The 57,471-nt window shown below is 74.2% G+C and carries 44 protein-coding genes, 1 tRNA gene and 2 rRNA genes; 36 read left to right on the top strand and 11 right to left on the bottom strand.

Annotation, left to right across the window (positions count from 1 at the left end; genetic code table 11):
* The 4 genes from PUR56_RS05470 to PUR56_RS05455 form a co-directional block, all read left to right on the top strand.
* Nucleotides 1-139 (top strand): 23S ribosomal RNA (locus tag PUR56_RS05470); the annotation flags it as partial.
* A gap of 109 nt (nt 140-248) precedes the next feature.
* Nucleotides 249-365, top strand: a 5S ribosomal RNA gene (gene rrf, locus PUR56_RS05465).
* A gap of 315 nt (nt 366-680) precedes the next feature.
* Complete coding sequence (locus tag PUR56_RS05460) at nt 681-2,222, top strand: hypothetical protein (RefSeq protein ID WP_329948057.1); 1,542 nt, start codon at nt 681-683, stop codon at nt 2,220-2,222.
* A complete protein-coding gene (locus PUR56_RS05455; protein WP_329874450.1) occupies nt 2,114-2,983 on the top strand; it encodes a hypothetical protein in 870 nt (289 codons plus the stop codon). The genes PUR56_RS05460 and PUR56_RS05455 overlap by 109 nt, the downstream gene beginning before the upstream one ends.
* 104 nt (nt 2,984-3,087) lie before the next feature.
* Here the strand turns inward: PUR56_RS05455 and PUR56_RS05450 are convergent, their stop codons facing one another.
* Complete coding sequence (locus tag PUR56_RS05450; protein ID WP_329874442.1) at nt 3,088-4,458, bottom strand: DUF1015 domain-containing protein; 1,371 nt, start codon at nt 4,456-4,458, stop codon at nt 3,088-3,090.
* 93 nt (nt 4,459-4,551) lie between these two features.
* Between PUR56_RS05450 and PUR56_RS05445 the strand changes: the two genes are divergently transcribed.
* Together PUR56_RS05445 and PUR56_RS05440 are read left to right on the top strand one after the other, a co-directional pair.
* Nucleotides 4,552-5,172 (top strand): tetratricopeptide repeat protein, encoded by a 621-nt coding sequence (locus tag PUR56_RS05445; RefSeq protein ID WP_329948054.1) that lies wholly within the window; start codon nt 4,552-4,554, stop codon nt 5,170-5,172.
* 61 nt (nt 5,173-5,233) lie between these two features.
* Nucleotides 5,234-6,277, top strand: coding sequence for an HAD-IIA family hydrolase (locus tag PUR56_RS05440; RefSeq protein ID WP_329948053.1), 1,044 nt, complete (start codon nt 5,234-5,236; stop codon nt 6,275-6,277).
* Between the two features lie 56 nt (nt 6,278-6,333).
* On the opposite strand, the gene PUR56_RS05435 is transcribed toward PUR56_RS05440, so the two are convergent.
* Nucleotides 6,334-6,681, bottom strand: coding sequence for an alkyl sulfatase C-terminal domain-containing protein (locus tag PUR56_RS05435; protein WP_329874435.1), 348 nt, complete (start codon nt 6,679-6,681; stop codon nt 6,334-6,336).
* Nucleotides 6,682-6,846: 165 nt separating this feature from the next.
* On the opposite strand from PUR56_RS05435, the gene PUR56_RS05430 reads away from it, so the two are divergent.
* The 4 genes from PUR56_RS05430 to PUR56_RS05415 all read left to right on the top strand — a co-directional run bounded on the left by PUR56_RS05430 (nt 6,847) and on the right by PUR56_RS05415 (nt 9,881).
* A complete protein-coding gene (locus PUR56_RS05430) occupies nt 6,847-7,800 on the top strand; it encodes a hypothetical protein (RefSeq protein WP_329948052.1) in 954 nt (317 codons plus the stop codon).
* Entirely contained in the window at nt 7,793-8,038 is a 246-nt protein-coding gene (locus PUR56_RS05425; protein ID WP_329948051.1) for a hypothetical protein, read from the top strand. The genes PUR56_RS05430 and PUR56_RS05425 overlap by 8 nt, the downstream gene beginning before the upstream one ends.
* Before the next feature lie 42 nt (nt 8,039-8,080).
* Nucleotides 8,081-8,887, top strand: a complete 807-nt coding sequence (locus tag PUR56_RS05420; RefSeq protein ID WP_329874448.1) for a TlyA family RNA methyltransferase — start codon at nt 8,081-8,083, stop codon at nt 8,885-8,887.
* Between the two features lie 91 nt (nt 8,888-8,978).
* Nucleotides 8,979-9,881: an NAD kinase gene (locus PUR56_RS05415; RefSeq protein WP_329874428.1), complete on the top strand. Its 903-nt coding sequence runs from the start codon at nt 8,979-8,981 to the stop codon at nt 9,879-9,881.
* 24 nt (nt 9,882-9,905) lie between these two features.
* On the opposite strand, the gene PUR56_RS05410 is transcribed toward PUR56_RS05415, so the two are convergent.
* Nucleotides 9,906-11,489, bottom strand: coding sequence for a MocR-like transcription factor YczR (locus PUR56_RS05410; protein ID WP_329874426.1), 1,584 nt, complete (start codon nt 11,487-11,489; stop codon nt 9,906-9,908).
* Nucleotides 11,490-11,625: 136 nt separating this feature from the next.
* Here PUR56_RS05410 and yczE point away from each other — a divergent pair, with 136 nt between their 5' ends.
* From yczE to PUR56_RS05395, 3 genes are all read left to right on the top strand, one after another.
* Nucleotides 11,626-12,372 carry a membrane protein YczE gene (yczE, locus tag PUR56_RS05405; protein ID WP_380521941.1) on the top strand — a complete coding sequence of 249 codons (747 nt, stop codon included), beginning with the start codon at nt 11,626-11,628 and terminating at the stop codon, nt 12,370-12,372.
* A 106-nt stretch (nt 12,373-12,478) separates the two neighbouring features.
* Nucleotides 12,479-14,212, top strand: coding sequence for a DNA repair protein RecN (gene recN, locus PUR56_RS05400; protein WP_329874444.1), 1,734 nt, complete (start codon nt 12,479-12,481; stop codon nt 14,210-14,212).
* A 269-nt stretch (nt 14,213-14,481) separates the two neighbouring features.
* Nucleotides 14,482-15,663, top strand: a complete 1,182-nt coding sequence (locus PUR56_RS05395) for a glycosyltransferase family 4 protein (RefSeq protein ID WP_329948050.1) — start codon at nt 14,482-14,484, stop codon at nt 15,661-15,663.
* A gap of 101 nt (nt 15,664-15,764) precedes the next feature.
* Here PUR56_RS05395 and PUR56_RS05390 read toward each other — a convergent pair whose 3' ends face one another.
* Nucleotides 15,765-17,768: a glycoside hydrolase family 15 protein gene (locus PUR56_RS05390; protein ID WP_329948049.1), complete on the bottom strand. Its 2,004-nt coding sequence runs from the start codon at nt 17,766-17,768 to the stop codon at nt 15,765-15,767.
* A 776-nt stretch (nt 17,769-18,544) separates the two neighbouring features.
* Here PUR56_RS05390 and PUR56_RS05385 point away from each other — a divergent pair.
* The 10 genes from PUR56_RS05385 (at nt 18,545) to PUR56_RS05340 (ending at nt 32,784) form a co-directional block, all read left to right on the top strand.
* The gene (locus tag PUR56_RS05385; RefSeq protein ID WP_329882796.1) at nt 18,545-20,185 is read left to right on the top strand and encodes a CTP synthase; all 1,641 of its coding nucleotides are present in this window, start codon (nt 18,545-18,547) and stop codon (nt 20,183-20,185) included.
* Between the two features lie 124 nt (nt 20,186-20,309).
* A complete protein-coding gene (locus PUR56_RS05380) occupies nt 20,310-20,948 on the top strand; it encodes an NUDIX hydrolase (RefSeq protein WP_329882797.1) in 639 nt (212 codons plus the stop codon).
* 295 nt (nt 20,949-21,243) lie between these two features.
* The gene (locus tag PUR56_RS05375; RefSeq protein ID WP_329948048.1) at nt 21,244-23,655 is read left to right on the top strand and encodes a tetratricopeptide repeat protein; all 2,412 of its coding nucleotides are present in this window, start codon (nt 21,244-21,246) and stop codon (nt 23,653-23,655) included.
* A 261-nt stretch (nt 23,656-23,916) separates the two neighbouring features.
* Entirely contained in the window at nt 23,917-25,032 is a 1,116-nt protein-coding gene (gene ald, locus PUR56_RS05370) for an alanine dehydrogenase (RefSeq protein ID WP_329882799.1), read from the top strand.
* A 511-nt stretch (nt 25,033-25,543) separates the two neighbouring features.
* Nucleotides 25,544-26,611, top strand: coding sequence for a ParA family protein (locus PUR56_RS05365; RefSeq protein WP_329882832.1), 1,068 nt, complete (start codon nt 25,544-25,546; stop codon nt 26,609-26,611).
* Nucleotides 26,608-27,318 carry a hypothetical protein gene (locus PUR56_RS05360; RefSeq protein ID WP_329948047.1) on the top strand — a complete coding sequence of 237 codons (711 nt, stop codon included), beginning with the start codon at nt 26,608-26,610 and terminating at the stop codon, nt 27,316-27,318. Before PUR56_RS05365 ends, PUR56_RS05360 begins: the two co-directional genes overlap by 4 nt.
* 560 nt (nt 27,319-27,878) lie before the next feature.
* Nucleotides 27,879-28,877, top strand: coding sequence for a segregation and condensation protein A (locus tag PUR56_RS05355; RefSeq protein ID WP_329948046.1), 999 nt, complete (start codon nt 27,879-27,881; stop codon nt 28,875-28,877).
* A 431-nt stretch (nt 28,878-29,308) separates the two neighbouring features.
* A complete protein-coding gene (gene scpB, locus PUR56_RS05350; RefSeq protein WP_380358137.1) occupies nt 29,309-29,902 on the top strand; it encodes an SMC-Scp complex subunit ScpB in 594 nt (197 codons plus the stop codon).
* A gap of 64 nt (nt 29,903-29,966) precedes the next feature.
* The gene (locus tag PUR56_RS05345) at nt 29,967-31,484 is read left to right on the top strand and encodes a pseudouridine synthase (protein ID WP_329882802.1); all 1,518 of its coding nucleotides are present in this window, start codon (nt 29,967-29,969) and stop codon (nt 31,482-31,484) included.
* 316 nt (nt 31,485-31,800) lie between these two features.
* On the top strand, nt 31,801-32,784 hold the full coding sequence (locus PUR56_RS05340) for a helix-turn-helix domain-containing protein (RefSeq protein ID WP_329882803.1): 984 nt from the start codon (nt 31,801-31,803) through the stop codon (nt 32,782-32,784).
* A 129-nt stretch (nt 32,785-32,913) separates the two neighbouring features.
* Here PUR56_RS05340 and PUR56_RS05335 read toward each other — a convergent pair whose 3' ends face one another.
* The 3 genes from PUR56_RS05335 to PUR56_RS05325 all read right to left on the bottom strand — a co-directional run bounded on the left by PUR56_RS05335 (nt 32,914) and on the right by PUR56_RS05325 (nt 37,466).
* The gene (locus PUR56_RS05335) at nt 32,914-33,276 is read right to left on the bottom strand and encodes a DUF952 domain-containing protein (protein ID WP_329948044.1); all 363 of its coding nucleotides are present in this window, start codon (nt 33,274-33,276) and stop codon (nt 32,914-32,916) included.
* A 156-nt stretch (nt 33,277-33,432) separates the two neighbouring features.
* Nucleotides 33,433-35,124, bottom strand: coding sequence for a DUF4139 domain-containing protein (locus PUR56_RS05330; RefSeq protein WP_329948043.1), 1,692 nt, complete (start codon nt 35,122-35,124; stop codon nt 33,433-33,435).
* Between the two features lie 5 nt (nt 35,125-35,129).
* Nucleotides 35,130-37,466, bottom strand: a complete 2,337-nt coding sequence (locus tag PUR56_RS05325; protein WP_329948042.1) for a DUF4139 domain-containing protein — start codon at nt 37,464-37,466, stop codon at nt 35,130-35,132.
* Nucleotides 37,467-37,921: 455 nt separating this feature from the next.
* On the opposite strand from PUR56_RS05325, the gene PUR56_RS05320 reads away from it, so the two are divergent.
* The 4 genes from PUR56_RS05320 (at nt 37,922) to der (ending at nt 43,828) form a co-directional block, all read left to right on the top strand.
* Nucleotides 37,922-39,007: a prephenate dehydrogenase gene (locus PUR56_RS05320; RefSeq protein WP_329882807.1), complete on the top strand. Its 1,086-nt coding sequence runs from the start codon at nt 37,922-37,924 to the stop codon at nt 39,005-39,007.
* Nucleotides 39,008-39,171: 164 nt separating this feature from the next.
* The gene (locus PUR56_RS05315) at nt 39,172-41,199 is read left to right on the top strand and encodes a hypothetical protein (RefSeq protein WP_329948041.1); all 2,028 of its coding nucleotides are present in this window, start codon (nt 39,172-39,174) and stop codon (nt 41,197-41,199) included.
* Nucleotides 41,200-41,452: 253 nt separating this feature from the next.
* A complete protein-coding gene (gene cmk, locus PUR56_RS05310) occupies nt 41,453-42,166 on the top strand; it encodes a (d)CMP kinase (protein ID WP_329948040.1) in 714 nt (237 codons plus the stop codon).
* Nucleotides 42,167-42,373: 207 nt separating this feature from the next.
* Nucleotides 42,374-43,828: a ribosome biogenesis GTPase Der gene (der, locus tag PUR56_RS05305; protein WP_329882810.1), complete on the top strand. Its 1,455-nt coding sequence runs from the start codon at nt 42,374-42,376 to the stop codon at nt 43,826-43,828.
* Between the two features lie 192 nt (nt 43,829-44,020).
* On the opposite strand, the gene PUR56_RS05300 is transcribed toward der, so the two are convergent.
* Entirely contained in the window at nt 44,021-44,788 is a 768-nt protein-coding gene (locus PUR56_RS05300; RefSeq protein ID WP_329948056.1) for a hypothetical protein, read from the bottom strand.
* 562 nt (nt 44,789-45,350) lie between these two features.
* Entirely contained in the window at nt 45,351-46,202 is an 852-nt protein-coding gene (locus PUR56_RS05295) for a hypothetical protein (RefSeq protein ID WP_329882811.1), read from the bottom strand.
* Between the two features lie 702 nt (nt 46,203-46,904).
* Here PUR56_RS05295 and PUR56_RS05290 point away from each other — a divergent pair.
* The 8 genes from PUR56_RS05290 (at nt 46,905) to PUR56_RS05255 (ending at nt 53,720) form a co-directional block, all read left to right on the top strand.
* Nucleotides 46,905-47,735: a transglycosylase family protein gene (locus tag PUR56_RS05290; protein WP_329948039.1), complete on the top strand. Its 831-nt coding sequence runs from the start codon at nt 46,905-46,907 to the stop codon at nt 47,733-47,735.
* A gap of 345 nt (nt 47,736-48,080) precedes the next feature.
* Nucleotides 48,081-48,539, top strand: coding sequence for a transglycosylase family protein (locus PUR56_RS05285; protein ID WP_329948038.1), 459 nt, complete (start codon nt 48,081-48,083; stop codon nt 48,537-48,539).
* Nucleotides 48,540-48,602: 63 nt separating this feature from the next.
* Entirely contained in the window at nt 48,603-49,289 is a 687-nt protein-coding gene (locus PUR56_RS05280; RefSeq protein WP_329948037.1) for an alpha-ketoglutarate-dependent dioxygenase AlkB family protein, read from the top strand.
* Nucleotides 49,290-49,570: 281 nt separating this feature from the next.
* Entirely contained in the window at nt 49,571-50,431 is an 861-nt protein-coding gene (locus PUR56_RS05275; protein WP_329882815.1) for an acyl-CoA thioesterase, read from the top strand.
* 278 nt (nt 50,432-50,709) lie between these two features.
* Nucleotides 50,710-51,501 carry a DUF1684 domain-containing protein gene (locus tag PUR56_RS05270; RefSeq protein WP_329948036.1) on the top strand — a complete coding sequence of 264 codons (792 nt, stop codon included), beginning with the start codon at nt 50,710-50,712 and terminating at the stop codon, nt 51,499-51,501.
* A 186-nt stretch (nt 51,502-51,687) separates the two neighbouring features.
* Entirely contained in the window at nt 51,688-52,092 is a 405-nt protein-coding gene (locus tag PUR56_RS05265; protein WP_329948035.1) for a MarR family winged helix-turn-helix transcriptional regulator, read from the top strand.
* Between the two features lie 138 nt (nt 52,093-52,230).
* Nucleotides 52,231-53,514, top strand: a complete 1,284-nt coding sequence (locus PUR56_RS05260) for an MFS transporter (RefSeq protein WP_443034437.1) — start codon at nt 52,231-52,233, stop codon at nt 53,512-53,514.
* 132 nt (nt 53,515-53,646) lie between these two features.
* Nucleotides 53,647-53,720, top strand: a tRNA-Pro gene (locus tag PUR56_RS05255).
* A 212-nt stretch (nt 53,721-53,932) separates the two neighbouring features.
* On the opposite strand, the gene PUR56_RS05250 is transcribed toward PUR56_RS05255, so the two are convergent.
* The gene (locus tag PUR56_RS05250) at nt 53,933-54,127 is read right to left on the bottom strand and encodes a hypothetical protein (protein WP_329948034.1); all 195 of its coding nucleotides are present in this window, start codon (nt 54,125-54,127) and stop codon (nt 53,933-53,935) included.
* 235 nt (nt 54,128-54,362) lie between these two features.
* On the opposite strand from PUR56_RS05250, the gene PUR56_RS05245 reads away from it, so the two are divergent.
* Nucleotides 54,363-56,564 carry a HEAT repeat domain-containing protein gene (locus tag PUR56_RS05245; RefSeq protein WP_329948033.1) on the top strand — a complete coding sequence of 734 codons (2,202 nt, stop codon included), beginning with the start codon at nt 54,363-54,365 and terminating at the stop codon, nt 56,562-56,564.
* 122 nt (nt 56,565-56,686) lie between these two features.
* Here the strand turns inward: PUR56_RS05245 and PUR56_RS05240 are convergent.
* A partial coding sequence (locus PUR56_RS05240; RefSeq protein ID WP_329948032.1) for a restriction endonuclease occupies nt 56,687-57,471 on the bottom strand: 785 nt, incomplete at its 5' end.

The raw sequence follows: 57,471 nt of genomic DNA, 5'->3' as shown, positions 1-57,471 counted from the left end.
GGAAGCCTGCTTCGAGATGAGCACTCCCACCTCCTTGAGAGGGTAAGGCTCCCAGTAGACGACTGGGTTGATAGGCCGGATATGGAAGCCCTGTGAGGGGTGGAGTTGACCGGTACTAATAGGCCGAGGGCTTGTCCTCAGACGCTCGCGTTCACTGTGTGGTTCCCGGGTAGCGAACAGCTATCGCCGGCGAACACAAGAAGCACTTATCAATTAAAAAGTGTGTTTCGCTGAATACCCGATAGGGTTTCGGTGGTCATAGCGTGAGGGAAACGCCCGGTTACATTCCGAACCCGGAAGCTAAGCCTCACAGCGCCGATGGTACTGCAGGGGGGACCCTGTGGGAGAGTAGGACGCCGCCGAACAATTATTCAAAGCCGCGGCCCCAGCGATTCGCTGGGGCCGCGGCTTTTTTTGTGTTGTAAGTGCGTGTGTACGGCCGGCACGGGACTTTCGCCCAGGCGCGAGGTGCCCGGGGATGTCGGACAATGGAGAAGGTGCGCGGCCAGGAGGCCGGCGCCGAACCGCGTGAGGGCAGTGGTGTCGCCCGGTCCGCGGTGTAGCTGAAGCAGCAGAAGGAGTCACCACAATGTCGAACCAGCCCCAGGACCGTCCCGAGCGTCGATCGGACGACGGCCGCGGCTACGAGCCCCGGTCTCGCGGGGGCTGGTCCAACGACCGTGGTCCTCGCCGCGACGATCGTGGTGGTGACGGCCCGCGCCGTGACGACCGCCCCTCGGGTGGCAGTGGCGGCGGCTTCCGTGGCCGTGACGACCGCCCCTCGGGTGGCAGTGGCGGCGGCTTCCGTGGCCGTGACGACCGCCCGTCCGGTGGTAGCGGTGGCGGCTTCCGTGGCCGTGACGACCGCCCCTCGGGTGGTAGCGGTGGCGGCTTCCGTGGCCGTGACGACCGCCCGTCCGGTGGTAGCGGTGGCGGTTACCGTGGCCGTGACGACCGTCCGTCCGGTGGTAGCGGTGGTGGGTTCCGTCGCGATGACCGTCCGTCCGGTGGTTTCGGTCGTGACCGTGACGACCGTGGCGGCAGTGGCGGCGGCTTCCGTGGCCGTGACGACCGCCCGTCCGGCGGCAGTGGTGGCGGTTACCGTGGCCGTGACGACCGCCCCTCGGGTGGTAGCGGTGGCGGTTACCGTGGCCGTGACGACCGCCCCTCGGGTGGCAGTGGTGGTGGGTTCCGTCGCGATGACCGTCCGTCCGGTGGTTTCGGTCGTGACCGTGACGACCGTGGCGGCAGTGGCGGCGGCTTCCGTGGCCGTGACGACCGCCCCTCGGGTGGTAGCGGTGGCGGCTTCCGTGGCCGTGACGATCGCCCGTCCGGTGGTAGCGGCGGTGGGTTCCGTCGCGATGACCGTCCGTCCGGTGGTTTCGGTCGTGACCGTGACGACCGTGGCGGCGGCTTCCGTGGCCGTGACGACCGCCCCTCGGGTGGTAGCGGTGGCGGTTACCGTGGCCGCGACGATCGCCCCTCGGGTGGTTTCGGTCGTGACCGTGACGACCGTGGCGGCAGTGGCGGCGGTTACCGTGGCCGTGACGACCGCCCGTCCGGTGGCAGTGGTGGTGGGTTCCGTCGCGATGACCGTCCGTCCGGTGGTTTCGGTCGTGACCGTGACGACCGTGGCGGCTTCCGTCGTGACGACCGCCCCTCCGGCGGCTTTGGCCGTGACCGCGACGACCGCCCGTCGGGTGGCAGTGGCGGTGGGTTCCGTCGCGATGACCGTCCGTCCGGTGGTTTCGGTCGTGACCGTGACGACCGTGGTGGCGACCGTGGCGGCTTCCGTCGCGACGACCGCCCCTCCGGCGGCTTTGGCCGTGACCGCGACGACCGCCCCTCGGGCTTCCGTCGTGACGACCGTGACGACCGTCCGCGTCGTGACGACCGTCCGTCCGGTGGGTTCGGCCGTGACGACCGTGGTGGTGACCGCGGCGGGTTCCGTCGTGACGACCGCCCCTCCGGTGGTAGCGGCGGCGGCTTCCGTGGCCGCGACGACCGCGGTGGCGACCGGGGTGGCTACCGCGGACGCGACGACCGCCCGTCCGGCGGCGGCTACGGCCGTGACCAGGACGACCGCCGCGGCAACTACGAGCCCGTCAAGCGCCTGCCGATCCCGGAGGACGTCACCGGCTTCGAGCTGGACGGGGACGTCCGCCAGGAGCTCAAGAGCCTGCCCAAGACGCTCGCCGACGATGTCGCCCGCAACCTGGTGATGGTCGCCCGCCTGCTCGACAGCGAGCCGGAGGAGGCCTACCAGTACTCGCGCGTCGCGCTGCGGCTCGCCTCCCGCGTCCCCGCCGTCCGTGAGGCCGCCGGTTTCGCCTCGTACATGACCCAGCGTTACTCGGAGGCGCTGACCGAGTTCCGCGCCGCCCGCCGGATGACCGGCCGTGCCGACCTGTGGCCGGTGATGGCGGACTGCGAGCGCGGTCTGGGCCGCCCGGAGCGGGCGCTGGCGATGGCCGGCGAGCCCGAGGTCAAGCAGCTGGACAAGGCCGGCCAGGTCGAGATGCGTCTGGTCTCGGCCGGTGCGCGCAGCGACATGGGGCAGTTCGACGCCGCCGTCGTCACCCTGCAGAGCCCGGAGCTGGCCTCCAGCGCCGTGCACCCGTGGACCGCGCGACTGCGGTACGCGTACGCCGAGGCGCTGATCGCGGCCGATCGTGCCGACGAGGCCCGCGACTGGTTCGTCAAGGCGACCGAGGCCGACACCGAGGGTTCGACCAACGCCGCCGAGCGTCTGGCCGAGATCGACGGCCTGGAGTTCGTGGACGCGCTCGACCCGGAGCTGGCGGACGACGACGAGCCGGCCGACAAGCCCGTGGCGAAGGCCAAGAGCAGCGGCGGTTCGACGGACGAGCGTGAGATCTTCGAGGACGAGGAGGACGTCGAGGAGTTCTACGACGACGACGACCTCGAGATCGACGAGGACTTCGACGGCGTCGTGCCGGAGCGGGCCGAGGACGCCAAGTAGTCGGCAGCGGATGCCGTAGGACCGAGTGAGGCCCTGCCGCACCCCGGGATTTCCCGGGGTGCGGCAGGGCCTCACTGCTTTCCGGTGACTTCCGCTCCCGGGGCTCAGCCCAGTTCGAGGTTGCGCAGGACCAGCCCGGTGGCCGGTTTCGGGCCGAAGGACGTGGACTTGCGGGGCATGGTGACGCCCTGCTCGGCGAGCCGGCGGACCACGCTCTCGCGCACCGGGTGCAGCAGCACGGCGGTACCGCCGCTGCGGGCGGCCTCGCGTTCGGCGGCGGTGGCGGTGTGCAGGTAGCCGATGTCGTCCGGCCCGTCGGGGACCCGCCAGGTGTGGTCGAGCAGGGTGGCGTGCAGGACGGTCGCGTCCAGGTGGCGCCACTCCTCGGGCTTGTCCTGCGGCACGGTGGCGTCGAGCAGGGCCTCGTCGGGCTCGCCGACCAGCCAGTAGACGCCGTCCCCGCCGGTGAGCACGAAGCCGCTGCCGCCGTGTTGCTTCTGCTCGGCCAGGGCCTGCAGCGCGGTGTCGAGCGGGCCGGGGATCTCCTTGACCTGCCACTGGTCGCCGAGCTTCTCCAGGGCCTCGGCCACCGGAAGGCGGTACAGCACCCGGTGGATCGCCCGGACCCGCAGGGGGTAGCGGGCGGTGTCGACCAGCAGGACCAGGCCGCGGTCCCAGGGGCTGCGCGGGAGGTGGCGGTGCTCGCGCTGGAGCCGCAGGTACATCTCCCAGCGGTGGTGGCCGTCGGCGATCAGCGCCCGGCAGGTGGCCAGGTCGCGGGTGATCTCGGCGATCTCGGCGGGGTCGGTGACGGCCCAGAGCCGGTGGTGGGTGCCGTCGGAGGTGGTCGTGGTGAGCACGGGGCCGCCCAGGACGGCCCGTTCGACCACTCCGGCCGCCCGGCCGTCGCCGCGGTAGGTGAGCAGCAGCGGTTCGAGGTTGGCCCGGGTGGTGCGCATCAGCCCGACGCGGTCGGCGACCGGGCGGGGCATCACGTCCTCGTGCGGGAGGACCACGCCGGCCTCGCTGCCGCTCACCGCGAGGGCGCCGATCAGGCCGCGCTGCAGCAGCTCGGGGGTGTCGTCGCCGGCGGGTACCCGCTGCTCGTAGACGTAGAGCGCCGGCTCGGGGTCGGCGGCCAGGACGCCCTCGCGTTGCCACTCGCGCAGCAGCCGGGCGGCGTGCCGGTAGCGGGTGTCGCGGTCGGGGCGGTCCCCGGTGTCGTCGGGCTCGGGTCTCGGCAGGATCAGCCGGACCACGTTGTGCGGGTCGGCGGTCTCCAGGTCGAGCCGGCGGCCGGGGTCGACGACGTCGTACGGCGGTGAGGTCACGGCGGCCAGTGCGCCGACCCGGTCGGGGTCGTACCTCAGGCCGCGGAAGGGGGACAGGGACAGACCGGCGGTGGCGACGTGTCCGGGATTGCCGGGGCCGCCCTGCGGAGACTCCGCTCCGCTTTCTGCACTGGGTGAGCTCATTCTGGGCATCGTAATCGGGTACGCGTTGTTCAGAGATCGGAACACCCGTGCCGGTCCGGTGGGCGGGTGTCGTGACCGAGGGCGAGGTTCGGTGTGAACGATCGCAACGAGCGGATCGACGGGGCCGCCGGAGGCGGGGGCCTGCCGGAGCAGCAGGGGCGGCCGGGGGAGCCGGCCGGGGACGTCTACGAGTGGTTCCGCCGGGGCGGGAAGCTCCTCGCACAGGGCAACCCGGCGGCGGCCGAGCAGTTGCTGACCCGGGCGGCCGCCGCGGAGCCGGGCTCGCGCAGCATCCGGGAGATGCTGGCCCGGGCGCAGTTCGACGCCGGGTCGTACGCGGCGGCGCTGGAGAACTTCCGGGCCGTGGCCCTGGCCGATCCCTCGGACGACTACGCTCAGTTCGGCTGGGGGGTGGCGGCGGCGAGGCTCGGGGACTTCGAGACCTCCGCCGAGCACCTCTCGCTGGCCGTGGCGATGCGGCCGGACACCGACCACTACCGGGCCGCACTGCGGCAGACCCGGGCGACCCTGGCCGCCCGGGCCGGGGCGTTCGGCCCGCTGGTGCCGGGGGCGCCGGGCTATCTGGAGCCGCCGCGCGGCTCCGACGGCCCGTCGGAGCCCGCGGAGGCGGCCGGTAACCGGGCGTCCGCGCAGGAGCCGGGAACCAGGGAGAGCCGGGAACCGACCGATGAGCGGGACCGGCGTGCCGAGTGAGTCCGGTGTGACGCGCCCGACCGACGAGTACGACCGACGCGATGAGTGAGGTAGAGCAGGCATGACCGAGACGGCCACCACCGTACGACGGAGCGCCCCGGGCGGCAGCGAGCTGCCCTTGACCGAGGCGTACGACACGGCACTGCTGGACCTCGACGGTGTGGTGTACGCCGGACCGAACGCGATCGACCACGCCGTGGACTCGCTGGCGGTCGCCCGGGAGACGGGGATGCGGTTGGCGTACGTGACCAACAACGCGTCCCGTCCGCCCCGGGTGGTGGCGGCGCACCTGACCGAGCTGGGGGTGCCGGCCGAACCGGAGGACGTGATCAACTCCGCCCAGGCCGCGGCCCGGGTGCTCGCGGAGAAGCTGCCGGCCGGGGCGAAGGTCCTGCTGGTGGGCGGTCTGGGGCTGGAGGAGGCGTTGGCCGAGCGCGGCCTGCTGGCCGTCCGGACGCTGGCCGAGGAGCCGCAGGCGGTCGTCCAGGGCTTCGACGCCTCGGTGGGCTGGACGCACCTGGCGGAGGCCTCGTACGCGGTGCAGTCCGGGCTGCCGTGGGTGGCGTCCAACACGGACGTCACGGTGCCGACCGCGCGCGGGATCGCGCCGGGCAACGGGATGCTGGTCGCGGCGGTGCGTGCGGCGACCGGTGTGGAGCCGGAGGTGGCGGGCAAGCCGCTGCCGCCGATGCACCGGGAGACGGTGCTGCGGACGGGCGCGAAGCGGCCGTTGGTGGTCGGGGACCGGCTGGACACCGACATCGAGGGCGCCTTCAACGGCGGGGTGGACAGCCTGCTGGTGTTCACGGGGGTGACCACGGCCGGGCAGCTGCTGGCGGCGCCGGTCGAGCACCGGCCGACCTACCTGGCGGAGGACCTGCGCGGGCTGCTGACCGCGCATGCGCCGGTGGACGCGGTGGCCGGCGGCGGTTTCGGCTGCGGCGGCTGGGTCGCGGTGGCCGAGGACGGCGTGCTGCGTCTGGAAGGCGACGGGGCGGACCGCTGGGACGGGCTGCGGGCGCTCTGCGCGGCGGCGTGGACGGCGCTGGACGCGGCCGGCGAGCCGGTGGACGGGCGGAAGGCGCTGGCCGAGCTGGGGTTCTGAGCCGGTGCCCGCCGGGTCCGGACCGCAGCGTCGGTCCGGACCCGGTCCGGCCGGGGTCAGAGCAGGGTGCGCAGCCGCAGGAGGTCGCGGAAGCCGGCCTCCAGCTTGATCCGGCCGCCCGCCCAGGCGGAGGCGAAACCGAGGCGTCCGCCGACCACCGCGACCAGGTCGTCGCTCGACATGGTGAGTCGTATGTCGGCTTTTTCGGTGGGGGCTCCGGGCGCGTGCCCGAGGTCCTGGATGCTGCCGTCGCGCAGCCGGCCGGTGAAGGTCAGGTCGAGGTCGGTGATCCGGCAGCTCAGCGAGCGGTCCAGTTCGGCGGCCTTGCGGACGTCGCCGTTGGACTTGGCGATGTTCCGGCTGAGCTGTTCGAGCGCCTCGCGGCACTCCTCGGCGTTGGCCATGGCGGCGGGTCCACTCCCCTGTACGGGCCGTGCTCGGCGGCGGGTGACTGGCGGCCACGGTACCGCAGGAGGGTTTTGGCGGTAGCGTCGTCGGTGGGATGCCCGGATTCGCCCGGGCACCGACGGCGTCGACGCGATGCGTGCAGGCGAATGGGAGGCACCCGGATGCTGCCGAAGACGGTGCGAGAAGCGGTGGAGGCCGCCGCCGTACTGGTGGAGGAGGTCGGCAAGCGGGTCCTCGGGACGGCGGCCGGTCTGCTGGAGAAGGGCGGGATCGACGTCACCGACGTGGAGCGCCGGCTGAACGAGCAGTTCCCGCCGTCGGCGCGGTCCCTGCAGACGCTGGCGGGCGAGGCGGTGACCGCCGGGCGGGCCGGGGTGGACCTGGCGGTCGGCGTGGCGCGCGGCGAGGTGGAGAAGGTCTTCGAGAGGGTCGGTGACCAGGTGACCAAGGTCGGTGTCGTGCTGGCCTACCTGGAGAGCAAGCTGCGCGAGGTCGAGGAGGACGGCGGGCCCCGGCCGGCCGAGCCCGGACCGGCGCCAGCGCCCCGGGCCGGCGGGCTGTTCGAGAACGGTTGGGAGGAGGAGCCTCCGGGCGCGGGTGTCGCGGCTGCGGCGGACGGGTCGGCGACGTCCGAGCGGATAGAGGTCGACGAGCCGGTGGAGGTCGACCCGCCGGTGCCGCCGAACGGGACGGCCGTTGCGGGGCCGTCGGCCGGGGGCGCGGCGGAGAAGCCGGCTCAGGGTGCGGCGGGGAAGACCGCGGCCGGAGCGTCCGCGGCCGACCGGAGCACGGTGGAGAAGCCCGCCGTGACGAGGGCGACCGCCAAGAAGGCCGCCGGCAAGAAGGCGGCGGCGAAGAAGACGGCGGCCGGGCCGGTCACGGCGGCCGGTGCCGGTGCCGGTAATGGGGACGCGGACGGGAAGCCTGCTGCGAAGAAGGCCGCCGCCAAGAAGACCCCGGTGAAGAAGACGGCGGTCAAGAAGACCGCGACCGCGAGGAAGGCGCCGCCACGGGAGGCGAAGCAGCCCACCGGGCAGGAGCCGCCCGTCAAGCGGACCGCGACGAGGAAGACCACCGTCCGCCGGACCACCACCACGAAGAAGCCCGATGCCTGAGCCCGGCCCCGACCCCGTCCACGGCTCGGTGCCCGCGTCCGGGCCCTCCCCTGCGCTGCTCGCCGAGGAGCCGCTGCCGCTCGGCGTCGAGCTGACCCCCACCGGCCATCCGGCGGTGGACGCCGGCACGGCCCGGCTGGAGGCGTTGGACGGGGTGCCGACCGACGGGCACGTCCCGGTGTACGAAGATGTTCACCAGCGGCTCGCCGACACGCTGGCCGCCCTCGACCGGGACTGACCGGGCAACGAACCACCTGTAGGAGCTGAAACACCAGTGGCAGTGGCACGACGCCGACTCGACGCGGAGCTGGTCCGCCGCAAGCTGGCCCGGTCGCGGGAGCACGCCTCCGAGCTGATCGCGGCCGGCCGGGTGACCATCGGCGGCAGCACCGCGACCAAGCCGGCCACGCAGGTGGAGACCTCGGCGGCGGTCGTGGTGGCCGAGGACGAGAACGATCCCGACTACGTCTCGCGCGGCGGCCACAAGCTCGCCGGGGCGTTCGCGGCGTTCGTGCCGCAGGGCCTGGTCGTCGAGGGCCGGCGCGCGCTGGACGCGGGCGCGTCCACCGGCGGCTTCACCGACGTGCTGCTGCGGGCCGGGGCCGCCCACGTGCTGGCGGTGGACGTCGGCTACGGACAGCTGGCCTGGTCGCTGCAGAGCGACGAGCGGGTCACCGTGATGGACCGCACCAACGTGCGCGAGCTGACCCCGGAGCTGATCGGCGGCACCCCGGTCGACCTGGTGGTCGGCGACCTCTCCTTCATCTCGCTGGGCCTGGTGCTGCCGGCCCTGGCGGGCTGCGCCGCCGCGGACGCGGACCTGGTGCTGATGGTCAAGCCGCAGTTCGAGATCGGCAAGGAGCGCCTCGGCAGCGGCGGGGTGGTGCGCAGCCCGCAGCTGCGCGCCGAGATGGTGCGCCAGGTCGCCGGGCAGGCGTGGGCCCAGGGGCTGGGCGTGCGGGCGGTCACCGCGAGTCCGCTGCCCGGCCCGTCCGGAAATGTCGAGTACTTCCTCTGGCTGCGCCGGGACGCGCCGCAGCTGGACCCGGCGGAGGCGGACCGGGCCGTCGCCGAAGGCCCCCGATAGGCTGCTCTGCGGACGTCCGGTCCGTCATGCTGGGTGGCGCGGCCGTACCGGGCCGAGGGCGGCCCGGCGGCGTAGGGAGAGGGCAGCGGGCATGAGTGACGAACGTACGGTGTTCTTGATCGCGCACACCGGCCGCGAGACGGCGTTGCGCAGTGTCGAGGGCCTGGTGCACGGCCTGCTGAAGGCGGGGATCCGGATCAGGCTGCTGGCCGCCGAGGCGGTCGACCTGGACCTTCCGGACGGCGTGGAGCGGGTGGCCGGGGGGCCCGGCGCGGCGGACGGCTGCGAGCTGATCCTGGTCGCGGGCGGGGACGGCACGCTGCTGCGCGGCGCGGAGCTGGCGCGCGAGCACGGGTTGCCGATGCTCGGCATCAACCTGGGCCGGGTGGGCTTCCTCGCGGAGGCGGAGCGGGACGACCTGGCGGTGGTGGTCGAGCGGGTGGTGGACGCCGACTACGAGGTCGAGGAGCGGATGACGCTCGACGTGATCGTCCGGACCAACGGCGATGTGGTGCACCACGACTGGGCGTTGAACGAGGCGTCGATCGAGAAGGCGGCCCGGGAGCGGATGCTGGAGGTGGTGACCGAGGTGGACGGCCGCCCGGTCTCCAACTTCGGTTGCGACGGGGTGGTCTGCGCGACCCCGACCGGTTCGACCGCGTACGCGTTCTCCGGTGGCGGGCCGGTGGTCTGGCCGGAGGTGGAGGCGCTGCTGATGGTGCCGATCAGTGCGCACGCGCTGTTCGCCCGTCCGCTGGTGACCTCGCCGGACTCGGTGCTGGCGGTGGAGGTGCAGCCCAAGACGCCGCACGGGGTGCTCTGGTGCGACGGCCGGCGTTCCGTGGAACTGCCGGCCGGCGCCCGGGTGGAGGTCCGTCGCGGGCAGACGCCGGTGCGGCTGGCCAGGCTGCACCGGGCGCCGTTCACCGATCGGCTGGTGGCCAAGTTCGCCCTCCCGGTGACGGGTTGGCGCGGCCGGGCCGACACCGGCTGACGGTCCGGCGGGTCCGAGGAGGCGTCAGACCGCCAGGGGGTGGCTCTCGTCGGCGCCGTGCCAGCGACCGCCGTCGGCGGCCCGGGCGGCGACGGCGGCGAGCCGTCGTACGGCGTCGGGCACGGCGGCGGCCGGCACGGTGAGCGGGATCCGGATGTGGTGCTCGAAGGCCCCGTCGGAGCCGAACCGGTTGCCGGCCGCGATCCGGACGCCGCCGTGCTCGCCGGCCCGGGCCAGGGCCGCGCCGGAGAGCGTGCCGGTGGAGACCCAGAACGCCAGGCCGCCGGGCGGGACGGCGAACCGCCACTGCGGCAGGTGCTCGCCCAGCGCGGTGGTGAGTGCCTCGGCGGTGTCCCGCAGCCGGGTCAGCTGGTGGGCGCGGACGGCCGGCAGCTGCTGCTCGCCGAGAAGTTCGGCGGCGATCAGCTGCTCCAGCACGGGGGCGCCGACGTCGCTGTAGACGCGCTCGGTGGCCAGCCGGCGGATCATCGCGGGCGCGGCCCGCACCCAGCCGATCCGCAGGCCGCCCCAGAGCAGCTTGCCGGCCGAGCCGACCGTGACCACCTGGGCGGAGCGGTCCAGTGCGGCGGTCGGGCGGGGCACCCCGGTTCCCTCGGGGACGCCCCAGCCGAGTTCGGCGGTGGTCTCGTCGACCAGGACCACCGTGCCGGCGGTCCTGGCGGCGGCCAGCAGTGCGCGCCGCTGCTCCTCGCCGACCAGGGCGCCGGTCGGGTTGTGGAAGTCCGGGATCACGTACGCGACCCGGGGCGCGGCGCCGCTCAGCACCCGGCGCCACTCGGCGAGGTCCCACTCCGGCCGTGGTGACCCGCCCGGTCGGCCCCGGAGGATCCCGCCCGGCGCGGCCCGGTCCGGTGTCCGCGAGGCTCCGCGGCGGGGTGCGCCCGACCAGGCGTAGGGCACGGGGACCAGGCGGGCCTCGTTGATCCGCAGCGCCTGGAGGGTGTGCGCGTAGCTGGGCGCCTCCACGGCGACCCGGTCGCCGCGGCCGATCAGCACCCGCTGCACCAGGTGCAGGGCGCCCATCGCGCCGATGGTGATCAGGATCTGGTCGGGGGTGGTCGGCAGTCCGCGCTCGGTGTAGCGGCGGGCCACCGCCTCGCGCAGGACCGGGACGCCGGTGGGGTAGTGGCCGTGCCCGGCGGCGTACGCGGGCAGCTGCTCGACGGCCCGCGCGGCGGCCTCGGAGAGGAAGGGCTGCGGGGCGGGCAGGGCGGCCACCCCGAGGTCCAGGGTGCGGCCCTGCTCGTCCGGCGGCACCGGGTGCAGGGCGTCGCTGGGCGGTGCCGCGCCTTCGGGCAGGGCGGTCCAGCTGCCGGAGCCGCGCCGGCTGTGCAGGTAGCCCTCGGACCGCAGGGCCTCGTACGCGGTGGCGACGGTGGTGCGGCTGAGCTGCAGGGCGAGGGCCAGCTCGCGCTCGGCCGGCAGCCGGGCGCCGACCGGGAGGCGGCCCTCGGAGACCAGGAGCCGGACCTGGCCGGCGAGCGTCCGGTACGCGGGCCGGCGGGCGCCGGCCGGTTCGGGCAGCCGGGCGGTGGCCAGCAGCCGGGCGAGTGCCGGGGGAGTGACGGTGGTCTGCCAGTCGGCCATGGCTCATCAGTCCACTTGCTCGTGATTGGCCCTGGAGCGGGCGCTATTGGCCTGGCCATCATGACAGGGCGGCCATCGAGTCCGCCACCGCCGGGGCGGCACCCCCGGACGTGCAGCACCACCCGCCGGAGATTCCATGGCCACCACGACCACGCCCCCGACCACCACGCCCCCGACCACCACGTCGCCGACCGCGACGGCCGCCCCGGAACGGCCCGGGCTCGCCGTCCGGGTGCTCGGCGACACCCACGCGCTCGGCCGGCGCCTCCCACAGCTCCTCGTCGGCCTGGTGCTCTACGGCGCCAGCATGGGCCTGATGCTCCGCTCCGGGCTCGGCCTCGACCCCTGGGACGTCTTCCACCAGGGCCTGCAACGCACCGTCGGCCTCTCCGTCGGCGCCTGGGTCACCATCTGCGGCGCGCTGGTGCTGCTGCTCTGGATCCCGCTGCGCCAGCTCCCCGGCGTCGGCACGGTCGCCAACGTGCTGGTCATCGGCGCCGCCATGGACCTCACCCTGCGCGTCGCCGGCAGCCCCGGCCCGCTCGCGGCCCGGATCGCACTGATGGTCGGTGCGATCGTCCTCAACGGCCTCGCCACCGGCCTCTACATCGGTGCCCGGCTCGGCCCGGGCCCGCGCGACGGTCTGATGACCGGCCTGCACCGGCGTACCGGCCGCTCGCTGCGGCTGCTCCGCACCGGGATCGAACTGACCGTGCTGGCCGCAGGACTCCTGCTGGGCGGCACCGCCGGCGTCGGCACCGTCGCGTACGCGCTGGCCATCGGCCCACTCGCGCAGTTCTTCCTGCCCTGGTGCACCGTGCCGACCGCCGCCGGGTCCGCCGCGCGTGTCGCGCCGGGAAACGCCACCCAAACCCCCACGTAAACGCCCTGGAACGGATGAACTTCCGGGCATCGAGTTGCCGCGCGTCGTTGTCGCTCGTCGCGCACCGGGTGCGGAACCTCGTAAGGTCGTCTCCGTGTTGGACGAGATGCGGATACGGGATCTTGGGGTCATCGACGACGCGGTGGTCGAACTCGCCCCCGGCTTCACCGCCGTGACCGGCGAGACCGGCGCCGGAAAGACCATGGTGGTGACCAGCCTCGGCCTGCTGCTCGGCGGTCGCGCCGACCCGGGCCTGGTGCGCAACGGCGCCGGGCGCGCGGTCGTCGAGGGCCGCCTCGAACTGCCCGAGGGCTCCCCGGCGGCGGCCCGGGCCCTGGAGGCCGGCGCGGAACTCGACGACGGCGCGCTGCTGATCAGCCGGACCGTCTCCGCCGAGGGCCGCTCCCGCGCCTTCGTCGGGGGCCGGGCCGTCCCGGTCGGCCTGCTCGCCGAGATCGGCGAGGACCTGATCGCGGTGCACGGCCAGACCGACCAGCAGCGGCTGCTCCGCCCGGCCCGCCAGCGCGGCGCCCTGGACCGGTACGCCGGCGGGACCGTCGCCGAGCCGCTGGCCCGCTACCGCGAGGTCTACCGGCGGCTGCGCGAGGTCTCCGCGACCCTGGAGGAGCTGACCACCCGGGCCCGCGAGCGCGCCCAGGAGGCCGATCTGCTCCGCTTCGGGCTGGACGAGGTCGCTGCCGCCGAACCGGTCGCCGGGGAGGACGCGGAGCTGTCCGCCGAGGCCGAGCGGCTCGGCCACGCCGATGCGCTCTCCTCCGCCGCCACCCTCGCGCACGCCTCGCTGGCCGGCGACCCGGCCGACCCGGAGGCGCTGGACGCCGGCACGCTGGTCGCCCAGGCCCGCCGCGCCCTGGACGCCGTCCGCCACCACGACGAGCGGCTCGCCGCCCTCGCCGACCGGCTCGACGAGGTCGGCTACCTGCTCGCCGACGTGGCCGGCGACCTGGCCGGCTACGCCGACGACCTGGACGCCGACCCCGTCCGGTTGGCGGGTGTCGAGGACCGCCGGGCCGTCCTGGCCCAGCTGCTGCGCAAGTACGGCGGCCCGGAGAACTCCCTGGCCGAGGTACTCGTCTGGGCCGAGGCCGGCGCCGGCCGGCTCGCCGAGCTCGACGGCGACGACGACCGCATCGACGAGCTCGGCGCCCAGGAGACCGCGCTGCGCGCCGAGCTCGCCGACCTCGCGACCGAGGTCTCGGCCGCCCGCCAGGCCGCCGCCGGCCGCTTCGCCGGGGCCGTCTCCGCGGAACTCGCCGAACTCGCCATGCCGCACGCCCGGGTGACCTTCGCGATCAGCCAGGTCGACGACCTGTCCGGGATCGAGGTCGAGGGCCGGACGGTCGCCTACGGCCCGCACGGCGTGGACGAGGTCGAGGTGCTGCTGGCCCCGCACCCGGGCGCCCAGGCGCGTCCGATCGCCAAGGGCGCCTCCGGCGGTGAGCTCTCCCGGGTGATGCTCGCCGTCGAGGTGGTCTTCGCCGGGGCCGACCCCGTCCCCACCTACCTCTTCGACGAGGTGGACGCGGGCGTCGGCGGCAAGGCGGCGGTCGAGATCGGCCGCCGGCTCGCCAAGCTGGCCGAGAGCGCGCAGGTCGTCGTGGTCACCCACCTGCCGCAGGTGGCGGCCTTCGCCGATCGCCACCTGGTGGTCGAGAAGACCAACGACGGCACGGTGACCCGCAGCGGCGTCAAGGTGCTGAGCGACGAGGAACGGGTGCGCGAGCTCTCCCGGATGCTGGCCGGCCTGGAGGACTCCGAGCTCGGCCGGGCGCACGCCGAGGAACTGCTGGCCGCCGCCCGGGCTCCCCGCCCCCGCTAGACCGACCCGCCGGACGGCCCCCGCCGCCCCGCCGTTCCCGTGCCCCGCCACCCCCGGGAGACGGTCCGGCGGGGCGGCGGGGCTCTCCGGACGGGCCGGTCCGACGGCGGGCCCGCGCGGGCCCGCCACGACGCGCCCCACCGGGGGCGCCGACTGTCCAAGAGGGCCGCCGACCTGGCATGGTGGCGGCTGGACACTGGCCTTCCAGTCCCGAGCGCCGCAGGCGGGAAACCCTCGCCGCAGGCGCCCGTACCTGATCGAGTAGTCGGATGCGAGACGACGTGGACCATTCCGCCGCCCGGGCCACCGCGGCCAGCCCCGAACGGGGGCAGCTGCAGGTGGTGCTCGTCCTGGCCGCCAGTACCGGCGGCATCGGTGCGCACGTGCGCTCCCTGGCACAGGGCCTGGTCGCGCACGGAGTGACCGTCACGGTGTGCGCCCCCGCCGGCACGGACGCGCTGTTCGGCTTCTCCCGAACCGGCGCCAGGTTCCACCTGGTCGACATCACCCCCACCGCGGGTGCCCGCAGCGACGCCAACGCGATCGGCGAACTGCGCCGTGCCTTCACCGGCGCCGACGTGGTGCACGCCCACGGCCTGCGGGCCGCGCTCCTCTCCGACCTCGCGCTGCGCACCGCCGGCCGCTTCCCGGGCCTGCGCCCGGAGACGCCGCTGGTGGTCACCTCGCACCACGCGCTGCTGGCCACCGGCATGGAGCGGCGGCTCCAGCGGCTGATGGAACGCCGGGTGGCGCGCGCCGCCGACCTCGTCCTCGGTGCCTCCTCCGACCTGGTGGCCCGGGCCCGCGAGCTGGGCGCCACCGACGCCCGGCTCGGCCCGGTCGCCGCCCCGCCGGCCCCCGACGTCCGGCTGGAGAGGGCCGCCGTCCGGACGGAGCTGCTCGGCGGCGGTCCGAACCGTCCGCTGGTCCTCGCGGTCGGCCGGCTCGCCCCGCAGAAGGCCTTCGGGCTGCTGCTGGACGCCACCCGCGAGTTCGCCGCGCTGGACCCCGAGCCGCTGGTCCTGCTCGCCGGTGACGGCCCGGAGGCGGCCGGGCTGCGGGAGCGGACGGCCGCCGAGAAGCTGCCGGTCCGCCTGCTCGGACACCGCACCGACGTCCCCGACCTGCTGGCCGCCGCCGACGCGCTGGTGGTCTCCAGCCGCTGGGAGGCCCGCTCGCTGGTGGTGCAGGAGGCGATGCGGGCCGGTGTGCCGGTGGTCGCCACCGCCGTCGGCGGCATCCCCGAGCTGGTCGGCGACGCCGCGGTGCTGGTCCCGCCCGGCGATCCGGTCGCGCTCGGCCGGGCCGTGCGCGAGCTACTGGCCGACCCGGCGCGCCGCGCGCGGCTGGCGGCGGCCGGCCGGCAGCAGGCGGAGACCTGGCCGGACGAGGCCGCCACCGTGGCGCAGGTCCTCAGCACCTACGACGAACTGGTCCAGGGCCACCACTGAGCCCTGCCGGGCACCACCGGGCTGCCGGGCGCCACCGGGCGCCACCGCGCACCGGTGCCGCCCGCCCGGGGGACGGCCCGCGGCCCCCCGGGCACGCCGGCTCAGACGGTGGCCTGCTCGGCCGCCCGGTCGGCGGCGGAGCCGTCCGGCTGGGCGGAGAGGTAGGCGCCGCCGCAGGCGGTCAGCCGTAGTGCGGTGTCGATCAGCGGGACGTGGCTGAACGCCTGCGGGAAGTTGCCGACCTGGCGCTTGAGCCGCGGGTCCCACTCCTCGGCGAGCAGCCCGAGGTCGTTGCGCAGCGAGAGCAGCTTGTCGAACAGCTCGCGGGCCTCCTGCACCCGGCCGATCATCGCCAGGTCGTCGGCCAGCCAGAACGAGCAGGCCAGGAAGGCGCCCTCGTGCCCGGAGAGGCCGTCGACGTTGTTGCCGCTCTCGTCGTGGGTCGGGTAGCGCAGGACGAAGCCGTCCTCGGTGGACAGTTCGCGCTGGATCGCCTCGATCGTCCCGATCACCCGCTTGTCGTCCGGCGGCAGGAACCCGACCTGCGGGATCAGCAGCAGCGAGGCGTCCAGCTCCTTGCCGCCGTAGTACTGGGTGAAGGTGTTGCGGCCCGGGTCGTAGCCCCTGTCGCAGACGTCCCGGTGGATGGTGTCGCGCAGCTCCCGCCAGCGCTCCAGGTGGCCGTCGGCGGGCGCGTCCTCGGGGTTCTGCTCCAGCAGCTTGATGGTGCGGTCCACCGCCACCCAGGCCATCACCTTGGAGTGGACGAAGTGCCGGCGCGGGCCGCGGACCTCCCAGATGCCCTCGTCGGGCTCGGTCCAGTGGTCCTCCAGGTACTCGATCAGGCGCAGCTGGAGGTGGTGGGCGTGGTCGTTGCGGACCAGTCCGGTCATGTGGGCCAGGTGCAGCGCCTCGACGACCTCGCCGTAGACGTCCAGCTGGAGCTGACCGGCCGCGCCGTTGCCGACCCGGACCGGCTGGGACCCCTCGTAGCCGGGCAGCCAGTCGAGGGAGGACTCGGTGAGCTCGCGCTCGCCGGCGATGCCGTACATGATCTGCAGGTTCTCCGGGTCCCCGGCGACCGCGCGCAGCAGCCACTCGCGCCAGGCCTTCGCCTCGTCCCGGTAGCCGGTGCGCAGCAGGGAGGAGAGGGTGATCGCGGCGTCCCGCAGCCAGGTGTAGCGGTAGTCCCAGTTCCGCTCGCCGCCGATGTCCTCGGGCAGTGAGGTGGTGGGGGCCGCGACGATGCCGCCGGTCGGGGCGTAGGTGAGGCCCTTGAGGGTGATCAGCGAGCGGACCACGGCCTCCCGGTAGGGGCCCTGGTAGGTGCACTGGCCGGCCCAGTCGTGCCAGAAGTCGGCGGTCGCGTCGAGCAGCTCCTCGGCGGCGGGCGCGGTCGGGGGCTCCAGGTGGGAGGCCTGCCAGGTGAGGGCGAAGGCGATCCGCTCGCCGGCCGAGACGGTGAAGTCGGCGTAGGTGGTGAGGTTGCGGCCGTAGGTGTCGGCCGCGCCGTCCAGCCAGACCGAGTCGGGGCCGGCCACGGCGACCGTGCGGTGGTTGCCGTCGGGCTGCTCCACCCGGTGCACCCAGGGGACGACCCGGCCGTAGCTGAACCGCATCCGGACCGCCGAGCGCATCCGGACGGTGCCGGTCACGCCCTCGACGATCCGGATCACCTGGGGGACGGCGTCCTTGCCGGCCAGCGGGCGCGGGGGCATGAAGTCGATCACCCGGACGGTGCCGCCCTGGGAGTCCCACTCCTGTTCCAGGATCAGCGAGTCGCCCCGGTAGCGGCGGCGGTCGGCGGGCACCGCCGGGGCGGCGGCGGTCGGCGGCGGCACGCGCAGGTCACTGGTGTCGGTGAGCTTGAGTCGTGCGGCGGCGGCCGGGGCCGGATCGGCGGCCGGGGAGGGCAGCCCGGTGGCCACCGCCTCCGCGGGGCCGATTCGCCAGAAGCCGTGTTCGTCGGTGCCGAGCAGGCCGGCGAAGACCGCCGGCGAGTCGAACCGGGGGAGGCAGAGCCAGTCCACCGCTCCGTCCCTGCTGACCAGGGCGGCGGTCTGCATGTCCCCGATGAGTGCGTAGTCCTCGATACGGCCGGCCACGTGGATCTCCAGTTCGCAATGTGGTCACGACGCATCGGCGATCCGAGGGGGAGCCAGCGGTTCTGCGGGGCCGGAGGCCACCCCGGGACGTCCGGCCCTCCGTGGGGTGGTGGGGGGCCTTGCTGGAGTGTCCGCGAAGACTCGGTCGAGCCTCTGGGTGGGTGGGTGGGAGCAGAATACGGGGAGGTCCGGTCGCGCATCGGGGACCGAGAGGCGTCCTGACCCTCCCACGCCCTCCGCGTGCTCGTGTTGTCGGCGATGCGTCCGAGCAGCTTACGACGGACGAAAGGGGCGAAGCACGCGGGCGCCGCCCGGTGTGGCGCCGCAATTCGGCGGAAATACCGCGCATCGTGGGTGCGCCCGCCAGGATGGCCCGGAAGGATCAGCTCCGGATGGTTCGAACAGGGGGCCGCCGATGGCCTGGCCGAGCGGTCCCGAGTGACCCGCCCGGGCCGGTGGTGCGACGGGTGTGACGGCTGCGCCGGGTGGTGCGCCGGTGGTGCGCCAGGCGTGCGCCCCCGGAGCGCCGTGGGGGCACCTCCGGCGGGCCGGAAAGCACTCGGCCCGGGTCACTGTTACCCTGGTATCCCGTGGACCGGTGGGATCAAACGCCCCGGACCAGCCGAACCGACGACCCCCCGGGCGCCGTGCACCGCACCGCCCTCGTCGTCGCCAGGCGACCCGCGAGCCTCCCACCACGTCACGTCCGACTCGCGACCCACGGGAGCCCCCTCTTGGCACAGCCCCATTCCGGCAAGGCATCGAACAGCCGCGCCGTGACGACCAAGCACCTCTTCGTCACCGGGGGTGTCGCCTCGTCACTCGGCAAGGGCCTCACCGCCTCCAGCCTCGGTGCCCTGCTCAAGGCCCGTGGCCTGCGTGTCACGATGCAGAAGCTCGACCCGTACCTCAACGTGGACCCGGGCACCATGAACCCGTTCCAGCACGGTGAGGTCTTCGTCACCGACGACGGCGCCGAGACCGACCTCGACATCGGCCACTACGAGCGGTTCCTCGACACGAACCTGCACGGCTCGGCCAACGTCACCACCGGCCAGGTCTACTCCACGGTCATCGCCAAGGAGCGCCGCGGCGAGTACCTGGGCGACACCGTCCAGGTGATCCCGCACATCACCAACGAGATCAAGTCCCGGATCCGCCGCATGGCGACCGAGGACGTCGACGTGGTGATCACCGAGGTCGGCGGCACCGTCGGCGACATCGAGTCGCTGCCGTTCCTGGAGGCCGTCCGCCAGGTCCGCCACGAGGTCGGCCGGGACAACGTCTTCTTCGTCCACGTCTCCCTGCTCCCCTACATCGGCCCCTCGGGCGAGCTGAAGACCAAGCCGACCCAGCACTCGGTCGCGGCCCTGCGCAACATCGGCATCCAGCCGGACGCCATCGTGCTCCGGGCCGACCGCGAGGTCCCGCAGGCGATCAAGCGCAAGATCTCGCTGATGTGCGACGTCGACGAGGAGGCCGTGGTCGCCGCGATCGACGCCAAGTCGATCTACGACATCCCCAAGGTCCTGCACGGCGAGGGCCTGGACGCGTACGTGGTGCGCCGCCTCGACCTGGCGTTCCGCGACGTGGACTGGACCACCTGGGACGACCTGCTGCGCCGCGTCCACGAGCCGCAGCACATCGTCAGGGTCGCCCTGGTCGGCAAGTACATCGACCTGCCGGACGCCTACCTGTCGGTGACCGAGGCGCTGCGCGCCGGCGGCTTCGCCAACAACGCCCGCGTCGAGATCAAGTGGGTCACCTCCGACGACTGCACCACGCCGGAGGGCGCCCAGGAGCAGCTCGGCGACGTGGACGCGATCTGCATCCCCGGTGGCTTCGGCGACCGCGGGGTGGACGGCAAGGTCGCCGCGATCACCTACGCCCGCGAGAACCGGATCCCGCTGCTCGGCCTCTGCCTGGGCCTGCAGTGCGTGGTCATCGAGGCCGCCCGCAACCTGGCCGGCCTGCCCGACGCCAACTCCACCGAGTTCGACTCCGCCGCCAAGTACCCGGTCGTCTCCACCATGGCCGAGCAGCTGGCCATCGTCGACGGCAAGGGCGACCTGGGCGGCACCATGCGCCTGGGCCTCTACCCGGCCAAGCTCGCCGAGGGCTCCATCGTCCGTGAGGTCTACGGCGGCGAGCAGTACGTCGAGGAGCGCCACCGCCACCGCTACGAGGTCAACAACGCCTACCGGGCGGACCTGGAGAAGACCGGCCTGCAGTTCTCCGGCCTCTCCCCGAAGGGCGACCTGGTCGAGTACGTCGAGTACCCGCGCGAGGTGCACCCCTACCTGGTGGCCACCCAGGCCCACCCGGAGCTCAAGTCCCGCCCGACCCGCCCGCACCCGCTCTTCGCGGGTCTGGTGAAGGCCGCGATCGAGATCAAGACGGCCCCCGCCGCCGAGTAGCCACTCGGACGGCAGGCACGCGCCAGCCCGGCATCCGGCTGTTCACCGGACGGCGGCCCCGCATTCCCGCGGGGCCGCCGTCCGGCGTTAGATTGTGTCGTACTGACGAAAAGGGGAGACCGTGATGGACGACCGCAGCATCGCCGACGTGGCCGAGGAGTGGGAGGTCCGGGGGAGCACCACCCCGTTCCAGGGCCGGGTCACCGGCGTGCGCACCGAGGAGGTCCGGATGCCCGACGGCAGCTGGGCCCGCCGTGACTACCAGACCCACCCCGGCTCGGTCTCCGTCCTCGCCCTGGACGACCGGCAGCGGGTCCTCGTCCTGCGCCAGTACCGCCACCCCGTCCGCCAGCGGCTCTGGGAGCTCCCGGCCGGCCTGCTGGACGTCCCCGGCGAGAACCCGCTGCACGCCGCCCAGCGCGAGCTCTACGAGGAGGCGCACTGCAAGGCCGACACCTGGCGGGTGCTGGTCGACTTCTACACCTCGCCCGGCGGAACGGACGAGGCACTGCGCCTCTTCCTCGCCACGGACCTCTCCGAGGCCGACGGCGAGCGCTACCAGGCGCACGGGGAGGAACTGGAGCTGGAGTCCGCCCGGGTGCCGGTCGCCGAACTGGTCCGGCTGATCCACGCGGGCGAACTGCACAACCCCACCCTGATCACCGGCACCCTGGCGCTGTCCGCGGCGCTGCACGCCCCGGGCGGCCTGGACGCGCTGCGCCCGGCCGACTCGCCCTGGCCGGCCAGGCCGTTCCGGGACTGAACCCCGGGAAGGCGTGACGCCACTCCGGGACCGGCGCCGTTCCGGGGCCGGTCCCGGAGTGGCCGGCTCCCCGGTACGGGTGTCCTTTCCCCGGACCGGTGAGCGCCCTTTTCCGGGACCGGCGGGTGCTCCGGGGCCGGCCCGGCACCGCGGGTTGATCCGCAGGGGTGATTTACCGGTTCGTACGACCGGATGTCACCCCGGTCGGGCCGGGCGGTCGAACTACGCTTCGCAGACAGGGCGCCCGTCCCGGGCCGCCTCCGCTGAGCGCTGGGTGACGTCGGGAGTGGCACGGGTGGCGAGGAAGACGGCGACGATGGAGGCCGGGCCCGGCGCGCCCGCCGAACGCGTTCCCGGGCTGGACCGGCTGCCCGCCGGCCCCGCCCTGTTCGTCGGCCGGCGCGCCGAGCTGGCCGCGCTCCGGGCCGCCGCCGGCCGACCGGCCGAGGGCCGCAGCCCCGTCCTGGTCGTGGCCGGCCGCCCCGGCTCCGGGCGGACCGCGCTGGCCGTCCGGTTCGCCGTCACCGTCGCCCCCGGATACCCCGACGGGGTGCTGTTCGCCCGCCTCTCCGCACCCGACGGCGGCCGGGTGCCGCCCGCCCGTGCCGCACGCCGGCTGCTGGAGCAGCTCGGCGCGGACACCGCCGGCGTCCCGCTGCCCGGTGCCGTCGAGGACGGCCGCGACGAGCCCGCCTGCGTCGCGCTGCGCGAGGCGCTGGCCGGTCGGCGCGTCCTGCTGCTGCTCGACGACGTCCGGGACGCCGGGCAGCTCTGGCCGCTGCTCGCCGACGAGCCCGGCTGCCTCGTCCTGGCCACCACCGCCGGGCCGCTCACCGGCATCGAGGACATCGACCCGGTCATTCTCGGCGGACTCGACCGGTCGGCGGCGGGCGAGCTGCTGGGTGACCTGGTGGGCGGGACCAGGATCGGCTGCGACCCGGTCGGCGGGGCCGATCTGGCGGAGGCCTGCGCCTCCCGGCCGGCGGCGCTGCGGCTGATGGCGGGATGGCTGCGCGGCAGTCCCGAGCTGGCGGTGACGGACGCGGCGCAGGAGCTGGTGCGGGCGGTCGCGGAGGCGGACGCGCGGGAGACGGCGCGGGAGACGGCGCGGGGCGGGGCGCGCGGGGACGTGCGGGGCGGGGCGCCGGCGGGGACGAACGCGGGTCCGGGCGGGGGCGACGGGCAGCGGGGGAGCCACGGTGCGGCCGGGACGGCGGGCGTGGCGGGGCCGACGGGGGCGGCCGGCGGGCCGGAGAAGGGCGGCGGGACGAAGCCGCAGAAGCAGCCGAAGGGCGCGAAGCCGGGACAGCCCGGGCAGTCGGCGCAGGCGGCGCAGTCGTCGCAGCCGGGGCCGGACGGAGTGGAGAGGCAGGGGAGAGCGGGAGGGGCGGGAGGGGCGGGAGGGCCCGGAGAGGCGGAGGGTGCGGACCGGGGGCGCCGGGCCGAACGGAAGCGCGGTGAGGGCCGGTCCGGCCCTGCCGCAGGGCCTGCCGCCGGGCCCACTGCCGGGCCTGCTGCCGGGCCCGCTGCCTCGGGGCCGGTCGCCGGACCTGCGGCCCCGGCGGATCCGGTACCGGATCCGGCGCGTGATCCGGCGGCCTGGGTGAAGCCCGGTCCCGAGCCCGCCGAACCCGTCCCGGTCCCGGACAACGACCCGCTGATCGGCGCGTTCACCCTGACCTACGCCACCCTGCCCGCCGCCCAGGCCCGGATGCTGCGCGCGCTCACCCTGGCGCCCGCCCAGTGCGCGGACCCGCGTACGGCCTCCGCCCTGGTCGGCTGCCCGGCGCCGGAGGCCGCCGTGACGCTGGCCGCGCTCGCCGAACGGGAGCTGCTGACCGAGGAGCCCCCGGCCGCCGACGGCACCGCCCGCTACCAGGTGCCCGGCCGGCTCTACCCGCGGCTGGTCCGGCTGCGGGAGCAGGAGGACCGCCCGGCCGAGACCGAGCTGGCCCGTGCCCGGCTGCTGGAGCGGCTGGTCCGCCTCACCGAGTCGGCCCGGGCGCTCCTCGACCCGGCCGGCGGCAGCGGACCCGACCCGCTGCCCGGTCCGCTGCGGCTGACGTCCGCCGCCCACGCCCGGCAGTGGCTGCTCGGCGAGCGGGACCTGCTGCTCGGCGCCGTCGCCGACGCGATCGGCCAGGGCGACCTGGACGGCTCGGCCGGTCGGCTGGTCACCGCCCTGTTGCGGGCGCTCCCGCTGACCGGCGCGGCCGCGCCCGCCGATCTCCACCAACTGCACGAGCTGGTCCTGACCGTGGCCGAGCGGCACGGCCGACCCCGCCGGGCCTCCGCCGCGCTGCTCAACCTGGGCGACCTGCAGGCCGCCGCCGGTGGCTGGGAGCAGGCCGCCGGGCACTACCGGGCCGCTCTGGAGCACGCCCGCGCCGCCGACGACGAGGCGCTCTGCGCCAGGGCCCTGGAGGGCGCGGCCGGCTGCCACCGGGCGCTCGGGGACGCGGTGCGCGCCGCCGACTGGTACGGCCGGGCGCTGGGCGTCCGGCAGTCCATGGGCGATCAGGCCGCCGAGGCCCGGTTGCTGGCCCGGGTGGCCGAGGCGCACACCGCCCAGCGCCGTTTCGAGGAGGCCGAGCGGGAGTACCGGGCGTCGCTCTCGGTGCTGCGGAGGCTGGGCGACGAGCAGGGCCGCGAGGCCGTCGGAGCCGCCCTCGCGGAGCTGCGGGAACGACTCGTCGCCGGGTGGTGAAGGGCGCTTTCGGAGTATTGTCGAACATGCCCGGTTGGCGTTGATTCGGCAGGAAGATCGTCATGGAAGCCTACGAACCTGCCAATGTGTCCGGCAAATTTATTCACTTTGGAAGGCTGACACGTCGCCTGGGCTTCATTACACTCGGACCTAGTCGCGCAGACAGCTGTGCCCCGGTGTCTTCCGGAGGCTTCCCCACGTGCGCGTCGCCCGCCGGTCTTCTCCGGTAGGGACCCCCAGGGCAAGAGGACGTGTTTAGCCGTGAAGGTCGGCATCCCCCGCGAGGTCAAGAACCACGAGTACCGCGTGGCCATCACGCCCGCCGGCGTGCATGAGCTGGTCCGCAACGGACACGAGGTCTACATCGAGGACAACGCCGGTCTCGGCTCCTCGATCCCGAACGAGGAGTACGTGGCCGCCGGCGCCACCATCCTCCCCACCGCCGACGAGGTGTGGGCCACCGCCGACCTGCTGCTGAAGGTCAAGGAGCCCATCGCGCAGGAGTACCACCGCCTGCGCAAGGGCCAGACGGTCTTCACGTACCTCCACCTGGCTGCCGACCGCGCCGGTACCGACGCGCTGATCGCCTCCGGCACCACCGCCATCGCGTACGAGACCGTGCAGCTCGCCAACGGCGCCCTCCCGCTGCTCGCCCCGATGTCCGAGGTCGCGGGCCGCCTGGCCCCGCAGGTCGGTTCGTACCACCTGATGCGCCCGGCCGGCGGCCGTGGCACCCTCCCCGGCGGCGTGCCCGGCACCCACCCGGCCAAGGCCGTCGTCATCGGCGGTGGCGTCTCCGGCTGGCACGCGGCCACCATCGCCATCGGCATGGGCTACGACGTGACCCTGCTCGACCGCGACATCAACAAGCTGCGCGAGGCGGACAAGGTCTTCGGCACGAAGATCAAGGCCATCATGTCCAACTCCTTCGAGCTGGAGAAGGCGGTGCTCGACGCCGACCTGGTCATCGGCGCCGTGCTGATCCCGGGTGCCAAGGCCCCGAAGCTCGTCACCAACGAGCTGGTCTCCCGCATGAAGCCGGGCTCCGTGCTCGTCGACATCGCCATCGACCAGGGCGGCTGCTTCGAGGACTCGCACGCGACCACCCACGCCGAGCCGACCTTCCCGGTCCACAACTCGGTCTTCTACTGCGTGGCCAACATGCCGGGCGCCGTCCCGAACACCTCCACCTACGCGCTGACCAACGCGACGCTGCCGTACGTCGTCGAGCTGGCCAACCGTGGCTGGAAGGACGCGCTGCGCCGCGACGCCGCGCTGGCCAAGGGCCTGAACGTGCACGAGGGCCAGATCACCTTCGGCGCCGTCGCCGAGGCCTTCGGCCTGGAGTCCGTCTCCCTGGAGAGCGTGCTCGCCTGAGGCTGAACACCCGGCCTCCCTGAACGGGCAGCCGCCCGCACGGCGGCCCGTCGGCCCCCGACCCGCTCCCCTCGGGCCGGGGGCTTCGCCATGCCTGCGAACAGGCGTGCCGACGGGGCCCCGGCCGGCCCGTGAACGAGGGGTGAACCCGGTGGTGACGGCGGGCGCGGCGCGGGCGGGTCGCTCTGTCGTCAATTTCCGTCGGTCGCGTCACCCGACCGCAGAAACGTTAGGGTCAAGGGCTCGCGCATCCCTTGACAGAGGGTCGCCTGATAGTCGACACATCCTGCCCACTACCGTGGATTGTGTTGCTGCGAACGCCTTGAACGGCCTAGAGTCGCAAACCGTCGGCATGCTGCCACGCTGACGAATCGACATAGAGTCCTGGATACCCAAGGAGGTAAGACGACTTGTGAATGAGTCGACATTTGCTCCCGGGGGTGGTCAGCCAGGACTGGCGGAGCACATCGCCGGCCAGCCGCGTGAGGAGTCCGGGGCCCGGCAGGCCACCGTGGGCTCGGCCGAGGTCGGCTCGGTCGCACTCCGTACCTTCGAAGCACGCCAGAACACAGCACAGGTGACCACGGTGACCGACTACGACGTCGACCTGCCGGCCCACGGCCTGGCCTACGGAGAGTTCGCCTACGGCGCCTACGACGACCCCGACGCCGAGTACGAACCGGATCCGGAGTACGCCGCCACGCTCGCCCCCGACGCCGCGCGTCAGCGCCGTGAGCGGGTCGGCCCGACCGGGCGCCCGCTGCCGTACTTCCCGATCCCCGCGCCGGTGGCCGAGCACGGTCCCGCGCAGATCATCGCGATGTGCAACCAGAAGGGCGGCGTCGGCAAGACCACGTCGACCATCAACCTGGGCGCGGCGCTCGCCGAGTACGGCCGCCGTGTGCTGCTCGTCGACTTCGACCCGCAGGGCGCCCTCTCGGTCGGCCTCGGCGTCAACCCGATGGAGCTCGACGTCACCGTCTACAACCTGCTCATGGAGCGGGGCCTGACGGCCGATGACGTGCTGCTGAAGACCGCGGTGCCCGGCATGGACCTGCTGCCGTCGAACATCGACCTCTCCGCCGCCGAGGTGCAGCTGGTCAGCGAGGTGGCCCGGGAGTCCGCGCTGGCGCGCGCCCTGAAGCCGCTGCTGCCCGACTACGACTTCGTCATCATCGACTGCCAGCCCTCGCTGGGTCTGCTGACGGTCAATGCGCTGACGGCCGCTCACAGCGTGATCGTCCCGCTGGAGTGCGAGTTCTTCGCGCTGCGCGGCGTCGCGCTGCTCACCGAGACCATCGAGAAGGTCTGCGAGCGGCTCAACCCCGAGCTCCGCCTGGACGGCATCCTCGCCACCATGTACGACTCGCGCACCGTGCACAGCCGTGAGGTGCTGGCGCGCGTCGTCGAGGCGTTCGGCGAGCACGTCTTCCACACCGTCATCGGGCGGACCGTCCGTTTTCCGGAGACCACCGTCGCCGGCGAGCCGATCACGACGTACGCGACCAACTCGGTCGGTGCCGCCGCCTACCGCCAGCTCGCCAGGGAGGTGCTCGACCGGTGCCGCCCCGCCGAGTGAGTCTCCCGGGTGCCGACGAGCTGTTCCGGACCACGGGCGGGATGGCGCTGTCGCCGTCCCTCGCGTCGCGTTCGGCCGCCGAGGCGCCCCGACCGGAGACCGCCAGGGCGGTCAACGGCACCGTCGACGCGGACGGTGCCGAGGGCGCCGAGGGCGTGGGCGGTGCGGAGTACGCGGAGGGCGGTGGCGAGGCCGCGGGCGGTGGCGCCGGCGGTGACGGCGGCGCGGCCGGGGAACCGGGCGAGCACCGGCGGGCCGTGCGCCGGCCGGCCGGTGCGGCGGGCACGGTGCCCGCGCCCGCGCAGCCGGGCGGCCAGGGCGGCGTAGGACAGGGCGTCGGCGGGCCGGGTGCCGGTGCCGGCGGTACGCAGGGCGTCGGCGGGCAGGGCGGCCGGGCCGCCGCACCGGGGCCGCGCCAGCACGCAGGCGCGGTCGAGGAGCCGGCGGCTGCCGGCGGACGGCCGAGGCCGCGGGGCCGGGCCCCGCGCCGTCCCACCGGGCGCGAGCGGCACGACGAGAAGATCACCGTGTACGTGTCCGCCGAAGAGCTGATGGACCTGGAGCACACCCGTCTCGTCCTCCGGGGCGAGCACGGCCTGGCGGTGGACCGCGGCCGGATCGTCCGGGAGGCCATCGCGGTCGTGCTGGCGGATCTGGAGCAGCGGGGCGAGGCCAGCATCCTGGTGCGGCGGTTGCGCGGGCGCTGACGCCCGGGGCCGCCCGTCGGCCCGTCGGAAGCCGCTCCGGCGCTCCGGCGCAGCGGAACTCCGGCGCATCGGGCCCAGCGGCACTCCGCCGGCCCGGTGGGGCCTGCCGGGGTCGTCGAGCTCCGCCTTCGGGGCCGCCGTCGTCGGCGCTCACCGATGTCCCGTGGGTGGTCCGGGCCTCCGGACGGTGCCCCGGTCGCGGCCGGGCCGACCCTGGACCGCGTCCTGGCGGCCCCTGAGCCACCCCTGAGCGGCGCTGAGCGGCTCCCGGGCCCCTGGGGGCGCCCCGGCGCGCGGAGGGCGCCTGAGGGCGGCCGAGGGCCCGGGGGACGGCGCGCGCCGACCTCGTCGGCCGCCGGTAGGCCGGTAGGGGCGTGGAGCCCCCGTCGAGCGTTCCGGGGCCCGGGGTGGGCCCGGGGTGGGTCCCCGGCGGGTCCGGGGTGGGCTTGCGAGGGGTCCGGCGGCCGGTGAAGTACTCCCGGCGGCGTGCGCGGCGGGTGCGGCGTGTCGGTGAGCCCCCGCACGGAGCGGGCGGCGGCACCGGGTGAAGATGGACCGCCATGTCGAGTACGCCCGAACCCTCCGCTGTCGCCGGGACCGCCCGGTCGGTCGAGGCTGTCGCCGCGCCTGCCGCGCCCGCCGCGATGGCCACCGGGGCAGGTGCCGGGGCGGGCGGCGGTGAGCCGCAGGGTGGCTTCCGGGTACGGCTGAGCAACTTCGAAGGCCCGTTCGACCTGCTGTTGAGCCTGATCGCCAAGCACAAGATGGACGTCACCGAAGTGGCGCTGGCGACCGTCACCGACGACTTCATGGCCCACATCAGGGCCATGGGCCCGGACTGGGACCTGGACGTCACGACGGAGTTCCTGGTGGTCGCCGCCACGCTGCTCGACCTCAAGGCGGCCCGGCTGCTCCCGGCGGCCGAGGTCGAGGACGAGGAGGACCTCGCCCTGCTGGAGGCCCGGGACCTGCTCTTCGCCCGGCTGCTCCAGTACCGGGCCTACAAGCGGGCGGCTGCGCTGTTCGGCGACCGCTGGGCCGCCGAGCTGTTCCGCCGGCCCCGGTCCGTCGGCCTGGAACCGCGGCACGTCCGGCTGCTGCCCGAGGTCGTGATCGGCATCGGCGCCGAGCGGTTCGCACAGCTGGCGGCCCGGGCGATGGTCCCCAAGCCGAAACCGGTGGTCTACGTCGACCACATCCACACACCGCCGGTGAGCGTGCGCGAGCAGGCGGGCCTGGTCGTCGGGCTGCTGACCGTGCTGGGGGAGGCGACGTTCCGGCAACTGGTCGCGGACGCGCCGGACGACCTGGTCGTCGTCGCCCGGTTCCTGGCGCTGCTGGAGCTCTACCGGGAGCGGGTGCTGGCCTTCGAGCAGCCGGAGGCGCTCGGGGAGCTGGTCGTGCGCTGGGTGGCCGAGGCGGACCGCGGGGCGGTCGACGTGACGGACGAGTTCGACCGGCCTGCCGGTGAAGGGCGGGCCGCGGACGGCCGGGCCGCCGATGTCCGGGCTGCGGACGTGCGGGCCGCGGACGTGCGGAGAGAGGAGGGCCCGCGATGACGGTCGGGGCCGATGACGGACGGCGGGTGCCTCGGCGGCCGCTCGGGGTGCCGGGGCAGCCGCGGGCCGAGGAGTGGTTGGAGCCTGCGCCCACCGTCCCGGTGGAGCCCGCTGCCGGGACGGAGGGGCGGACGGTGGACGGAGCCCCGGCGGGTGCCGGCCCGGTGACCGTCGGCGGCCTGGCGGGTGCTGGTGCTGGTGCGGGTGTGGCGGCGGGTACCGGCTGCGTCGGCGGTGCAGCTGTCGAGCCGGTCGTCGTGCACCAGAAGTCGGCTCCGTCGACTTCCGGTGCGGCGGAGCGGCCCGGCCCGGAGATGCCGGGGAGCCCGGACGGGCGGGACGGGGTCGTCGGCGCTGAACCGTGGCGGTCCGTGCCGACGGTTCCGTCGGCGGACGGGCCCGGACTGCGGGCGGAGCTGGAAGCGATCCTGATGATCGTCGACGAGCCCGTCGGAGAGGTGCACCTGGCGTCCGTGCTGGAGCGGTCGCGGGCGGAGGTGGCGGCGGCGCTGTCCGGGTTGTCCGCCGAGTACACCGCACAGGGCCGGGGCTTCGACCTTCGACTGGTGGCCGGTGGCTGGCGGTTCTACAGCCGGGCCGTGTGCGCACCGGCCGTCGACCGCTTCGTCCTGGACGGCCGGCAGGCCCGTCTGACACAGGCCGCGCTGGAGACGTTGGCGGTGGTCGCCTACCGGCAGCCGGTGTCCAGATCGCGGGTCTCAGCCGTCCGCGGTGTGAACTGTGACGGCGTGATGCGTACCCTGGTACAGCGAGGACTGGTGGAAGAGGCCGGATCCGAGCCCGAAACAGGTGCGATCCTGTATCGGACGACGAACTACTTCCTGGAACGGATGGGGCTCCGCGGCCTGGACGAGCTGCCGGAGCTTGCTCCCTTCCTGCCCGAGGTCGACGACGTGGAAGCGGAGTCCCTGGAGGGCACGATGATCGCGGAGGCGGTCGCCGCCGCTGCCGTGCAGGCCGTGGACGGCAGTGGCGAGGCCGGTCGGGCTGCGCCTGATCGGTAGGGGGCGGTGAGGTCGGCCGAAACGACCGCACATCCCAGACGGTAAACGACGTACGGACACTTTGATGCGTAGCAGTGGCAACGGCAGGAACAGCAGCGGCGGCGGCAGCGGTCGCGGCGGACAGGGCGGGGGCCGGGGCGGCTCCTACGGGGGCAGCGCCGGTCGTAGCGGGTCGGGCTCGCGCGGCGGTTCGTACGGCGGTGGGTCCGGTGGCGGGTCCGGTTCGTACGGCGGCTCCGGCGGCGGGTCCGGTGCGGGTTCGTCGCGTGGCGGCGGTTCGTACGGCGGGGGCTCCGGCTCCTCGCGCGGCGGCGGTTCGTACGGCGGCGGGTCCGGTGCGGGTTCGTCGCGCGGTGGCGGTTCGTACGGCGGGGGCTCCGGCTCCTCGCGCGGCGGCGGTTCGTACGGCGGCGGGTCCGGTGCGGGTTCGTCGCGTGGCGGCGGTTCGTACGGCGGGGGCTCCGGCTCCTCGCGCGGTGGCGGCCCCTCGCGCGGCTCCGGCCCCTCGCGCGGCGGTTCGGCCTCGCGCGGTGGTTCGTACGGCGGCGGGTCCGGGCGTGATGACCGTCGGGACGACCGTCGTGACGACGGTCGCTTCCCCGACCGGCCGCTGCGGCCGGAGGAGCGGAAGTACGACCGCCCCGAGTTCGGCGGCGGCCCCAACGCCACCCCGGCCCGCGGCGGCTTCTCCGGCCGTCGGCCCAACCCGGCCCCGCGCCCGCGCCGCGAGGGGCAGGGCGCCCCGGGCGACCCGCGCCGCCAGCCGCAGCGCTCGCGTGAGCTGCAGGCCCGGATCGAGGACGCGGTGCTCGCCCGGCACGACAAGCCGGCCGTGAAGCTGCCCAAGACCTTCGGCGAGCCCGAGGGCGAGCGACTGCAGAAGGTGCTGGCGCGTGCCGGCATCGGCAGCCGGCGCGCCTGCGAGGAGCTGATCGACCAGGGCCGGGTCGATGTCAACGGCAAGCGGGTCACCGAGCAGGGCAAGCGGGTCGACCCGGAGAAGGACGAGATCAAGGTGGACGGCCTGACCGTCGCCACCCAGTCGTACCTGTTCTTCGCGCTGAACAAGCCGGCCGGCGTGGTCTCCACGATGGAGGACCCGGACGGGCGGCAGTGCCTCGGCGACTACGTGACCAACCGGGAGACCCGGCTGTTCCACGTCGGCCGCCTGGACACCGAGACCGAGGGCATCATCCTGCTCACCAACCACGGTGAGCTCGCCCACCGCCTCACCCACCCCCGGTACGGCGTGACCAAGACCTACCTGGCCGCGATCCAGGGGCCGATCCCGCGCGACCTCGGCAAGAAGCTGGCGCAGGGCATCGAGCTGGAGGACGGGTTCGCCCGTGCGGACAGCTTCAAGGTGATCTCGAACGTCGGCAAGAACTACCTGGTCGAGGTGACCCTGCACGAGGGTCGCAAGCACATCGTCCGGCGGATGCTGTCGGAGGCCGGCTTCCCGGTCGAGAAGCTGGTGCGCACCCACTTCGGTCCGATCGCGCTGGGCGACCAGAAGTCCGGCTGGCTGCGCCGCCTCACCAACCCCGAGGTCGGTCAGCTGATGCACGAGGTCGGTCTGTAGACCGGTCGATTTCGGTGAGGTGCGTGCCGCTCCCGCGGGCGCCCCTCGCCGAGCCGGTCCGCAGGGTCCGCACCGGAGACGGTGGACCTGTGGACGGGTCCCCCTCGTGACGTGTTTCCGTGAGGGCCTCCCCGCCGTTCGGCGGGGAGGCCCTCACGCCGTTCGGCGGGTCCTGCTGTGAAGCGGGCCGCATCGTCCGGTGATCGTCTTGTCAGCGTCATGATCCGTGGCCGAAGATTGCCACCTGTCCGCGATCCGCCGAGTGGCGGGACTGCGCCACCGGCGCAGGGGCGAGAGGCGAACGGGGAGCGACGCCGTGTCCGATGCACCACTCAGCGCTCTGGGGCTGGCCACGCCGGACGGACGGGTCTACGCGGCGTTGGTGGCCAATCCACAGTCGACGGCCGAGGACCTGGCCGCCCTCTGTGACCTGAGCCTCCAGCAGAGCGTCCGCGCGCTGGACCGGCTGGCACAGCAGGGCATGGCCACCCGGGCCCCGGTGGACCGCCACCGCTTCCTGCCGGTCGCGCCCGACGTCGCGATCGGCACCCTGATAGGCCACCGCGAATCCGAACTGCGCCACGCCAGGGCCGAGATGCACCGGCTGATGGACGCCTTCCGGGAGGCCTCGCGGTACACCGACCCGGCCCACTCGGTCGAGGTGCTGACCGGTGGCGAGGCCATCGCGCAGCGGCTGGAGCACATCACCGAGACCAGCCAGTACCAGGTGCGGGGCTTCGACTGCCCGCCGTACATCCAGGACCCGGTGGCCAACATCCCCCTCCAGCGGCAGCGGATGAAGGAGGGGCTGCGGTTCCGGACCGTCTACGACCGGGAGGCGGTGGCCTGGCCCGGGCGGCTGGAGAAGAACATCCTGGCCGGGGTCGCGGACGGCGAGGAGGCGCGGGTCCGGCCGGTGCTCCCGATGAAGATGATCATGTCGGACGACCGGATGGCGATCATCCCGATCAGTGTGGGTGACAGCGTCCTCGACGCCGCCTACGTGATCCACCCCTCGGCGCTGCTCCAGGCGCTGGACACCCTGTTCGAGGCGGAATGGGAGCGGGCCGTCCAGTTGCAGGCGGCGATCGGCGCCACGGAGGAGACGCCGGAGCCGGAGGCCGACCACCGCAAGCTGCTCGGGCTGCTGGCGGCCGGCCTCACCGACGAGTCGATCGCCCGGTCGCTCGGCTGGAGCGCCCGGACCACCCAGCGGCGCCTCCAGAGCCTGATGCGCGAGCTGGGCGCCACCACCCGCTTCCAGGCCGGCATGGCGGCCCGGGAGCGGGGGTGGTTGTGACGCGGCCGGGTGGGGCGCGGTCGGCTGCGCGGCGGGTGGCCGGGCCGAGGCCGGGGGCCGGTCAGGGAACCGCCGGCCGGGGCGTCCCCGGCCGGTGAGCCGCAGGCCGGTGAGCCCCCGGCCGGGGCGTCAGCTCCAAGGGGTGAGGCCCGCCCAGCGGCCGTCCGGCCCGCGTTCGACCTTCGCCAGACCGACCACCGCCGTCCGGTTCAACCGGCCGTAGATGTGCGGGAACAGCACGCCGGGGGAGGCCCCGGGCGGCGGTGCGCCGTGCGGGGCCTCCCACTTGACCATCGGTTCCACCAGCGACTCCTCGATCAGCAGCGCCATCAGCGGTTCGGGGGCGTCGGCGTAGAAGGCGTTGGCCACGGCCAGCACGGTCTCCTCGTCCGCCGAGCAGTGGATGAACCCGTCGGTGAGCAGCGAGGCCGTGGCGTACGGCCGGCCCGGGTCGGCCAGCCAGTCGTCCAGGGGAGCGAGGTGCAGGATCATGTTCCTGTTGTACCTGAGCGGACGTCATGGCGACGGTTCGCGCGGGTCGGCCGGGTCGCGGGCGGTCGGGCCGAAGGAGGCCAAGCCACGGGCGGTCGGGCCACAGGCGGTCGAGCCACGGGGGGCGGGTCGACGGCGGGGCCGGGGACGCGGGGCTCACAGACCGGCCACCTTGGCGGAGGCCGAGATCTCGTACACCAGTGTGACGGCCCGGCGGGCGCCCGGGCCGAGCGGGACGTCCCAGCGGACGATGCCCTCGGAGTCGAAGGCGTCCGGGGCCGGCGAGCACTCCTCCTTGCGCAGCCGCACCTCCACCGCCGACACCTCGGAGACCGGCACCCGTTCGCGCACCGCGACCAGCTGCTCGTCCCGCTCCTCCGGCCCGGAGAACCGGGAGAGGTAGAGCCGGACCGTGCGGGTGGTGACCGAGCGCTGGCCGAGGCCGGCGGTGGACTGCCGCTCCTCCGTCTCCCGGACCACCCGGTAGCCGTCGGAGCTGCCGAACGACAGCTCGGTGTCGGCCCCCGTGGCCGTGAACGGCAGCTCACCGCGCCCGGTGAAGCCGCTGCCCCGGACCAGCTCGACCGGCCCCGCGAGCAGTGCGTGCCCGGCCGCGTTGCGGAACCTGACCACCTGGGTGACCAGCGGCGACAGCTCCGGCGCGCACGCGTACTCGCTGCGCGCCGGGCCCGTGAAGGTGCCCAGCGGCACCCGGTGCGCCCGCCCGTCGGACGGCACGGTGGCGGGTGCCGGGGCGGGCAGCACCCGCACCTCCCCCCCGTCGTCCACGCCCGGCACCGCCCCGGACGGGCCGAGCGTGGAGACCTCCTCCTCACGCAGTTCGACGTCGACGGTGCGCCGCTCCTCGGTGGTGCGCTCGCGCAGCATCAGCAGGTCCTCGACGAGCGCGGGCGGTTCGGCCGCCAGCGCCGAGCGTGCGGTGGAGAAGGTCAGCCGGGCGCCGGTCCAGTCCTCCCCGGTGCGCTGCCAGACCACCGCCTCCGACTCCAACCGCAGCTCGCCGTCGGTCAGGGTCGCCCGGTAGGAGGGCCGCCAGAGCGCGCACGGCACCAGGTGGCTCACGGTCAGCCGGGCGGGCCCGGCCGCCGCGGCCTCGACGGTGAGGTCGAGGTGCGCGACCAGCTCGGCCGGCTGCTCCTCGGCCTGGTCGAGGGCGGTGAGCGCCTGGGACCGCTGCTCCTCCAGTTCGCGCAGCCGCGAGCGGGTGGCCCGCAGCTCCTCGCCGTACCGCTCCCGTTCGGCGTCCACCCGGGCCAGTTCGCGCGCCCAGCGGGTGCGCTCGACCTCGCCGGCGCCCGCGCCCTCGCCGACCTCGCGCAGCAGGTCGGCGGAGAGCTGAGCCAGCAGGCCCAACCGGGCCTCCAGCCGTTCGAGCAGCCTGCCCTCCGCGCGGGTGTGCTCGTCCAGCCGGTGCAGGCGGTGGCGCAGTTCGGAGTCGTCCGGGCCGGGCGGCAGCGGTGCGCGCGGGGTCCAGGCGCGCACGATGCGGGCGTCCAGGACACGGACGCCCGGGGTGTCGGCCTCGGCGCGCAGGGTGCGGTCGACGGCCAGGGCGGTGAGCGGGCCGAGGCGCAGCCGCTGGATGCCGGGGGCCAGCTCCAGGGTGACGGTGCGCTCGACCTGGCTGCGGTCCTCCAGGCAGGTGACGGCGGTGACGGGGAGAGGGTGGACGGTGACGGCTCCGGTGCCCCCGGGGGCGGTGACGGCGGGGACGGTGCCCCCGGGGACGGTTTCGGCAGGGGCGTTGACGGCGGTGGCGTCGGCCGCGGCGGGATCGAGGGCCGTGCGATCGGGGGCGGGTGTCCTCGGGAGGGGGGTGTCGGTCATCTCGTTCAGTTCCTCCGGTTTCCGCCGACGATGGCCTTTCCGGCCGGGATTCTGATCTGGTAGCCGCCGTCGAGCTCGGCCCGGCCGCCCGGCGGCAGCTCGACCCGCCACAGCCGGCTGCTGGGCGGGCACTCCGGCGAGGGCTCGGTCGGGGCGCGCCAGTCGGCCCGCTCCTCGATCCGGATCTCGGAGTCGGAGCTGACCGGCACCCGTTCGCGGACCTCGACCGTGACCGGGCGACCGAGCCGGTTGGCCAGTTCGACGTGCACCCGGTGGTCGAGCACGGTGCTGTTGTTCAGCATGCCTGCGGTGGACTCGCGAAGCTCGGTGCGGCGCGTCACCTCGACGGACTCCGCGACGCCGATGCCGAGTCGGCTCACCCCGCCGGGGGCGAGGGTGGGCAGGGCCGCGGTGAGCAGGAACTCGTCGTCGACGGTCACCTCGACCGGGCCGGCGAGCACCGCCCGGTCGGTCGGGTTGGAGACCAGCAGGGTGGCGTAGACCTTCTCCTCGACGGCGGGGACGGTCACGTACTCGGGACGGACGGACACCGGGATCTCGTCGATCGTGACGGTGTGCCAGGTGGCGTCCGAGGGGATGTCGGCGGGCGCGGCGGCGTCGAAGCGGTGGTCGAAGGAGCCGGCCGACACCCGCGGGGGCACGGCGTGCCGGGGCAGCGCCAGATGGTCGATGCCCGCGACGAGGTGGCCGACGCCCGGCCGGGCGGAGGGCCGCGGCGCGGACCGCTGCAGGGTGCCCCGGACCCCGGAAGCGGAGTCCGGACCGAGCAGGACGAGCGCCGGGTAGTCCAGCAGCAGGGCGTCGGGGACCGGCGGACCGGCGGGCGCCCCCGGGCCGCCCTCCTCGTACCCGCCGGCGGCGGCCGAGTCGAACCGCGACAGGACGTCGTCGCCGACGCCGAGGCCCTCCGGTGCGGCGGCCCGTCTGCGGCTCGCGCTCCCGCTCCGCGCCCCACGGGCACGGGAGGCGACCGGAGCCGGCGGGGGCGGGGGCGCGCCGTACCCGGCGAAGCCGAGAGCCGGCGGGGCGGCGTGCGGTTCGTCGTAGGCGGAGAGGAGGCCGCCGGCCGGGGCGGCTCCCGGGGCGGCGGGCGCCGGCGGAGGCAGCGCGACGGCCGGGGCGACCGGACCGGCGAGGCGGGGCCGCGGGGCGGCTCCGGCGATCAGTGGGCGCGGCAGCCCGGGGCGCGGGCCGACCGCGTCGTAGCCGGTGAACAGGTCGGCCAGGCCGCCCGGGGGCTCGCGCCAGCCGGAGGGCGGCGGGGCGGGCTGGCTGCGGCCGATCCGCAGCGAACGCAGCTTGGGCAGGTCGGTGCGGCGGTCCAGGTCGGCGGTGGAGAGGGCGAGCCGGACGCCGCTCCAGTCCTCGCCGGTCAGCTGGGCGACGGAGGCCCGCAGGACCAGTCGGCCGGTGTCGGCCCCCTGCGCGTACGACAGCCGGTAGGAGGGCACCCAGCGGGCGGTCCGGACGGTGTACTCCAGTTCGATGTCCAGGTCGGCGGTGCTGGTGGGGGTGGCGGTGCCGGGGGTGTCGTGGTCGCTGCCCGGGGGCGTCGCCGTGAGGGTGAGCAGAACGGTCGCCGAGACCTCCACCGGCCGGGCCGGGCCGGCCGTGGACGAGCGGTTCAGTTGATCGGTGAGCAACTCGGTCTCGTGATGGGCGAGTTCGATCTCGCGCGTCAGCTCCTCCGCGCGCTGCTGGAGCCCGGTGAGGCGTTCGTCGACGAACTCGGCCAGCTCCAGCCAGGCATCGGCGGGCGTCCGGCGGAGCGGTTCGTCGCGGCGGCGCTGCGGTGGGACGGCGCGCAGCGCGGCGGTCTCGGCGACGGCGGCGAGGATCAGCCGCTGGCGCTCCCGGACGGCGTGCTCGCGCTCTCGGGCCTCGTTCAACTTCGCTCGGAGATCGGGGAGTTCGGTGGGTTCGCGAAGTTCGGCGACCGGTTCGAGGCGGGCTTCCGTGACGGCGGTGCCGGCCGGGCCGGAGAGCACCCGGGCGCGCAGCGAGTGCCCTTCCAGGGCCGTGGGCAGCCCCGTCAGCCGGAGCCGTCCGCCCGGCGGTACGGCCACCCGGGCCCGGCGGCGGCAGACCGCGCCGACGGCGTGGACGACGACCGAGTCCAGCACGGACGGCACGGACGGCACTGCGGGGGCGGTGCGGACGGGCGGTGCGGGGGGTGCGGGCGGCGCGGTGGGCGCGGTGGGGTCGACCGGACCGGAGTCGGCCGGGTAGGACGGGGGGCTGGTGGGAGTGGAGGATTCCGGCCGTTCGCCGTGGTCCCCGTCCTGCGGTCGATGCTGGTCGCTGCTGTGCTGATCGTTCACCCGGCCAACCCCTTCGTCTCGTACCGTCGGCGCCGATCGCGCCAGGGCCTCCCCTTGGGCGGCCCATCCTGCCGTGCGTCGGCGCTCCCGTCCCCGGATTTCGCCGTGCGCGGCGTACGGGCGCCGTGGCGTGCGCTCCGTGGCGTGCGTTCCGTGGCCCGAGTGCCGGGGAGCCGGGCGCTTTCGCGCGGGTCGTGTGTGGGGACGGGTGGGAGGGCCGTCCGGTTGCGGTCGCGGTTGCCCTCGCGGTTGCCCTCGGGGGCGCGGTCGCGGTCGCGGTGTCCGTGCGGACGACGGGGATACGAGAGGATGGGGCGGACGTGTCCGACCGATCCGGCGCCGTCCGGAGCCGTTTCGTCCGGTGCGGTCCGTCCGGGCCGTCCCGGGCCCGTACCGCTCCGCCCGGTTCCGTTGTCCCGCTTGCCCGTTCGTTCTGTGAGGAGAGCCAACCCGCCATGCGCACAGCCGTCGTCGTCGGTACCGGACTCATCGGCACCTCCGCCGCGCTCGCCCTCACCGGAAGAGGTCTGACCGTCCATCTGGAGGACGCGGATCCGGACGCCGCCCGCACCGCCGAATCGCTGGGCGCCGGCATCACCGAACCGGCCGACGGTCCGGTCGACCTGGCGATCATCGCCGTCCCGCCCGCGCTGGTCGGCAAGGTGCTCGCCGACTGCCAGCGCCGCGAACTGGCCCGCTTCTACACCGACGTCGCCAGCGTCAAGGCCGGCCCGCGTGCCGACGTCACCGCGCTCGGCTGCGACACCGTCCACTACATCGGCAGCCACCCGATGGCAGGGCGCGAACGGTCCGGCCCGCTGGCCGCCCGCGCCGACCTGTTCGAGGGTCGCCCGTGGGTGCTCACTCCCACCGCGGACACCGACACCGAGACGCTGAACGCCGTCCTCGAACTGGTCGCGCTCTGCGGGGCCATGCCGATCGTCATGGACGCCTCGGCGCACGACCGTGCGGTCGCCCTGGTCTCGCACGCCCCGCAACTGCTCTCCTCGCTGGTCGCCGCGCGGCTGGAGAACGCCGACGAGACCGCCATAAGGCTCTCCGGCCAGGGTGTCCGGGACGTCACCCGGATCGCGGCCTCCAACCCCGGGATGTGGGTGGACATCCTGTCCGCCAACGCCGGCGCCGTCGCCGACGTGCTGGACGAGGTGGCCAACGACCTCGGCGAGACCGTCGGCGCGCTGCGCGCGCTGCAGGCCGCCGAGGAGCGCGAGCGGCGGGGCGGTGCGGCCGGGATCGAGGCCGTCATGCGGCGCGGCAACACCGGCCAGGCCCGCATCCCCGGCAAGCACGGTGCGCCGCCCACCCGGTACGAGACGGTCGCCGTCGTCCTCGGCGACCAGCCGGGCGAGCTGGGCCGGCTCTTCGGCGAGGTCGGTGCGGCAGGCGTCAACATCGAGGACGTGGACATCGAGCACTCGACCGGCCAGCAGGTGGGATTCGTCCAGCTGTCGGTGGCGCCGGGTGCGGTGCGGCCGTTGACGGCGGCGCTGCGGGCCAGCGGGTGGAGCGTGCGGGACTGAGCCGGGCCCGGAGCGGCCCCTCCTCCGGGGCAGGGCGCCGACGGCGGCCCGATCGTTCGGCAGGCCGCGCCGGGGGCGCCGCCCGAACAGGCGTCGGCGGCCGCAGTGGGCCGCGGTGGGCCGCGGTGAGGGTCGACGGGCTGGGGAAGGAGGGAGGGCGGCGGGTGGGTACGACGACTGCGGCGGTCGAAGCGGAGGAGCGGATGTCCGCCTGGGCGCTGCGGCGGGCGGTTGCCCGGCTCCGCACCGACCTGCGCGCACCCGGACGGGGCGGGGAGGCCGTGCCGGGCGCCGTACCGCTGCTGGTCCGCATGCTGCGGTCGGCGCGCGGGCGGACCCGCGCGGAGGCGCTGAGGCTGCTGACGGAGCTCGCGGAGCAACCGGCGGCGTACTGGTGGCCGATCGCGGACCTGGGCGGGACGGCGGTCCTGGCTCCGGTGGTGCCCGAGGTCGTCCGGTCGGTCGCGGATACGGACCCTGACGTCCGGGCGGCGGCCCCGCCGGTGCTGAAGTGGCTCGGTGCCGACGAACCGGCGGCGCCCGCGGCCCTGCGGGCCCAGGCCGGGCGGGAGACGCACGCGGGCGTGCTGGCGGGCCAGCTGGCAGTGCTGGTGGCGCTGCTGCCGGAGGCGACCGGGACGGTAACGTCCGGGGCTGGGTCGGGTGGGGCTGGGTCGGGCGGGACGGAGGACGGAGCCGGGACCGGCGAGGAATCCGATGATCCGGACCGGTACCAGTGGTTCGCTCGGTGGCTCGGGCATCCGAGCCCCACGGTGCGGCTGGCGGCGCTGGCGGGCAGGCTCCGGCTGAGGCCCGGAACGGACGACACGGGGCTGGGCGCCCTCGCGGCAGCGGCGCTGACCGACACGGAGGACCCCGGACGGCCGGCGGTCGGCCTCCTCCACACCATGACCGCCGAGGCACTGGCCGACCGCCCGAACGAGAGCCGGGCCCTGGCCGACGCACTGTTGCGAACGGAGCCGAGCGGCCGGCAGTCGGCGGGACAGCGGGCCGGCTGGGCCCTGGACCGCGCCGCCCGGACGGTCACCGACCGTCGGGCCGACACCGCCGATCTGTACGCCCTGGCCGCACGGCACCTAGACCATCCAGGCTGGCAGGCCCGCGAGAGCGCCGCGCGGCTGCTCACCGAAGCCGGCTCGGCGGCGGCCCCGTACGCGGACCTGCTCGCGCAGAGGCTCTTCGCCCGCCTCCCCACCCACCACGGGAGGCCGGAGGCGTTCGCGCTGGCCCACCTCGGGGACCCGCGGGTGCTGACCTACCTGCGGCACCGGCTCTGCGGCTCCGGCTACGACCTCGCGATCGGCCGGCTGGTCGGCTCCCACCCCGGCGAGGCCGACACCCTGCTGCCCGCGGTCGAAGTCGCGCTCCAGGAGGAGGGCGGAGGCGCGCGGGCGGGCGCGCTGGAGGCGCTGGCCGCGTGGGGACCGGTCGCGGCCCCGGTCGTGCCGCGACTGGTCACGCTGCTGGAGACCGGGGAGGCCCGCCGGACCGCCGCAGCGCTCGGTGCGATCGGCCCGGCGGCGGAGCGGGCCGCACCGCGCCTGCGTGAGCTGGCGGACGGTGTCGGGGTGCCCGCCGTCGGGGCGCAGCGGCCGCGCGACCCGCGCGCACTGCCCTGGCACGGTACGCAGACGGCCGTCTGGGCACTCTGGCGGGTCACCGGCGACCACCTCACGGCGCTGGAGGTGCTGGGCGCCGCCGCCGAGGCCGGTCCCGGCCGGCCGCACCTGCCCTACCTGGCCGACCTCGGCCCGCGGGCGGTCCGGCACGCCGGTGCCGTCCGCGCGCTCCTGACCTCGCCGGGGGAGCGGACCCGGGTCGAGGCCGCGCACGCCTGGTGGCGGCTGACCGGTGAGCCCGGGCCGGCGGTCGACGTACTGGTCGGCGAACTGACCGGCGAGCGGGCGGCGGCGCGGCGGCTGAGGGGCGCCAGGGCGACAGCGGGCCCGATGGGGCCCGCACGGGCCGCGGGCGAGTACGACGACGAGCTGTCGGCGGTGCTGCGCCACCTCACCGCGATCGGCCGGCCGGCCGACGCTGCGGTGCCGGTGCTGGAGGCGTACGTGGAGGGTCACGAGCGGATGCTGGGCGGGGCGGTACTGACGCCCCTGCGTGACGAGCGGCTGACGGCGGCGGCAGGCGAGGCGTTGGCGGCGATCCGGGGCGACTGAGCGCGAGCTGAGGGGGGTGGGGGGCTGCGGGTGGGCGGTCGGTGTCGGGTTCGGGGACGGTTCGGAGCGGGCCGCCCGCCGACCGGGAGCGTCGGGCGGCGGTGCTGGGGCGGCTCTGGCCTGCCCGTGGACCGGCCCGGGCACCGACTGGGCCGGGGTCGGGCGGCGGTCCATTAACCTTGGGGGAGACACTCCCCCGGCTTCCCCCTGGTTCGGGTCGCCATGCGCAGAGATTCAGAGAGAGGTTCGTGCCGTGGATACTGCCGACCGAGCGCACGCCCCGGTCGTCGTCGCCATCGACGGACCCTCCGGCTCCGGCAAGTCGACCGTCTCCCGGGCGGTCGCCGCCCGGCTGGGGCTGAGCTTCCTGGACACCGGTGCGATGTACCGGGCGATGACCTGGTGGATGCTGGCCAACGACGTCGACGTCGACGACCCCGAGGCAGTGGCCGTCGCCTGCGGCAAGCCGGTGATCGTGTCCGGCACGGACGCGCACGGCCCGACCATCACCGTCGACGGTCAGGACGTCGCCGGTCCGATCCGGGGCCCCGAGGTGACCGCGCACGTCAGCGCCGTCGCCGCGGTTCCGGCCCTGCGGACCCGCCTGGTCGAGCTGCAGCGCGGCTGCGCCGAGGTCGCCGAGCGCGGCATCGTCGCGGAGGGCCGGGACATGGGAAGCGTGGTCTTCCCCGACGCGACCGTCAAGATCTTCCTGACCGCGTCGGAGACGGCCCGCGCCGAGCGCAGGGCGGCCGAGCTGCGTGCCAAGGGCGTGGACGAGGCGACCATCACCGCGATGGCCGCCGACCTGGCCCGCCGGGATGCGGCCGACTCCTCGCGGACGACCGCCCCGCTCACCCAGGCCGCGGACGCGGTCCGGGTGGACACCAGCGAGCTCACGCTGGAGCAGGTGATCGACACGATCGCCGCCCTGGTGGAGGAGCGGGCCGGGTTCTCCGCGGTCTGACCGGGGCCGTCGGCCTCCGGGCCGACCGTCCGATCCACCCGGTGACGTCGTCGCCGGGTGACCACCACCGATGAACGGGTGCCGCACCGGCACCTGGACGAACGGGTGCCGACACGGCACCCGGACAACAATCGCGCTGCCCCGGTGGGGCAGGTACGCACGGCACGCCCCTGGGAAGGGCCGGGCCGGGAAACGGACAACACGAACATGACCGCAGAGCACTCCACCGCCGGACACGGCGAGCTGGACGCCGCCGAGTACGCCGAGTTCATGGCGCTCGCCGCCGAAGAGGGGTTCGACCCCGAGGACGTCGACGGCCTCGGCGACGGCAGCCACCTGCCGCTGCCGGTGCTGGCCGTCGTCGGCCGCCCGAACGTCGGCAAGTCGACCCTGGTCAACCGCATCATCGGCCGCCGTGAGGCCGTCGTCGAGGACAAGCCCGGCGTCACCCGCGACCGCGTCAGCTACGAGGCCAGCTGGAACGGCCGCCGCTTCAAGGTCGTCGACACCGGCGGCTGGGAGATCGACGTCCTCGGCATCGACGCCATGGTCGCGGCCCAGGCCGAGCTGGGCATCGAGACCGCCGACGCGGTGCTGTTCGTCGTGGACGCCACCGTCGGCGCCACCGACACCGACGAAGCCCTGATCAAGCTCATCCGCCGGGCCGGCAAGCCGACCGTCCTGTGCGCCAACAAGGTCGACGGCCCGTCCACCGAGGCCGAGGCCGCCTACCTCTGGTCGCTCGGCCTCGGCGAGCCGCACCCCGTCTCGGCCCTGCACGGCCGCGGTTCCGGCGACCTGCTCGACGCCGTGATGGCCGCGCTGCCCGAGGCCCCGCCGCAGACCTTCGGCGACGCCGCCCTCGGCGGCCCGCGCCGCGTCGCGCTGATCGGCCGGCCGAACGTCGGCAAGTCCAGCCTGCTCAACAAGGTCGCCGGCGAGGAGCGGGTGGTCGTCAACGAGGTGGCCGGAACGACCCGCGACCCGGTCGACGAGCTGATCGAACTCGGCGGCAAGACCTGGAAGTTCGTCGACACCGCCGGTATCCGTCGCCGCGTCCACCTGACCGCCGGCGCCGACTTCTACGCCTCGCTGCGCACCTCCGCCGCGCTGGAGAAGGCCGAGGTCGCGGTCGTCCTGGTCGACGCCAGCGAGACCCTCGCCGAGCAGGACACCCGGATCATCACGATGGCCGTCGAGGCCGGGCGTGCCGTCGTCATCGCGTACAACAAGTGGGACCAGCTCGACGAGGAGCGCCGCTTCTACCTGGAGCGCGAGATCGAGCGCGACCTCGTCCAGGTGCAGTGGGCGCCCCGGGTCAACGTCTCGGCGAAGACCGGCCGCCACATGGAGAAGCTCGTTCCGGCGATCGAGACCGCGCTGGAGGGCTGGGAGACCCGCATCCCGACCGCCCGGCTGAACGCCTTCCTCGGCGAGCTGGTCGCGGCGCACCCGCACCCGATCCGCGGTGGCAAGCAGCCGCGCATCCTGTTCGGCACCCAGGCGGGCACCCGCCCGCCGCGTTTCGTGCTGTTCGCCTCGGGCTTCCTGGAGGCCGGGTACCGCCGGTTCGTCGAGCGCCGGTTGCGTGAGGAGTTCGGCTTCGTCGGCACGCCGATCTCGATCTCCGTGCGTGTGCGGGAGAAGCGCAAGAGGAAGTAGTAGTAGTCGTCAGGCAGGTGTGCGGAGGCCCCGCCACCCGGTTCCGAGAACCGGGTGGCGGGGCCTCCGTTCGTTCGACGGCGCGTGGTTCTGCTGGTGCTGGTGCTCGTTGCGGGTGTGGTGCTCGTGGTGCTCGCGCTGTGAGTGCCGCGTGAGGCGTCCCGGGGCGTCGGGCGATCGGCGTGACCGGGGTCAGTGCTGGTCGCCGCTGCGGCCCGGAGGCAGGGAGAGCATGCTCCGGTGGCGACCGCCTGCGCCCTGGCCCGGCGCGTGGCCGAAGCCCGTGCCCATGACCGGCACGGGAGCCGGCACCGGCATCGGGTGCGGGACGGGCCCGAGGTAGCCGGCCGCGACCCAGCCCTGACTGCTCCCGAACTGGGCTGCGGCAGAGGCAGGTTGGGCGGGTACGGGTAGCGGTGCGGCGCCTTGGCCGAACCCGTGGCTCTGGGTGTGGTTGTGGTTCTGGGGGTGGCCCTGGGTGTGGCCGGCGCCCGGTGCGTGGCTGTTTCCGTCGCTGGTGGGGTCGGTGGTGTGGCCGGTTCCCGTAACGCCGGTGTGGCCGTGGTGGCCGGTGTGACTGCTCGGGTTGTTCTGGTTGCCGTGGTCCGCGGAGCCGCCCGCGCCGGAGTGGGCCGTGAGGCCGTGATGTCCGGTCGGGTCGTGCGGGGCGTGGTGGCCGTGGTGGCCGGCGAGTCCCGGGCCGGTCTGCTGGCTCGGCATGAACTGGGGGATGCCGATCGACTGGCCCGCGTACGTCTGGAACGCCTGGTGCTGCGGCGGGTAGGAGCGGTCCGCGAGGACGGGGTAGCCGTCACGGACGGCGAAGCCTGCGAACTTCAGGTTCTCCTCGCCGGAGCGGTCACCCGGCAGGGCGCGGAAGAGGCGCCGGTACTCGGAGTACAGCTCGTCGTAGATCGGCGTCGCCGAGTGCGGGTGCTCGGCGTCGTACGACGGGCGCATGCCCGGGATTGCGCGGGAGGCGGTGGCGGATCGACGGTGGGATGCGGGGACGTCGTAGCTGTACACGCAGGGCCCAACGAGCGAGTTCGCCGGTGGATGCGGGGTCCCCCGGCCCGGCCGGAAGGTGGCCTGTGCCGTGCGGGAGGGCACGTTAGGCGTGGCCCGCGCCGGGCGCGGAGGCAGGGCGCCCGCGCCGGTTGCGCGCCGGTTGCGCGCCGAGTGCGCACCGAGCATGTGCCGGGTGCGCACCTGATCGGGACGGCGCAGCGGTGCGGCGTACGCGCCCGGCGGGCGTGGCGAGGTACGGGCGTGGCGCGACGCGCGCGTGCCGGCCCGCGCCGGCTCGTACAGGTCGGTGTCGGCCGGTGTCGGCCGGTGTCGGCCCGTACGGGCCCGAGCAGGCGGGCCGGGGCCCGGGCGGTGCAGCGGGCGTCCTGCGGGCTGGGGAACGGGCCGTGGTCCGGCGCGGTGCACGCCTCGGGCCCGTTCCCGGATCCGCTCCCGGCCAGGGGCCGGCCCGGGTATCGGCCAGGTCCGGGCCAGGCGTGGGCCAGGTGCGGGCTCAGGTCCCGGCGAGGGGGAGGGAGGCGGCGACCACCTGGCCCAGGGCGACCGCGCGCTCCAGCGCCAGGCGCAGCAGGTCCTCGCGCGGCTGCCGTCCGACCGTTCCGGCCGGGACGGCGTACATGGTCACCTCGCCGAGTTGGTTGGCGGCGAACCGCCAGGCATCGGTCACCTGGAGCGGCTGGTGGGCCTGCCACCAGCCGGTGCTCCCGCCGGCGGCGGCGGGCTGGAGGATCGCGTGCAGCTTGCCCATCGCGACCAGCACCGACCAGCCGGGCAGCTGGTCCGGCGTCTTGTCGAGGTCGGTGACCTGCTGGAAGCCGGCGTCCTGGAGGAGGTCCAGGAACTCGTCCTCGCCGCTGGTGTTGCCCGGGCGGCCGACCGGTCCGGTCGGCTCGACGACCAGCGAGGCGTGGCCGGTGCTGCCGTGCAGCACCAGCCCGCAGGTGATGCCCAGGATGGCGGCCTGGCCGGGGGCGCTCGACGGGCCGGACGGCTCGGGCCGACCGGACTCGGGAGCGGGCGCCGGGGCCGGCTGGGGGTGGCCGGGCGTACCGGCGGGGGCGTCGCCCCGGGCCTGGCTGATGCTGCGGACGGCGCCGACCAGCTGCTCCTCGGAGACCGGGACCACCTGGGAGGGGATGCAGCGGGCGTGGGCGAACGCGAGCACCGCGGTCTCCTCACCCACGAACAGCACGGTGCTGGTGGGCTCCTGGAGGGTGTCGCCGGGCGTGCGGCAGGAGGTGCACTCGTAGCTGTCGGGAGCGTGGGCGCCGCCGAGCAGGCGGTCGGCCTCGTCGTCGCCGATCTCGGACCGGACCTCGTCGCTGACGTCGAGCATGCGCGGCACTTGTTCTCCTTGTGAGGTGTCAGGGGCGTTGGCGGTAGGTGCTGGCAGTGGGCGTCGGCGGTGGTGCCGACGGGGGCGCCGGGGTGGTGCCGGCAGGGCGGGCGGGGTGAATCCGTAGGGGTCGGGCGGTCGGGTCTGTTCGAGCCGGGGCAGGGGGCGGCCCCGGCCGCCCTTACCAACGGGCCCCTGTGTCAGGGGTCACGGGTGGGGGGTGCGGGTGACGGTAATTGCCCCTGATTCGACCGCGGAGCGTGGTCTCGTGCTCGCAATCTGTCGATCTCGATGGCGGGCCTGCCGGAATGAAACTGTGAGGTGGGACACGGGACAGTGATGTTTGATCTAGGAAATGACGGTTAAATCGGACAAATTGGACATGATTACCTGGTAGTTACCGCCGGTAATGCCCGGCTGAGCTGGGCAGACCTCCGAGTGTTTGGATCCCTGGCGGCCGACTCGTAGCTTCATTGGCGGTGCAACGAGCACCACCCGGGTTCACCCCCGACGCACAGCCCGCCGGTTCACCCGGCGCAGGCCGTGCCCGCCGATCGACCGCTCGAACAGGTCGCCGGTGCGTGGGCGGTGGCCGGGGCGGCGCGGTACGTCCGACACGTACCCGGCCGCCCCACGGACGCGGCGAGCGAATCCCATCCCCTTCGAGGGCTTGGTTCCGCATGCCCGCCCGGGGCTGTCGAGAGGAACCTCATGACCTTCCGTAACGAGACCGCCGCTGCCACCACCTCCACCTCCACCGCCACCAAGCGCAACCGCGTCCGGATGGCTGTCGTGGCGGGCGCCGCTGTCGCGGCCCTGCCGGTGGCCGGCCTCGTCACGGCCACCTCGGCCTCCGCCGCCTCCGTCTCCACCTGGGACGCTGTCGCCCAGTGCGAGAGCGGTGGCAACTGGGCCATCAACACCGGCAACGGCTTCTACGGCGGACTGCAGTTCACCTCCAGCACCTGGGCCGCCTTCGGTGGCACCGCCTACGCCTCGCAGGCCAACCTGGCCACCAAGGCGCAGCAGATCGCCGTCGCCGAGAAGGTCCTCGCCTCGCAGGGCCCGGGCGCCTGGCCCGTCTGCTCCGTCAAGGCCGGCCTGACCAAGGGCGGCGCCCCGGCCGCCGTCGACACCTCCGCCGGTGCGACCACCGCCCCCGCCGCGAAGCCGGCCGCGCCGAAGGCCACCGAGGCCCCGAAGCCGGCCGCGCCCAAGGTCACCGAGGCCCCGAAGACCGCCGCCCCGAAGGCTGCTGTCGCCCCGAAGGCCGTCGAGGCCCCGAAGGCTACCGAGACCCCCAAGGCCGCTGCCGCGCCGAAGGCCGACAAGGCCGACAACGTCGCGAAGTCCGGCAAGTCCTGGACCTCGAACGACGCCAAGCAGGTCAACGGTGGCAACTACACCGTCCAGGCCGGCGACACCCTGAGCACCATCGCTGCGGCCAAGGGCATCGACTGGCACGCGCTGTACGACAACAACGCCAAGGTCATCGGCGCCAACCCGAACCTGATCTTCCCTGGCCAGACCCTGACCGTCTGATCCGACGATCCGCTGTCCGCGCCGTAGGCCCGCCCCCGGCCTGCGGCGCCGGACCACCGGCCGTTCCCCCGCCCACCGGGCTGGGGAACGGCCGTCGGCGTTGCGGGCCGGGGGCGGTGCCGTTGCCGTGTCGGGCCCGTGAGGCGGGCGCCCGGAGGCGGCCCGGACGTGAGCCGGATGCGCCGCGGATGCGGCCCGGAAGGTCGGTGCGAGTACACGGAAGGCCGGACCGCCCGGACGCCCGGACGGTCGTACCGATCCGCCATGCACCGCCGGAGGCGGCCTAGGGTCGACTGGTGTGCCATCAGGACAGCTCGGCCCCGTGACGTCCGAGGGAGTGATCGGGTGACCGCCGGAGCACGCGGACCGACCGCGTCCGCCGCGCTTCCCGTCGTCCGCGTCGCCGCCCTGGCCGCCTGCGCCCTCTGCCTGACGGCGGGCACGGCGCTGCTGCCGACCGTCCGGGCCCGGGCCGCGGTCACGGTGGCGGACATGATCTGGGACGAGCTCGCCGCCTGCGAGAGCGGGGGCGACTGGCAGGCCGACACCGGAAACGGGTACTTCGGCGGGCTCCAGATCAGACCGTCGACCTGGGAGGAGGCGGGCGGACTGCGGTTCGCCGACCGCCCCGACCGTGCGACCAGACGCGCGCAGACCACGGTCGGGGAGGAGATCCTGCGCGGGCAGGGCTGGGAGGCGTGGCCGGGCTGCGCCCGCGAGATCGGGATGATCGTCGACCCGGTGGGGGAGCGGTCCCGCGTGGGGGAACGACCCCCGGCGGGGGTACGGCCCCGGCCGGGGTGAGCGGCCGGTGACACGTGCGTGCCCGCTGTCGGATGTGTCGGAGGTGTGGGCGAGGATGGGGGAGTGACCCAGGGCGAGTTCTTCGGCGGCCTCTTCGACCCCGCCTCCGCGCGCGGACGGTCCGAGCCGGCACCGGGCGCGGTGCTCGTCCCCGGCTGGCTCGACGCGGAGACCCAACTGGGGCTGGTGGCGGCCTGCCGCGAGTGGTCCCGTCCGCCGGCGGGCCTGCACTCCGTCCGGATGCCCACCGGCGGGATGATGTCCGTCCGGATGGTCGGGCTCGGCCTGCACTGGTACCCGTACGGCTACTCGCGGACCGCCGAGGACGGCGCGCCCGTCAAGCCCTTCCCGTCCGACCTCGCCCGGTTGGCCCGGCGGGCGGTCGCCGACGCGTACGGCGAGGCCGCCGCCGACATCCCCGGAGCGGTCGGCTACGAACCGGACATCGCGATCGTCAACCACTACCCGCACGGCGCGAAGATGGGCCTCCACCAGGACCGTGACGAGCGGACGGACGCGCCGGTCGTCTCGCTCTCGCTGGGCGACACCTGCGTCTTCCGGCTGGGGAACACCGAAACCCGCACCCGGCCGTGGACCGACCTGGAACTGCACGGCGGCGACCTGCTGGTCTTCGGCGGCCCGGCCCGGTTCGCGTACCACGGCGTGGTGCGGACGCTGCCGGGGACGGCCGACCCGGAGCTGGGCCTGACCGGGCGGCTCAACATCACCGTGCGGCAGTCGGGGCTGTAGCGGACGGTCCTGGGCCCGGGCCGGGCCCTGTCCTGACCTCCGGGTCTGGGCGAGCCCGGGCCCGGCCTTGCCCGAACCCGGGGTCCGCCCGGGGCCGCCACCTGTCAGCCGACCGATACTGTTCGACCTCGTTCGAGTGAATCGGCGAGGCGGGCCCCTGCCCGGGGGAATGTCCCGGCTCGCTGAAGAATTCGAATGAGCTGGAGAATTCGAGAGAACGGGTGACGACAGCCGGACGGAAGACCTCCGGCCGGGTCGGCAGCCCGGAGAGGACGTGTCCCATGGGTACCCCCGTCGACGAGCTCGTCGCACTGCTGGATCTCGAGCAGATCGAGCTGAACATCTTCCGCGGGCGCAGCCCCGAGGAGGCGCTCCAGCGGACGTTCGGCGGCCAGGTCGCCGGGCAGGCGCTGGTGGCGGCGGGGCGCACCGTGGACGGCGACCGGCCGGTCCACTCGCTGCACTCGTACTTCCTGCGCCCCGGGGTGCCCGGCGTGCCCATCGTCTACCAGGTCGACCGGCTCCGGGACGGTCGCTCGTTCACCACGCGTCGGGTGCTCGCGATCCAGGGCGGCCGGTCGATCTTCGCGCTGACCGCAGACTTCCACGTCCCGGAACCGGAGAGCATCGAGCACCAGTTCCCGATGCCCGTCGTCCCGGCGCCCGAGGAACTGCCGAGCGCGCTGGACGAGGTCGGCTCCCGCCTGGGTGAGCTGCCCCCGTTCATCAGCCGCCGCCAGCCCTTCGACATCCGGTACGTCGACCGGCTGCGGTGGACCAAGGAGGAACTGGCCGGCGTCGAGGCCCGCAGCGGCGTCTGGCTGCGCACCAACGGCGCGCTGCCCGACGATCCGCTGATCCACGTCTGCGCGCTCACCTACGCCAGTGACATGACGCTGCTGGACGCGGTCCGCGCGCCCGTCGAGCCGCTCTGGGGTACCCGGCACTTCGACATGGCCTCGCTCGACCACGCGATGTGGTTCCACCGGCCGTTCCGGGCGGACGACTGGCTGCTCTACCAGCAGGAGTCCCCGATAGCCCACGGCGCCCGGGGCCTCGCGCGCGGGGAGATCTACGACCGCAACGGGCAGTTGGTGGTGTCGGTGGTCCAGGAGGGGCTGTTCCGGCGTATCAAGGGCTGATGAGGAAAGGCCGACCCACCTCGGGTGCCACGTGGTGTGCCCCACGTTCAGCGCTCCACGTCTCGCGCTCCACGTCCCGCGGGTTACGTGCGCATGGCCACGTGCTGTCGGACTGTGTGTTCAAGGGCTCATGTGACGGGCGTGCGACGGGCGTACTACAGGCGTGCCAAGCCGCCCGGCAACGGGAATGATCCACCCGGGTGTCGGATGTTTACGGGGGTAACGGAGAACGGACGGCCCGCCCGGCGGGCCCTGGACCGGAATGGGAGGGCGTGCCGATGACGGCGACCGCCGCAGAGGACTGGAAGCACTGGAGCGATCAGCGGACGGCGTCCGTGAGCGCACTGCACGGGCAGCTGTCGCTCACCGGCACGCACTGGCTCGAACCGGATCCCGCCGAGATCCCCGGCCTGCCGGGCCTCTGGTGGACGGACACCGAGGGCATCCGGTTCCGGGCGACGGCCGCCGACGGCCTCACCGTCGCGGGCGCGGAGGCCCCCGTCGACGGTGAGGCGCTGCTCCGCCCGGACACCGACCCGTCGGCGGACACCGCCACCCTGGGTGAGCTGCTCCTGGTGCCGATCGAGCGCGAGGGGGAGCTGGCGCTCCGGGTCTTCGACCCGGCCGCACCCGGGCGGGCATCGTTCGCGGGCATCTCCGCCTACACCTACGCGCCGGAGTGGGCCGTCCCGGCGGTCTTCACCCCGTTCGAGGGCGAGGCCGCCCAGGCGCTGGTGGTCCCGAACGCCGACGGCAAGGAGCGCCGCCTGGCCGTGAGCGGCCGCATCGAGTTCACCGTCGCCGGCGAGCACCGGACGCTGACGGTGAGCCGTTCGGGCAACGGCCTGAGCGGCGTCATCGCCGACGCGACGAGCGGCCGGGACACCTACCGGTTCCGGTTCATCACCCTCCCCGAGCCCGACGCGGACGGGCACACGGTGTTGGACCTGAACCGCGCCTACCTGCCGCCGTGCGCCTTCGCGGACCACTTCATCTGCCCCTTCCCGCCGCCCGGCAACCGCCTGGACTTCGCGGTGGAGGCGGGCGAGAAGCAGGTCCTCACCCGCTAGTCCGTCCACTGGTCCGTCTGCTGGTCCGTCCGCGGAACGACTGCAGTACGTCTGCAGTCGTTCCGCGGACGGTCCTCGGCATCCCCCGCATCCCGTCCGGGCCGCCTGCCGGTCTGCCGGTCTGCTGGTCTGCGGGCCGAACGGGACGCGGGGCGTGGGCCGTGTGGCGTCGGGCTGCGCACCGGCGTGGCCCCGGAGCTGCACCTGACCGCCAAGTCCTGCCGGGCCTTCTTCGAGGCGCGTCTCGCCGAGTCGGGCGCGACCTTCGTCACCTGGACGGTGCTCGCGGCCCGCAAGCTGGAGGGTCCGATGATCCGGCGCGCCCTCGCGCGGTACCTGGGCATCGAGGGGTCGGCCCTGTCCCGGCAGCTTGAGCAGATGGAGCGGCGCGGGCTCGTGGTGCGCCGTCGCATCGACGAGGACCGGCGCGCGGCCACCGTCGAACCGGCCCCCGAGGGGGAGCTGTACGTCCGGATCTCGGCGGTCGCGGTGACCGGTCAGCAGGAGATGTCGAAGGGCCTCGGCGACGCCGGCGTCGCTCAACTGGCCGTTCTGCCGGACCGGATCCTCGGCAACGTCGGAGTCGACTGACCCCGGTCGGTGGTCCCGGAGGAGCGGGGCGGAACATGGGTTTCCGTGTCGACCAATCATCCTGCCAATCAGCCCCCCGCCGACGCGGTCCCGGCCCCCACCCCGGCGGCACCGTCCCCCTCGGCGCCCGCCGACGCCGTGCCGGTCACGGCTCCTGCCGTACCGGTCACGGCCCCTCCGTGGTACCGGCGGGCCGCACGCGGGGCCTTCGCCGACCTGAGCCCGCTGCGCGACAACGCCGACTACCGGCGGGTCTGGTTCGGCCAGGTCGTCTCCTCGGTCGGGCAGCAGATGACGGCCGTCGCCGTCTCGGTCCAGGTCTACGATCTGACCGGTTCGACCTTCGCGACAGGCCTGGTCGGCCTCTTCTCCCTCTTCCCGCTCATCGCCTTCGGCCTCTACGGCGGTGCGATCGCCGACAGCGTCGACCGCCGCCGCCTCGGCCTGATCGGTTCGGCCGGCCTCGCCGTCGTCTCCGCCGTCCTGGCCGCCCAGGCGCTCGCCGGCCTCGGCCTCGTGGCCGTCCTCTACGTCGCCGTCGCCGTCCAGGCCGGCTTCTTCGCGCTCGGCTCACCCGCCCGGTCCGCGATGATCCCGCGCCTCGTCCCCGCCGAACAGCTCCCCGCCGCCAACGCGCTGAACACCGTCAGCATGAACCTCGGCCTCACCGTCGGCCCCATGCTCGGCGGCGTCCTCATCGGCGCCTACGGCGTCCAGTCCGCCTACCTCGTCGACACCGTCGCGTTCGCCGCCACCATCTACGCCATGTGGCGCCTGCCGGCGATGCTCCCGCTCGGCGAGCGCAAGGGCCGGGCCTCCGTCCTCGACGGCCTCCGCTTCCTGCGCGACCAGCCCAACCTGCGCACCAGCTTCCTCGCCGACCTCGCCGCGATGATCTTCGGCATGCCACGCGCCCTCTTCCCCGCCATCGCGGTCACCTTCTACGGCGGCGACGCCCGGACCGTCGGCCTGCTGGTCGCGGCCCCCGCCGTGGGCGCCCTCGCCGGCGCCCTCTTCTCCGGCTGGGTCGGCCGAGTCCGCCGCCAGGGCGCCGCCGTCCTCGTCTCCGTCGTCGCCTGGGGCCTCGCCATCGCGGCCTTCGGCCTCGTCCGCAACCTCTGGCTCGGCCTCCTCCTGCTCGCCGTCGCCGGCTGCGCCGACACCGTCAGCATGATCTTCCGCAACACGATGATGCAGGTCGCCGCCCCCGACGAGATGCGCGGCCGCCTCCAGGGCATCTTCGTCGTGATCGTCGCCGGCGGCCCACGCCTCGGCGACTTCGAATCCGGCGCGGTCGCGTCCCTCACCAGCCCCGCGGTCTCCGTCGTCACCGGCGGCCTCGCGTGCGTGGCCGCCATCCTCCTCCTCGCCGCCCGCCGCCCCGCCTTCCTCCGCTACGACGCCCGCCACCCCACCCCCTGACCCCACCCCCATACCTGGCAGCGAGCACCCCCCGACGTGCTGTATTGTTTTCCACGTCGCCGGGACACCGGCCGACAAGGTCGAGAAACCCGAAGCAGAGTCCCTCAGACTCCGCCCAGGGTCACGAGACCACGGGACGTGGCGCAGCTTGGTAGCGCACTTGACTGGGGGTCAAGGGGTCGCAGGTTCAAATCCTGTCGTCCCGACAGTGATGTCGGAAGGCCGCTGGCCGGGAGAAATCCCAGGTCGGCGGCCTTTTTGCTGATGGTCCGACAGATGATCCACGGCGCTGGAGCGGACGGTCCGTGATCTTGCCAGGGACCAGCCGGGGACCAGAGAGCTTGGGAGTCAGGACCCGCCCATAGCTCACCACAGTCCTGGGATCGCGCGCGCATGAGGGCCTCCGGATCTTGCCCGATCAGCGCGCGTCGTCGGGCGCCCGACGGGTGCGCCGCCGATTCAGGCCCCAGGCCGCCAGCGCGGTGACCAGCGCCACCGCGAGTCCGCCGAGGAACTCCGGCAGCGTGGCCGCCAGCAGCTCCGGAACGCCGCCCGCATGGCTGGCGCATCCCTCGCCGATCGCCTGGACCGTCTCGTTGATCTCTGTCGACATTCGCCGTACGCCTCCGCTGCTCGGAACACCTCACGGCCGCCGTCGACCGCGCAGCCAGCGTGCTTGGCGTGGGCGGTGTCCCCAACCCGTGCTGGGACAGCCTGGGGCAGCCTGGGACCGCTCGGGGCAATCGCCCGCTGGCCGTAGGCCCGATCTGGGAGGATCGCCGGTGTCCCGGGCCCGTCCAGGGACGCGTCTGGGGCGCCCCCGGGGCCGGAGTTCGAGGGAAACAGCGATGAGCGCAACAGCGGGAGACGGTGCCAGTGCCGCGTACGCACTCGGGGCCTTCCTCCGGGCCCGGGCGCAGGAAGCGGGCCTGAGCGCGCGTGAGATTGCCCGCGCCTTCCAGCAGCGGGCCGAGCGGGAGCAGGCGGGGAACGCTGCGGTGCCGGGCGGGTCGGCCGCCCCGGCGAGTGGGATGAACTTCTCGAAGTCGCACCTCGACCGCCTCTTCAAGGGCGGTACCGCGCTGCCGTCCGTCCGGTTCCTCGGGGCCTTCCTGGAGATCACGAGCGCCGCCGCCGGGCTGCCTCAGCATCGCCACCAGGCGCTGTTCCGGGAGGCGACAGAACTGCTGACGAAGGCCCGGCGGCTCAAGGCTCGCCCAGCTGAGCTGTCACAGTCACAGCCGTCACCGGAGCCGCCCACCGCAGCGGCGGCCATCGCCACGCTGCAGGCGCAGCTCGGCCTCGAACGGGCGCATCGCACCGGGGACCGCCTCCGCCGGGAGCTGAGCGACACCCAGGCGCTGATGGGCACGCTGCTGCAGATCATCGACGCGTTGCGGGACATCATCACCGAACTCGATTTCGACCTGTTCGGCGCACCACGCGCCGCCGGGCGGACGGTTCCGCGCTCGCTGGCTGAGCGGCAGCGCACCGAGGCAGTCGAGCACAAGGCGGCGGCGGAGACGGAGTTCGACCGGGTGGACCACCGGCGCCGGGTGCTGGAGCTGCTGTGGGACCAGGCGCAGGGCAACCTGCGGCGGCTGGCTGCACACGCCGACGTCGGGCACCTGGGGCCGCTGCCCGACCCCCCGCCGCTATCGCCCCGGAGCGTCGTCTCGCCAGGCCTCCACGCCGAGTCCGCGCTCGCGGACATCGCGACCGCCCTCGGCCGGGTCCAGGAGTACAACGACGCCGGGGAACAGAAGATAGCCCAACTACGACGCGCCCTCGCGGACGACTCACCGCTGGCCCCCGATGACGAACTGGCGATCCTGGTGTCCGCCACCCGCCTGAGCGACCCGCTCGCCCGCAGCGCCGCACTGCGGACCATGCTGACCGGTTGGGCCCACCACCCGCGCACCCGCGACACCCTTCTGCGCCTCGTCCATGATGATCAGTCGGCCATTCGCCACAACGCGGTCTGGGGCCTGGCGGCCGCTTGGGCAGGGAACCCCGAGGCCCGGGAGGCCGTCATGGCGCTGGCCGGCGACCCCGAGCATCAGGTTCGGCAGACGGCGGCCCTGGGGCTGGCGTATAGCTGGCCGGGTGACCATGTCGCGCGCGACGCGCTGGCTCGGCTCGTTCAGCACAAGGATCCGGAGGTCCGTGAGACGGTGATGCCTGCGCTGGTTCAAGGGTGGCCGTACGATCCAGTGGTCCGTGACTGCCTGATCACCGCTGCCCGCGACAGCGAGGCACTCGTCCGGGCGGTCGCCGCAGAGCTTCTCAACGAGAGCTGGCCCCACGATCGCGCCGCCCTCGGCGCTCTCTACTCTCTCCGTGACGATCCCTCGGAGTCCATCCGTTGGGTGGCCGTGAAGGGGCTCGCGCGCCAGGGCCATACGGTCGCCATCTCTCGCATGACGGACAACGCCATCCTCCAGGCTGCCGAACTGCCGGCTTCCTACCAGGAACTCGGAACTCTGCCGGTCGCCGCGGCGCTGCGCCGGGGAATCGGCTTCCACGAGGGGATCACCGTGCTGGTGGGCGGCAACAGCACCGGGAAGACCCTTCTGTTGGAGGCCCTGGCCCTGTCGATGAACTCGGTGCGCTCCGCGCTCCCCATCGGTAAGCCGAGCTCGGCGAGCCAGGACTTGGCCAAACACCTCCGGATCACGTGGAACGAGCGGCGGACTCCGCATAGTTGCTACTACCTCAGCGACCGGAACGTCCGGGTACTCGACAGCCGAGCTTCCGGGTTCGAGAACTGGCAGGCGAACCTGCGCTCCCTGGCCGAGCCGGACGGTGTGCCAAACCGGGTTGTCCTGATCGACGAGCCCTTCGGCTCTTTGCACCCCGCCGCGGAACGCGCGGTCTTCGACACACTCTCGGGGCTTGCCGACCAGGGCTTCCAGCTGATCATCACCTCAATGCGAACCACCTGGACCACCTTCTCGGCGGCCCGCGTCATCCAGATCGACCGAAGTGCTCACCGCACGGCCTCCTTCGATCCAACGAGGCTCCCTGACGGACCGACGCCGTTGATCTAGGCCGCGTCATACTGATCTTCCGATCGTTGCTCGGCTCTGCCGTTCACCGACGTGCAGTGGGCCATTCGCACGCATCGTGGGCCGGCGGCTCGGGGCGGCCCCGGGGAGGTCCGCGTTCGACTTCACACGAGGTCGCCGGCCTGCCAGCCCGGGGGGACCTTGGGCAGGCCGATCAGGGCGTCGATGGTCAGGTGCTCGGTGAGCAGGGCTTTGAGGTTGCGGCCGTCGATGAGGCGGAGGCGGCCGTTGCGGTGGGCGAAGTCGTAGCTGTCCTTGCCGAACCACGAGGTGGTGACGACGATGCCGTAGCCGGCGTCCTTGTCCTGCATGACGCCCGACATGGCGCGGACGGTGTTCACCGGGACCACGTTCTTGGAGCGTTTGGCCTGGATGGCGAAGCTGGTGGATCCGGTTGGGTCGGCCAATGTCGCGACGGCGTCCACGCCGTCGTCGCGGGAGCCCTGGGTGCGCCAGGTCTCGTAGCCCATGGGTTCGAAGAGTTCGCGGACCAGGCGTTCGAAGTCGTAGGGGTTCATACGGAGCAGGTCGGGCCGGCTGTCGAGGGTGGCTACCACGGCCGTGTCGGTGATGATGCGGTAGCGGGACAGGTCCGCCTCGACGATGGGTGTGACCGGTTCCAGGTCGTGGGGGTGCTTGGAGACGGTGGCGCCGAGCCGGTGGAGGCACTGCTGCGGGTCGAGACGCGGTTCGTCCAGGACCAGTTCGGCGAAGTCCTTGCGTTGGGCGACGACGCTGACGACGCACGCCCGGACGGCCTGGCCGGTCGTCGGATCGGTGGCGTTGACGCGGCCGTTGAGGATGACGGTCTCCACGAATGCTGCCGGTGTGGCGGTGAACGCCTCGTCCAGCGCCCGGAGGGCCAGGCGGGCCACCAGCCGGGCGTAGG

The organism is Streptomyces sp. BE303, from assembly GCF_036290945.1.
Classification (GTDB): Bacteria; Actinomycetota; Actinomycetes; order Streptomycetales; family Streptomycetaceae; genus Kitasatospora.
The sequence above is the reverse complement of the archived record's forward strand: the minus strand, read 5'-3'. Positions and strand labels throughout refer to the sequence as shown.

Excerpts from the sequence above, each read along its gene's own strand:
- PUR56_RS05450 (WP_329874442.1), bottom strand. The coding sequence starts at position 4,458 with ATGAGCTCACCCAGTGCAGAAAGCGGAGCGGAGTCTCCGCAGGGCGGC.
- PUR56_RS05440 (WP_329948053.1), top strand. The coding sequence starts at position 5,234 with ATGACCGAGACGGCCACCACCGTACGACGGAGCGCCCCGGGCGGCAGC.
- PUR56_RS05435 (WP_329874435.1), bottom strand. The coding sequence starts at position 6,681 with ATGGCCAACGCCGAGGAGTGCCGCGAGGCGCTCGAACAGCTCAGCCGG.
- PUR56_RS05430 (WP_329948052.1), top strand. The coding sequence starts at position 6,847 with ATGCTGCCGAAGACGGTGCGAGAAGCGGTGGAGGCCGCCGCCGTACTG.
- PUR56_RS05425 (WP_329948051.1), top strand. The coding sequence starts at position 7,793 with ATGCCTGAGCCCGGCCCCGACCCCGTCCACGGCTCGGTGCCCGCGTCC.
- PUR56_RS05415 (WP_329874428.1), top strand. The coding sequence starts at position 8,979 with ATGAGTGACGAACGTACGGTGTTCTTGATCGCGCACACCGGCCGCGAG.
- PUR56_RS05410 (WP_329874426.1), bottom strand. The coding sequence starts at position 11,489 with ATGGCCGACTGGCAGACCACCGTCACTCCCCCGGCACTCGCCCGGCTG.
- yczE (WP_380521941.1), top strand. The coding sequence starts at position 11,626 with ATGGCCACCACGACCACGCCCCCGACCACCACGCCCCCGACCACCACG.
- recN (WP_329874444.1), top strand. The coding sequence starts at position 12,479 with ATGCGGATACGGGATCTTGGGGTCATCGACGACGCGGTGGTCGAACTC.
- PUR56_RS05395 (WP_329948050.1), top strand. The coding sequence starts at position 14,482 with ATGCGAGACGACGTGGACCATTCCGCCGCCCGGGCCACCGCGGCCAGC.
- PUR56_RS05380 (WP_329882797.1), top strand. The coding sequence starts at position 20,310 with ATGGACGACCGCAGCATCGCCGACGTGGCCGAGGAGTGGGAGGTCCGG.
- PUR56_RS05355 (WP_329948046.1), top strand. The coding sequence starts at position 27,879 with ATGTCGAGTACGCCCGAACCCTCCGCTGTCGCCGGGACCGCCCGGTCG.
- scpB (WP_380358137.1), top strand. The coding sequence starts at position 29,309 with ATGATCGTCGACGAGCCCGTCGGAGAGGTGCACCTGGCGTCCGTGCTG.
- PUR56_RS05345 (WP_329882802.1), top strand. The coding sequence starts at position 29,967 with ATGCGTAGCAGTGGCAACGGCAGGAACAGCAGCGGCGGCGGCAGCGGT.
- PUR56_RS05335 (WP_329948044.1), bottom strand. The coding sequence starts at position 33,276 with ATGATCCTGCACCTCGCTCCCCTGGACGACTGGCTGGCCGACCCGGGC.
- PUR56_RS05330 (WP_329948043.1), bottom strand. The coding sequence starts at position 35,124 with ATGACCGACACCCCCCTCCCGAGGACACCCGCCCCCGATCGCACGGCC.
- PUR56_RS05320 (WP_329882807.1), top strand. The coding sequence starts at position 37,922 with ATGCGCACAGCCGTCGTCGTCGGTACCGGACTCATCGGCACCTCCGCC.
- der (WP_329882810.1), top strand. The coding sequence starts at position 42,374 with ATGACCGCAGAGCACTCCACCGCCGGACACGGCGAGCTGGACGCCGCC.
- PUR56_RS05300 (WP_329948056.1), bottom strand. The coding sequence starts at position 44,788 with ATGCGCCCGTCGTACGACGCCGAGCACCCGCACTCGGCGACGCCGATC.
- PUR56_RS05290 (WP_329948039.1), top strand. The coding sequence starts at position 46,905 with ATGACCTTCCGTAACGAGACCGCCGCTGCCACCACCTCCACCTCCACC.
- PUR56_RS05275 (WP_329882815.1), top strand. The coding sequence starts at position 49,571 with ATGGGTACCCCCGTCGACGAGCTCGTCGCACTGCTGGATCTCGAGCAG.
- PUR56_RS05270 (WP_329948036.1), top strand. The coding sequence starts at position 50,710 with ATGACGGCGACCGCCGCAGAGGACTGGAAGCACTGGAGCGATCAGCGG.
- PUR56_RS05250 (WP_329948034.1), bottom strand. The coding sequence starts at position 54,127 with ATGTCGACAGAGATCAACGAGACGGTCCAGGCGATCGGCGAGGGATGC.
- PUR56_RS05245 (WP_329948033.1), top strand. The coding sequence starts at position 54,363 with ATGAGCGCAACAGCGGGAGACGGTGCCAGTGCCGCGTACGCACTCGGG.